Source organism: Halalkalibaculum sp. DA3122 (genome assembly GCF_043951865.1).
In the GTDB taxonomy this organism is placed as follows: Bacteria; Bacteroidota; Rhodothermia; order Balneolales; family Balneolaceae; genus JAMQKA01.
The window spans coordinates 57,672-115,342 of record NZ_JBINJF010000010.1 but is presented as its reverse complement, the minus strand read 5'-3'; the positions used below and the strand labels follow the sequence as shown (position 1 = coordinate 115,342).

The 57,671-nt window shown below is 47.5% G+C and carries 36 protein-coding genes (2 of these 36 cut by a window edge); 8 read left to right on the top strand and 28 right to left on the bottom strand.

What is annotated here, in order from left to right; translation table 11 throughout:
• The 15 genes from ACG2F4_RS09175 to ACG2F4_RS09105 form a co-directional block, all read right to left on the bottom strand.
• Positions 1-2,640 carry the 5' portion of a PVC-type heme-binding CxxCH protein gene (locus ACG2F4_RS09175; RefSeq protein WP_395260040.1) on the bottom strand. The gene continues 513 nt to the left of window position 1, outside the view, so only the first 2,640 of its 3,153 coding nucleotides appear in the window; its start codon is at positions 2,638-2,640; its stop codon lies off the left edge, out of view.
• A 53-nt stretch (positions 2,641-2,693) separates the two neighbouring features.
• Positions 2,694-3,530 (bottom strand): phosphoenolpyruvate hydrolase family protein, encoded by an 837-nt coding sequence (locus tag ACG2F4_RS09170; protein WP_395260038.1) that lies wholly within the window; start codon positions 3,528-3,530, stop codon positions 2,694-2,696.
• 3 nt (positions 3,531-3,533) lie between these two features.
• A complete protein-coding gene (locus ACG2F4_RS09165) occupies positions 3,534-4,766 on the bottom strand; it encodes a Tm-1-like ATP-binding domain-containing protein (RefSeq protein ID WP_395260036.1) in 1,233 nt (410 codons plus the stop codon).
• Positions 4,767-4,818: 52 nt separating this feature from the next.
• Positions 4,819-5,235 (bottom strand): cupin domain-containing protein, encoded by a 417-nt coding sequence (locus tag ACG2F4_RS09160; RefSeq protein ID WP_395260035.1) that lies wholly within the window; start codon positions 5,233-5,235, stop codon positions 4,819-4,821.
• A gap of 351 nt (positions 5,236-5,586) precedes the next feature.
• The gene (locus tag ACG2F4_RS09155; protein WP_395260033.1) at positions 5,587-6,261 is read right to left on the bottom strand and encodes a ThuA domain-containing protein; all 675 of its coding nucleotides are present in this window, start codon (positions 6,259-6,261) and stop codon (positions 5,587-5,589) included.
• 516 nt (positions 6,262-6,777) lie between these two features.
• Positions 6,778-6,945: a transposase gene (locus ACG2F4_RS09150; protein WP_395260031.1), complete on the bottom strand. Its 168-nt coding sequence runs from the start codon at positions 6,943-6,945 to the stop codon at positions 6,778-6,780.
• A gap of 79 nt (positions 6,946-7,024) precedes the next feature.
• On the bottom strand, positions 7,025-10,471 hold the full coding sequence (locus ACG2F4_RS09145) for a VCBS repeat-containing protein (protein ID WP_395260028.1): 3,447 nt from the start codon (positions 10,469-10,471) through the stop codon (positions 7,025-7,027).
• A gap of 75 nt (positions 10,472-10,546) precedes the next feature.
• A complete protein-coding gene (locus tag ACG2F4_RS09140) occupies positions 10,547-11,395 on the bottom strand; it encodes a sugar phosphate isomerase/epimerase family protein (protein WP_395260026.1) in 849 nt (282 codons plus the stop codon).
• 100 nt (positions 11,396-11,495) lie between these two features.
• A complete protein-coding gene (locus ACG2F4_RS09135; protein ID WP_395260023.1) occupies positions 11,496-12,524 on the bottom strand; it encodes a PmoA family protein in 1,029 nt (342 codons plus the stop codon).
• Positions 12,525-12,587: 63 nt separating this feature from the next.
• Positions 12,588-14,672 (bottom strand): plastocyanin/azurin family copper-binding protein, encoded by a 2,085-nt coding sequence (locus ACG2F4_RS09130; protein ID WP_395260022.1) that lies wholly within the window; start codon positions 14,670-14,672, stop codon positions 12,588-12,590.
• A 32-nt stretch (positions 14,673-14,704) separates the two neighbouring features.
• Positions 14,705-16,483, bottom strand: coding sequence for a family 16 glycoside hydrolase (locus ACG2F4_RS09125; protein WP_395260020.1), 1,779 nt, complete (start codon positions 16,481-16,483; stop codon positions 14,705-14,707).
• 484 nt (positions 16,484-16,967) lie between these two features.
• Positions 16,968-18,626 (bottom strand): RagB/SusD family nutrient uptake outer membrane protein, encoded by a 1,659-nt coding sequence (locus ACG2F4_RS09120; RefSeq protein WP_395260018.1) that lies wholly within the window; start codon positions 18,624-18,626, stop codon positions 16,968-16,970.
• 18 nt (positions 18,627-18,644) lie between these two features.
• Positions 18,645-21,917 carry a SusC/RagA family TonB-linked outer membrane protein gene (locus tag ACG2F4_RS09115; RefSeq protein WP_395260017.1) on the bottom strand — a complete coding sequence of 1,091 codons (3,273 nt, stop codon included), beginning with the start codon at positions 21,915-21,917 and terminating at the stop codon, positions 18,645-18,647.
• Positions 21,918-21,972: 55 nt separating this feature from the next.
• A complete protein-coding gene (locus ACG2F4_RS09110) occupies positions 21,973-23,052 on the bottom strand; it encodes a FecR family protein (protein ID WP_395260015.1) in 1,080 nt (359 codons plus the stop codon).
• 215 nt (positions 23,053-23,267) lie between these two features.
• Positions 23,268-23,900, bottom strand: a complete 633-nt coding sequence (locus tag ACG2F4_RS09105) for an RNA polymerase sigma factor (protein WP_395260013.1) — start codon at positions 23,898-23,900, stop codon at positions 23,268-23,270.
• A gap of 586 nt (positions 23,901-24,486) precedes the next feature.
• On the opposite strand from ACG2F4_RS09105, the gene ACG2F4_RS09100 reads away from it, so the two are divergent.
• The 3 genes from ACG2F4_RS09100 to eboC all read left to right on the top strand — a co-directional run bounded on the left by ACG2F4_RS09100 (position 24,487) and on the right by eboC (position 27,407).
• Entirely contained in the window at positions 24,487-25,392 is a 906-nt protein-coding gene (locus tag ACG2F4_RS09100) for an EboA family metabolite traffic protein (RefSeq protein WP_395260009.1), read from the top strand.
• Between the two features lie 70 nt (positions 25,393-25,462).
• Positions 25,463-26,383, top strand: a complete 921-nt coding sequence (locus tag ACG2F4_RS09095; protein WP_395260060.1) for a TatD family hydrolase — start codon at positions 25,463-25,465, stop codon at positions 26,381-26,383.
• Positions 26,384-26,474: 91 nt separating this feature from the next.
• On the top strand, positions 26,475-27,407 hold the full coding sequence (gene eboC / locus ACG2F4_RS09090) for a UbiA-like protein EboC (RefSeq protein ID WP_395260007.1): 933 nt from the start codon (positions 26,475-26,477) through the stop codon (positions 27,405-27,407).
• 271 nt (positions 27,408-27,678) lie between these two features.
• Here the strand turns inward: eboC and ACG2F4_RS09085 are convergent, their stop codons facing one another.
• The 5 genes from ACG2F4_RS09085 to ACG2F4_RS09065 all read right to left on the bottom strand — a co-directional run bounded on the left by ACG2F4_RS09085 (position 27,679) and on the right by ACG2F4_RS09065 (position 38,279).
• Positions 27,679-29,673 carry an auracyanin family protein gene (locus tag ACG2F4_RS09085; protein ID WP_395260005.1) on the bottom strand — a complete coding sequence of 665 codons (1,995 nt, stop codon included), beginning with the start codon at positions 29,671-29,673 and terminating at the stop codon, positions 27,679-27,681.
• 59 nt (positions 29,674-29,732) lie between these two features.
• Positions 29,733-31,604 carry a family 16 glycoside hydrolase gene (locus ACG2F4_RS09080; protein ID WP_395260003.1) on the bottom strand — a complete coding sequence of 624 codons (1,872 nt, stop codon included), beginning with the start codon at positions 31,602-31,604 and terminating at the stop codon, positions 29,733-29,735.
• 605 nt (positions 31,605-32,209) lie between these two features.
• Positions 32,210-33,010 carry a hypothetical protein gene (locus tag ACG2F4_RS09075; RefSeq protein ID WP_395260002.1) on the bottom strand — a complete coding sequence of 267 codons (801 nt, stop codon included), beginning with the start codon at positions 33,008-33,010 and terminating at the stop codon, positions 32,210-32,212.
• Positions 33,011-34,822 (bottom strand): CRTAC1 family protein, encoded by a 1,812-nt coding sequence (locus tag ACG2F4_RS09070; RefSeq protein WP_395260001.1) that lies wholly within the window; start codon positions 34,820-34,822, stop codon positions 33,011-33,013.
• A gap of 10 nt (positions 34,823-34,832) precedes the next feature.
• Positions 34,833-38,279: an FG-GAP-like repeat-containing protein gene (locus ACG2F4_RS09065; RefSeq protein WP_395259998.1), complete on the bottom strand. Its 3,447-nt coding sequence runs from the start codon at positions 38,277-38,279 to the stop codon at positions 34,833-34,835.
• Between the two features lie 634 nt (positions 38,280-38,913).
• Between ACG2F4_RS09065 and ACG2F4_RS09060 the strand changes: the two genes are divergently transcribed.
• Together ACG2F4_RS09060 and ACG2F4_RS09055 are read left to right on the top strand one after the other, a co-directional pair.
• Positions 38,914-39,918, top strand: a complete 1,005-nt coding sequence (locus tag ACG2F4_RS09060; protein ID WP_395259995.1) for a LacI family DNA-binding transcriptional regulator — start codon at positions 38,914-38,916, stop codon at positions 39,916-39,918.
• Positions 39,919-40,129: 211 nt separating this feature from the next.
• Positions 40,130-41,131, top strand: a complete 1,002-nt coding sequence (locus ACG2F4_RS09055) for a LacI family DNA-binding transcriptional regulator (RefSeq protein ID WP_395259994.1) — start codon at positions 40,130-40,132, stop codon at positions 41,129-41,131.
• Between the two features lie 233 nt (positions 41,132-41,364).
• On the opposite strand, the gene ACG2F4_RS09050 is transcribed toward ACG2F4_RS09055, so the two are convergent.
• Entirely contained in the window at positions 41,365-44,820 is a 3,456-nt protein-coding gene (locus ACG2F4_RS09050; protein ID WP_395259991.1) for a methylmalonyl-CoA mutase family protein, read from the bottom strand.
• 232 nt (positions 44,821-45,052) lie between these two features.
• A complete protein-coding gene (locus tag ACG2F4_RS09045) occupies positions 45,053-46,672 on the bottom strand; it encodes an Ig-like domain-containing protein (RefSeq protein WP_395259988.1) in 1,620 nt (539 codons plus the stop codon).
• Between the two features lie 255 nt (positions 46,673-46,927).
• Between ACG2F4_RS09045 and ACG2F4_RS09040 the strand changes: the two genes are divergently transcribed.
• From ACG2F4_RS09040 to ACG2F4_RS09030, 3 genes are read left to right on the top strand one after another with little or no spacing between them, the layout of a single operon-like run.
• A complete protein-coding gene (locus ACG2F4_RS09040; RefSeq protein ID WP_395259985.1) occupies positions 46,928-48,367 on the top strand; it encodes a nicotinate phosphoribosyltransferase in 1,440 nt (479 codons plus the stop codon).
• Positions 48,368-48,374: 7 nt separating this feature from the next.
• Positions 48,375-48,986 (top strand): bifunctional nicotinamidase/pyrazinamidase, encoded by a 612-nt coding sequence (gene pncA / locus ACG2F4_RS09035; RefSeq protein WP_395259982.1) that lies wholly within the window; start codon positions 48,375-48,377, stop codon positions 48,984-48,986.
• A 9-nt stretch (positions 48,987-48,995) separates the two neighbouring features.
• Positions 48,996-50,090 (top strand): NAD(P)/FAD-dependent oxidoreductase, encoded by a 1,095-nt coding sequence (locus tag ACG2F4_RS09030; RefSeq protein WP_395259980.1) that lies wholly within the window; start codon positions 48,996-48,998, stop codon positions 50,088-50,090.
• A 127-nt stretch (positions 50,091-50,217) separates the two neighbouring features.
• Here ACG2F4_RS09030 and ACG2F4_RS09025 read toward each other — a convergent pair whose 3' ends face one another.
• The 6 genes from ACG2F4_RS09025 to ACG2F4_RS09000 all read right to left on the bottom strand — a co-directional run.
• Positions 50,218-51,744 carry an NAD(P)/FAD-dependent oxidoreductase gene (locus ACG2F4_RS09025; protein ID WP_395259976.1) on the bottom strand — a complete coding sequence of 509 codons (1,527 nt, stop codon included), beginning with the start codon at positions 51,742-51,744 and terminating at the stop codon, positions 50,218-50,220.
• Positions 51,745-51,891: 147 nt separating this feature from the next.
• Positions 51,892-52,857, bottom strand: coding sequence for a radical SAM protein (locus tag ACG2F4_RS09020; RefSeq protein ID WP_395259974.1), 966 nt, complete (start codon positions 52,855-52,857; stop codon positions 51,892-51,894).
• Positions 52,811-54,142, bottom strand: coding sequence for an asparagine synthase-related protein (locus ACG2F4_RS09015; protein WP_395259972.1), 1,332 nt, complete (start codon positions 54,140-54,142; stop codon positions 52,811-52,813). Before ACG2F4_RS09015 ends, ACG2F4_RS09020 begins: the two co-directional genes overlap by 47 nt.
• Positions 54,143-54,294: 152 nt before the next feature.
• Positions 54,295-54,537: a hypothetical protein gene (locus ACG2F4_RS09010; protein ID WP_395259970.1), complete on the bottom strand. Its 243-nt coding sequence runs from the start codon at positions 54,535-54,537 to the stop codon at positions 54,295-54,297.
• Between the two features lie 668 nt (positions 54,538-55,205).
• Entirely contained in the window at positions 55,206-56,765 is a 1,560-nt protein-coding gene (locus ACG2F4_RS09005) for a DUF5723 family protein (protein WP_395259967.1), read from the bottom strand.
• A 3-nt stretch (positions 56,766-56,768) separates the two neighbouring features.
• Positions 56,769-57,671 carry the end of a hypothetical protein gene (locus tag ACG2F4_RS09000; protein WP_395259964.1) on the bottom strand. The gene runs 1,239 nt beyond the window's last position, so only the last 903 of its 2,142 coding nucleotides appear in the window; its start codon lies off the right edge, out of view; its stop codon occupies positions 56,769-56,771.

Here is a 57,671-nt window from a genome sequence, read left to right as displayed (position 1 = left end):
TGGCAGCATACCCGCGGCATCTGCGGCACCCAGGAATCCCCCGTTATGGGTGGAGGCGGCCAGTGCCCCCGCTTCCATCAGCCAGCGATCCTCTTGTTCCTGCACAGCCTCCAGCAGGTCAAATATCGCCTGCCCGGCCTGCACCGATACCGGCATATCGATTAATGTGAGAAGGGCCTGCTTTTGTACTTTGGGATCTTCGTCCCGCAATATCCCGCTGTCCAGAATAATCTGCAGTACATCCCGCGTCTCAGGCAACACCTGCAGGGCATTTTTGCGAACATCAGCGGAGGGGTGATCGAGTGCACCGATGGCAGCCTGCAATGCCTCTTGATTGCTGCCGTCCATCTGATCGAGCCCGTGCAGTGTCCACATTCCATGGATAACCCCGGGATTTAGTCCTATTTGATCCGCTCCTTTATCATTGACGAGTTCAATAAGCTGGGGAACCACATCCCCCTCGCCGCGGTCTACCAGCAGGCGCTGGGCATGCCTGCGCCACAGCATGTTCTCATGCGTTAACGTCTCGACCAGCTTTTCAGCAGAAGCCCCTTTGAGGGACATATTCTCGGTTGACGCTCCATCCTCATATACGATGCGATAGATGCGGCCATGCTGGCGATCCCGCAAGGGGTTGGCATATGCGTTACCCGGCGTGGGTTCCTGCCGGTCACTTTCGGCATTATGCTGGTTGATATAATTGTACCAGTCGGCCATCCAGACCTGACCGTCGGGCCCCACATCTGCAACTACCGGCGAAAACCACTCATCATCACTCGCCACCAGGTTTCGCGGATTATGAGCGCTGTAACCAGAACCTTCTTCTTCCAGAATAAATTCGCCTACCATCTGCATAGTCGGATCCATAACGAAAGCGCGTTTGTTCCAATATTTTTCCGGGTAGCTGCGTGCCGTGTAAACCGCGTGTCCCGATCCGGCCGTGTATGCTCCCACCCAGTCCACCTGGCGGAACAGGTTCGTTAATGTAATGGCTCGGGCTGTATTTGTAAGGCGATCCGTATTGGAATCACTCAGTGAAGAGAGCTTACTGTAATGCCGTTGAGGGATTGTAAAATGTGTGCTGGGGTTCCCGTTGGCCGTCGATATAAAGGCATCGCCCCCTTCGTTAAAGCCGAACCCCCAGGTATTGTTATTGGTTCGCTGCAAAAACTCAAACTCCGAACCATCCTTTTTAAACCGATAGGTCCCCATGCGGAATTCATGCCTTTCTCCACCGATAGTCCCTTCAAAACCGGAGTACCCCACGACACCCCAAATCCAGTTATCCAGTCCGTAGCGAAGGTGATTGGGACCGGCATGAGTATCATACTGGCTCCATCCTTCGAAGAGAACACGGCGGACATCGGCCTTGTCGTCACCATCGGTATCCTTCAAAAACAAGGTTTGTGGCGCCTGGTGTACAATCACCCCTCCGTTGGCAAAAGTGATACTGGTGGGAATGTTGAGACTGTCGGCAAATTCGGTAAACGTATCCGCTTTGCCGTCATCGTTAGTATCTTCAAGAATCATGATTCTATCCTTGCCGCCACCATCCGGCCAGAATTCACGGGGATAGGGATACTCAATGGACTCCACCACCCAAAGCCGTCCCTGCTCGTCCCAGTTCATGGCGATGGGATTCACAATATCCGGTTCCGAGGCAAACAGTTCCACCTTGAAGCCCGGCGGCAGAATCATCCGCTCCATGGACTTTTCGGGGGAAAGCGCCTTCTGCTGCTTATAATACATCGGGTAGTTGGAATCGCGGTCCATCGGCCCGACCTCCTCCTCATAGCGCAGGCGCTCTTTGTGGGGCGGCGGATAAGGCACATCCAGCACTACATATTCAAAAGGATTCTCAATTTTACGGTTGGCCAGCTCCTGTTGCACGTCCTGTCCGGCTGCCCAGCGAATACCACGCTCAAGCAGCTCGTGAAAGCCCGGATTTTGCCAGGTGCGCTCATCATGCCCCCAGGCGGTGTAAAATACCCGGCCATCACCTTGCGTACGGACCCAGGTCCACGGTTCATCATCCCTATAGCTCAGTACCGTACGATTTTCGGTGTTATGCTTTTGGTGCACATAGGTTTCATCCCAGCTTTCAAATCCTTCAAAACCCTGCATCACCGGGTGGTCGGGTTCGGCGATCCGCGTGCTGAATACGCCTGTACCGTGGCTTTCAAAAGCCGCCCCGACCAGGTTGATATAAGCCTCAGAGTTGCGAAAGTTACCGGAGGCAGCATGGACAGGCACAAAGCCCCCGCCCTGTTCCACATAATGTACCAGCGCCTGCTCTTTTTCTTTCGGGAGTTCCGGATAGTCCGGGGCGTGGTAGTTAGCATAGAGTAGTAATGCGTCATATTGCTGTAGATTTTCGAATTCCAGTTCATCAATATCGCTGGAATAAAACAATTCGATGCCCCGGTCCAGCATCGGCCGGGTTACATCACGCAGCCGAACGTGGGGCTGGTGGCCGCGGTCATCCCCCAAAAACAATACTTTGAGGCGACCATCCGACTGGGATGCGTCTTGCTGCGGCTGACTACATGCGCTTATTAATATCGCAATGCCTACTAATGTTATAACTCCCAACAATCCCTTCATTACTTTTTCCCAAACCATCATATTTAGCTCTTTCATTAAAAACTGTGAAGGGCTCCGGGAGTTTCTCCCCAAGCCCTGTATTTTTGCTCCTATATTTTGAGTTCTTTGAACGTTCGTGCCTGCTTCTCAATAGCCGGCTCCGTGGCCAGCCGCTCGATGCTTGATGCTCCAAAAAAGCCAGCGGTTCCCTCGGTATGATCAAAGATATACTGGGCATCTTGCGGCTCGGCAATCGGTCCGCCGTGACAGAGCACAATGACATCGTCCCGAATCGCTTTGGCGGCGTCATGAATGGCCTGCACCCGCTCGGCGGACTCTTCAAGTGATGGGGCTACATCCGAGCTGACCCCGATCGAGCCTTTGACCGTAGTATTCATGTGAGCCACAATAACATCGGCCCCCGCTTCGGTCATCTTTTCGGCCTGTTCCACGTCAAACACGTACGGGCAGGTCAGCATATCCATCTCATGGGCAATACGGACCATCTCAATTTCCAAATCAAAACTCATTCCTGTTTCTTCCAGAATTTGCCGAAAGTTACCGTCAATGACGCCCACCGTGGGAAAGTTCTGGACACCGTCAAAACCCATCTCTTTCAGCTCTTTAAGAAATGCGGGCATCAACCGGAAGGGGTCCGTCCCGTTCACCCCGGCCAATACCGGCGTATCCTGTACCACAGGTAGTACCTCACCGGCCATATCGACAACGATTTCGTTGGCATCCCCGTAGGCCAGAATTCCAGCGGCGCTGCCCCGCCCCGCCATGCGGTAGCGACCCGAGTTGTAAATAATGATGATATCCACACCGCCGCGCTCGGCAAACTTAGCCGAAATTCCGGTGCCTGCACCGGCCCCGATAATCGGTTTTTTTTGGTCAATCTGGGAGCGCAGTCGTTTCAAGCATTCCTGGTAAGGTATAAATGGCATGACTTATTCCTGGTTAAGTTCGGTTTGTTGATGATTTAAAAAAGTAAGCAGCTGATCCGCTATGGCATCAGCAAATTCCTTGTCATTAATATGCAGGTTCAGCTCTTTAAGTAAAATATTCTCATTGGTATGCTCTTGTAATGCATCAAAGAGGGCTTTATCGGCTTCGGGATCAAAAAAAGCTTCTCCCTCGTTATCAATTTTACTGACGCCCTTCAACGGTATCATCAAGGCCGTAGGCCCGGTGGACTGATTCAGTTTCCCGGCGATGCGTTTCCCGATCTCACGGCATTCCTCCGGACTGGTTCGCATTAACGTTACCGTGGAGGTATGATTAAAGAGATTTCGTGACCGGTATTTTTCGGGCACGGTATCGGGTGCAAAAAAATTCACCATGTCCAACGCCCCGCAGGATACCACCTGGGGGATACCCGCCTGTCCCGCGGCACTGAGCCTGTCCGGGCCGGCAGACAAAAAACCACCGGCCACTTCATCGCACCATTCTGTAGTGGTCACATCGGCAACGCCCGTTACCAGTCCTTCGCGAATCATCAGCTCCATGGTTCGTCCCCCCGTACCCGTAGCGTGGAACACGACCACCTCATACCCCGCATCCTCCAGCTTTCCCCGGACTCGGGTTACGCAGGGCGTGGTCACGCCAAACATGGTGGCAGCAACGAGGGGCTGATCTTTCTGATCCACTTCTTGTCGCTGCACCATTCCACAAACTGCTCCCGCGGCATTCGCCAAGATGTTCCGGGTGAGGCGATTGAGCCCGGCAATATCTGCCACGGAATACATAAAGGTCAGATCCTTAATATCCACGTACGCGCTGATATCCCCGGAAGCCACCGACGACACCATCAGTTTCGGCACACCAAGCGGCAGTTCGCGCATGGCGGCCGTAGCCATCATGGTGCCGCTGCCGCCGCCCAGGCTCAACACCCCGTCAAACGCGCCTTCTTCATAGAGCCGGGGAGTCAGTTTTTTAATTCCCTCGGTCATCACTTCAAAAGCCTCGGTGCGGTCCGCCAGCCTGCGCAGGCTGGTAAGGGAGCTCCCCCCTGCCTGTGCCACTTCTTCAGCTGAAATATCAGGTGCAATCGTTGGATCCTCCAGCACACCGATATCCATGAGCAGCACAGAACAGCCGTTGGTTTCAATTTGATCCCGAACAAAGGCAAATTCCTCCCCCTTGGTATCAAAGGTACCGATAAGTAAGACGGTTTCAGCCATTTTCGACCGATTTTGCTAATTTAACATTCCAGGTTCAGGGATACATCGCGGACTATATTTTCGACAGACTTTTCCACGGCTCCTGCCCGCTCACATCTACCATTCCGTCCCCGTCCAGGTCATGGGCCGGGGAAAGGATGGCCAGGAACTCCAGCGGCTCCTCGGCGGAGGCATTAAAGGTGGCATGGATCACATTTTCAGGGATAAAAACCGCTTCATTTCTTTTCAGAATTTTGGATTCCTGCTCCAGCCACTGCTCGGCCTGCCCGGAAAGCACATATATAATCTCCTCCATATTGGGGTGCCGGTGGAACGGATGCCCGTTGCCCGGCTGCACTTCCACCCGGACCGTGATAAGCTGGTTGCTGCCGGTCGTTTCCGGTGAGGACAACCAGTGGTGGATACCCCGTTCCAGTTTTTCCGGTGTTACATTATCCCTGGTTAAAAATTTTGAGGAAATATCTGCCATTGTAATTAGATCTCTTTTAATATTGATTGTCTATAATAGATTTCTAAAAGAATCCTCAGAAACCTACAGGGTTACAAATCATTTGTCATTAATTTTCTGTGGCCTGCTTCCCGAGTCTTTCGGCTTTGTATCCGCCTTTCTTTTTGTCGTTCAGGTACACTATTAAAAAGATGGCCGCCACAATAAAGCCAAAGTATTCCTTACAAAAACAATCGGCAAGGTAATTGACAGCAGGGCGATACATATGCCCAGAACAAACGGCTGCGATCAATTGGGGTCGATGAGTTAGCGGTCATTATGCAAAAGTTTTAACAGATTTCAGAGGACCAGATACAAAAATTCACTTTTTGCTTAATCAATTGAATGTTCGTCGTTGAGCCACTCTATACTATTCTTAAGTATGGTTCGGTAAGCGTGGTGGTAATGTGCCTTCCCGTCGTGACCCAGTGTCAAACCAACAATCCTGCCTTTTCCGTGTATGAGTGTCCATGCTATTGGATATTCCTCCCCGCTGTCAGGGACTATTCCTTTGGCCAGAATATGTATTTCTTTGCCCGATTCATCCGGTTCAAAATGATAGAGCTCGTCAATAATACTGAAGGTGCTTGGTACGGATTCCATGATTGGATGACCAGTATCTGTTACTTCAACCTGGAATTCACCAAACGGCTCATGGCTCCTGGTTCCGCCCCCGACGAGCTCCCTATTGTATTCCGGCCAGTCTTCCCAGTTATACCACGTGGCAGCGTGCACCAACAGCAGGCCATTACCAGATTCAACAAAATCAAATATCGAGTTTCTGAACTCCCCGGTGGCGGGCATCGGCTGATTGTTACTCAAATAGAGAACATCGATCTGTGAAAGTACGGCCGATATATTTTCCGGCTGATCGGTATATCGTACCAAAGCACCCGTCTCTGAAATCGTTTTGGAATCCTCAAGGTTGAACCAGCGGTCAAAATCGTGCGCGGAACCTCCCCCTACTATTAACACACTGCTGGGTTCAGAATATTCTTTACTTGCCATATTTTGTTGATCGGACGTATTATTTTCAGTCCTCGTTTCATCCGTAACAAAATTAAAGAGGACTATGGTAAGTACTATCGATAATAAGGAATAAAAAAAACGACTCGACTTGGTAAATAGATTTGTAATCATTTTTTTGTAGATTAAAAAATTAAATTAAGTACACAATTACCCTAACATAAAATTATTTTAAATAAATAATACCTTCAGTTAAAACATTTTCCCATGTCTACTTGATTTATGTACATATTACTTAATACCATGTGAGTCCGACATAAAGATCTATTAAAATAGCAACAATTGCCCGGTATCGACATAGGTTTGCTTCAAGCTCAGCCTTTCTCGGTGAAGTTGTAAACAATAAGGGCCGAAAACAGATTGATCAGGAAGTTTTTCGGGCTCCGATGCCGGGAATACTCGAACTGGAAGATGTATTTAAGCTGATCGATAATGGCCAGCGGATGGCTCGTTTACGCAGGAGAATGGCCTCGGCCATCGGGGTCGCCAGCTTGGTTTTCATATTTTCCGGAGCTTGGCAACCAGATGTATGCCTTGGAAAAACAGCTGCTCAAACAAGGCTTTCGAGAGATAACCTTTGTCGCTGAAAAGTTTGCTAAACAGTTTGTCGATAGAGCCTTTCATTTTCAGCGGGGCGCGATCACCAGTGTTGGCAGGGGTGAGCATAACATACACCACGTGACCGATATCGCTGGCGGGCAGGTGGAGTTTAAATCCATAAAATCAACCGACATGTGAAAACATTTTATTTATTTTTCCCAAAAAACAGCAAGGAGTCATCATTACGGGCTACCATATAAATTAAACTACCGTCAGCTTGTCGAATGGGAAGTATCGAACGCGGTTCCCCATCCACCACAAATCCACTTCGCTGCATGGGTATTTCTGTGAACGTGCCGTCTCCGTTACCCTGCAGATAGGTACCGTAGCCCGCATCAAAGCGGCCGCCCAGGGAGGGTTTGACGTCATAAAAGTTACCGGCCGAGAGCATATCTGGTTGCTCATCGCCATTAAAATCATCCACCACAAAATCCATGATGGGAGACCATTGGGATTTGCCCGGCAGCGGATGAGTGGTAAAGGTGCCATCCCCGTTATTTTTTATATATAGGGATTGCAGAGTGTTCACCGTCTTCTTTTCCCAATCGCCAGTAGTTAGCCGATCCCCAAAAATTTGCTGAATCGTTTGTCCGGCATATGATTGGTAGGTGGGATATTTAGAACGCAAGAATTTGAATTGCGTTAACAGCTCATCACGCGGCGCTACGGGATATTCTTTATCTCCCCGGGTATATCCCACAATGGGATCGATCTGTCCGTCCTCGTTATAATCCTTCAGGTACATCACGATTGGTTCAGCCTGGCTGGCTTGCAGAAAAGAGTTGGTCCCCATGTTGCCAGCCACAATATCAATATCGCCGTCATTGTCAAAATCACCGGTTTCCACGCTCTGCCACCAGCCGGGGGTTTGGCTCAATCCGGCCTGATCGGAAACCCGCTCCAGGGTTCCCGCTTTATTGAGAAATATCGTCACCGGTATCCATTCTCCCGTTAAAATCAGATCGGACGTCCCATTAAAATCCAGATCTGCCCATGTTGCGTCAGTAACCATCCCCAGCGGATTCATATCCGGTGCCACCTCGTCGGTGACATCCTCAAACTGGCCATTGCCCTGATTCTCTAAAATATAACTGTTGGGAGAATCGCCATAATTTTGTGGCACGGATCGACTACCTACAAATAGATCGTTATCCCCGTCCCCATCAAAATCTTCCACCGCAACAGTAGCTCCATTCTCATAAATTGCAGGCAAAGCGTCTTGCATTCTAAGAAAATTTCCCTCCCCATCTTTAACATAAAGTCTGTCATTAAGCCTTTTGGATCCAACGTTATATTCATTACCTCCACTCACTACATAAAGATCCAAATATCCATTCCCGTTAGCATCAAACAGTGCGGCACCCACATCCTCGAATTTAGCATCTTGCTCGAAAGTTGGCAGTTCTTTTTCAGTGAAACTCCCGTCCTCTTGCTGCACAAAAAACCGACCTGCCTGGTGTTTGGCCCCGCCAACGTAGAAATCTTCCAGCCCATCGTTATTAATATCGCCCGTGGCCACTGCAGGTCCCTGTGAGGAAAGCATGAAGGGTGTTAAGAGTTGCTTATTATAATCTAAAAAGGAATCTTCATGATGAGAATAATTCAATCCAATATTTGAGGTCACATTTCTGAATATTGGATCTACTTTGTTATGAGAATACTGATAAGAATCATTTGCTTCAGATTGATGCAAAATCAGTGATTGATTTGCCTTAATTTTAGTAATTGTTTGCCTTCGCTTATCAGGCCAAACGACTGTTAATGAATCGATTTTTTCAGTATCTCTCAATCCAATAGTAAGTCTTGGCTCCACAGATGATTGAAATCCACGGGTTGTAAACATTTCATATAGTTGTACCGAAGAAGAATCATAAATCATTACTTTACTCCCTATACCGTCTGTATTTTTATTAACTCCCTGCAGTTTTATCCTTACAAAATTACTACTTTCTTCTGTTTCACGCGTGGTATTTTTAAATAAAGAAGCTTGGCTATTTACATTATTTACTACCAAATCTAAATCTCCGTCATTATCCAAATCACCATAAGCTGCACCTGAGGAATAGCTAGGTTCGCCGAATCCTAGTGAATCGCTTTGATCAGAAAAAGTGTGATCACCATTATTTATATAACCTACATTATTTATTTTTGCATGAGGTACTCTTTTGATAATCTCCATAACATTTTTTTTACTCTCTTGACTTTTCTTATTCTGCTTATTGCCTTTTCTAACAGTTAAAAGATAATCTAAATCATTTGGACGCCGATAAATACCATTGGTTACAAAAAGATCCTTTAGACCATCATTATTCATATCAAACAACAAAGTAGCCCAACTCCAGTCCGTAGCATCTACACCTGAATAATGAGCAATCTCAGAAAACCGAATTTGGCCATCAGGTGCAACACCTCTGTTTATCTGCAGTGTATTTTGAATATATTGAGGATGATATCCGAATTCACGTTTTATTTTGTATACCTTATATGATTCAGAACTCACAGTTTGTTTTAGTCCTTTCTCATTCATCGATAACATATCAGCTACATAAATATCGGGGAGCTTATCGTTATTAATATCAGCTATGTCATTTCCCATCGAAGAACGGCTGATATGGCCCGTTGCCTTTTCCAAGGTTTCGGTGAAGTTACCGTCACCATTATTCAAATACAGATAATCATTTTCATGAAAATCGTTAGACACATATATATCGGACCAGCCGTCGTTGTTCACATCGCTAATAGCCACGCCGAGACCATAACCTATTACACTGCTGTATATGCCTGCCTGTTTGGTTACATTGGTAAAACTGTCTCCATCATTTCGATATAACCTGTCTCCAGCATTAGGATCTTTATTTTTTCTAAGCTTTGCCTTCCCATAAGACCCTTCGCTATGATTAGCGTGATTCAGCAGATACATATCCAAATCGCCGTCATTATCATAATCAAAGAACGCGGCCTGCTTGGAATAACCTTCGAAATCGAGACCGTATTCCTTAGCGCGTTCGGTAAAAGTAGAATCTCCATTATTGATGTAGAGTTGATTTTTACCCTCTTTGGTTAGGTAGTTAACGTTACATACATAAATATCCAGCAGTCCGTCCCCATTTACATCGGCCATGGTTGTTCCCGTAGTCCAGTCACCGGTGCCTTCCACACCTGCTGATTTGGTTATATCTTTAAATTCGAAATTCCCTTTATTGAGGTAGAGCTTATTAGATTTCATATTTGCTGTTAAGTAAATATCAGGGAGCCCATCATTATTTATATCTCCGATCGAAACCCCACCTCCATCATAGAAGTAAAGATAGTTGATGATATTAAAATTAGGATCTGACTTCAGGTCATTACTAAAATCAATTCCCGTTTCGGCAGGTGTAATCAGTTTAAATCGTGTTTTTTCAGTCACAGGACTACAACTAAAAATGATTAGTAATAAAAAAACCAGAGTCGATAAAACTCTGGTTTTTTTATTACTTTTATTATCACTTGTATAATCGTTCTGTTTTTTTGAGTCGTCACAAATCATATATAAAATAGACCAAAATTGATCAAAATTAACTGTTTGAATTTCTGCTCTGTTTCGAATCAAATTCCGGTTATACTCCAAGTGTTCTTAATTGAACTCTTGGAGTTTATTACTCTATTAAAGTTCCCGGACAATTGTTTACTCAGCTCCTAGTGACTTTAAATAATCATAGCTTTCCAATACGGCTTCTTCTCCTGCTATTTCTAACGTGGTGTAACCATCAAACCCGATTTCTTGTAAAGCCTCGACTGTTCCTTTGATATCTACTTCTCCAGAACCCAGAGGGATTCCTGTCATACCAAACCCGAATTTCTCACCGCGTTGAGAGAGAAATTCTTCAGGCATATCCTTCCAATGGACATGTTCAATTTTTTCCTCGAATCGTCTTACAAAATCAACCGGATTCTCACCGCCAAGCCAATAATTACCCGTATCCAAATTTAATGCAAGAGCATCAGAACTACAGGAGTCCAATAGTTTTTCCAGATGATCTGCAGAATCGGAAATATGCCCATGTGGTTCCATCAGGATTTTGACTCCCAGATCTTCTGCAACTCTTAAGGGCTCATGTAACTTTTCACGAATTATAAAAAGTGCTTCGTCATCGGAGAGATTTTGACCGAACTCTGTTTTTGGATCACCTTCAGTCGTAATTACATGTTTCACTCCCATAGTAGCAGCCATTCGTATAGCTTTAATAATCTGAGAAGTACCATAACGCCATGGAGCTGAAGCGTCCAGTAAATTAGAGTGAGCACACACACTGGAGATAGTTAATCCACGGTTATTAAAAAGCCTTTTAATATCCATGGGATTAGCATCCAAGCTAGCCATTGCAGTAAAGCCAAATTCATTACCTAGGCAAGCTCCGTCGCTACTATCAGTTACATCTGCATACTTAAATCCCCATTCCTTTATTTGATCTAATTGCTTATCTAATGTTTGAAATGGATTAGCAAGCGCAAAACATCCTACTTTAATACTCATAATCTTTATTATTTTTAGTTTTTGATTTTAATTATGGATTCATCTTGATTGGAAAATACTGCATCTATCTAATTGAACTAGTTCAGTTAAAAAATGTAGCTCAATTCTTTATATACATTTGATACCTTTTACTGAGTTCATCCATTGTGAGAGCACCTGAATGAACCAAAACACGATACTTTAATTCAAACGATTTTGCAGGAGCTAATTGAAATGGCTCATTAAATAAAAGAGCAGGTTGAAAGAAAGCGTGATTGTAGTTTTGAGAAGTTCCATCTCCATCATTGTTATACCATATATACCACGGTGATGGATGGCGAGGATTGGAAGGATGATCAAATATTGTCAGACCAGCTTTCTTACTTTGTGATTCAGTAGAAATACCAGTCAAATCCATCCAATTCGCTCTCTTTCCAAATCCTATTAAACTCTCTCGATTCGTCCATCCCTCCGAATTTATAAACCGAATAGAGGATAATTCATTATCATCGGCTCGATATCCAAGACCTGCATAACCTCCCCATTGCTCTCCACCATATCTGGCAGGAGGTGTTCTATCTAGTGTAACGGTATCATCATTTGCTGTAAATCTATGATGCCAATCTATAGTATAGTTTCCATTTTTATCTGGGGGAGAAATAAGCAGGGTCCTGTTTTCACTCATTATTGGTGATTCTAAGTTTGGTGAATAATCAATATCAATTTTAATCTTAGCAGAAAAATCATCCCTTTCTTCAATCACAACATTTTTAATGAGACTTCGCCCTTCTGATAAACCTGTCCCAGGCTCTTCTTCCCAGTAATTTACGCCATTGATATACTTCCAGGCGAACCAGAGCCCCCGGTGCCATGGATGATCATCTGGTCTTTCAAGTGCTAAATTAATTCCACTTGGTGTTCTTAGCGGATAGAAATAGGGTTTGTCTTTATCTTTATCATAATTAAGCTGCCAAACTATTTCCCCATTGTTAAGTAGACTAAGCGAATTTGCACTCTGCTTCCAGCTCAGAATTTGTTTACCTTTTTTGTTTTCATCCCAGATTATTTTGTTTGCTTTCCCTAATAGCATAAAACCTGCTAGTCCCAGCATGAAAACTATGATAATACCTATTATAAAATTTCTCATCATCCTGAAATAAGTTTATAATATTATTTAGCTAATATTAACTATAAGTGTGGATTATGTTATCCATTATGGAACAACTGTCATAATTCCTTGCATTGTTTGCCAATGGCCTGGAAAAGTACAAACATATGGATATTTGTTGGGTTGTTCTGGGGCTTTAAAATAAATTGATTCAGATTCTTCAATATCAATTAAACTTGTGTGAAATAATACATTCTCCGTTTCAGGTACATAATCTTTCTTCGGTCCCTGCAACCCCATATCTAGAGCCTTCTTAGCTACAGGCTCAATAGTACCGGGTTGGACTATCAGTAAATTGTGTAATAAATCTGTTGGATTATTAAATACAAGTTTTATCTTACTACCTGCCGAAACTTTAAAATTTGTTTTATCAAATTTCATCCCAGGGGCAGCATTAATCGTTACCACTTGATCTGGTCCAGATTGCCAACTTGCTGGTATTGTAGTAGCATTCTTCATCTGCTGTTGCTGTTCACCAGTTGAGATAGTGCTCGGAGAGGTAGGTTTGGGATCGGTATGATCTTGAATAACTGTGTTAGAGGGAGAAATATTAGCTTTTTCCCCTTCCGGTATTTGATTAAGACTATAATAAGCTTCTGGATGTAAAACACTTTGTCCTTCCTCAGACTTGATTCCATTAGCTGCAATCTGGTAGACATAACCTGCGCGTAGGGGCTCACTTAGTACCAGTCTAATATGCATTCTATCATCAGACAGAATAGCCCCTTTAATCTGACTGGTGCTTTCATCAACTATGGGACTGCCATATTTCTTATGGTATAAGTAATCAAAACTGCTTATTTGATAGGAATTTTCTACTCTAACCGTTGTAGAATCAACCGGTTTGGTAAATTCAAGTTGAAATCCATCTGGTTTTGCACGAATAGCTTTAATCTCGAATGGTACTTTTCCAGTCCAAACTACTTGCTGCAATCCATCAGACTCCGGGCCAAGAGCACTCCATCCTCGATCAGACATGCCAACAAACATCGATCCATCAATTCCCCAAGAAGATCGTATAATGCCAGACTGGAAACCTTCTCGAAACTGAAAGGCTGCACCCTGCATTTCACCCTTCACTTCCTCTAAAAAAACTCGCATTATTTTGCTTTGCCCTTGATCTGCCACAAATAACTGTCCTTCGAATGGACCGAACTCCCCTCCTGTAGTGTCTTCCAAGATCCACGACAATGACGTGCCCATGACACCATGAGGTAATCTTACTGAAGGCATCTTTAATTCGGGGATCAATTTGGCCGCCTCATGAAGCATCAAGCTATCCATGTCAGGGATATCACTTGGACGCAAATTAAATTCTGATTTATATTCTTCAGGAATTGATACATCTTTAAGACTAGCAGGATCACCAAAAAAATCTCCCTCTTCGACAGTAGTCACATATCCAGTGCCTACCCAGTCTCCTTGATTTTCAGAATAATACATCGTCCCATTTGACCCTATTCCCATACCTGCAGGTGAACGTAGTCCACTCGCATAAGGAACAAGCTCTCCTTGAGGAGTGATAATCATAGCCCATCCGCTCCAAGGGGCATGACTGTCCATCATGTAATAAAAAGGAACAAGTGTTTGCCAATTATGTGCCAAATTCATATTAACCCAAAAGCTACCGTCTGGAAGAACAATAGGACCGTGTACATATTCACAGTAGTTCCCTGACTTAGTAAATGTGCAAAAAGTTCGAAAACGATCAATAATGTCATCTCCGTCTGTATCGCTGAGTTCCGTTAATTCGGTTCTTTGAGCTACATAATACTTACCGTTCTTGGAGGAAATGCCAAGTGGTGTGTGTAATCCAGATGCGATCTTGGTAAAAGATGGTGATACAGATTCTGCCATATAGGGATCTTCTATCAACCATATTTCTCCATATCTTGTAGTCACTATGAGGTCTCCACTGGGTTGCAGATCAATTCCACTCACTTCAAAAGGACTACCACCTACTGGCTTAGGGACGGTACGTATCTTATAATAATCTTCTTCTTGGGCAGAATTATCCGTCGAAGTATTCTGTGCTTTTGTTTTAATTGTTATGCCAAAAAAAAGTATGACAAACCAAACAATAATGAATCGGAATAATTGATTTACTTCGTGCAATTGTTGAAATATCATTGATTTAAATTTTGTTAATTCCCTTAGTAAGGCTACCAAATTATTGAGTAAGTAAATGTCTTTGGAGATTCACTGATCTCAATCGGAACAAGTAATTTTTTTTCATTATTTGTTTCTAGTATCTTGGCTGCCCACCCTTCATCAATTTCTATATAGTAGGACTGGTCGGAAAGGCTGTATAAATTATTTGTGACCTGCTCAATATTTGAAGCATTCGCAATACGATACCAAACAGTTTGGTTCTGAACAGTTTCAGCAGTCTTTCCAAATCTGAGAGATCGAGTTAAAGTTCTCCCTTTGCTACCTAGTGAAATATGATCATTAATTGAAATCTTATTAACAGTATACTGGAATATCGGCTCTCCCTTTTTATTCAGTCTATATCCTTCTAACTGGTAAATTCCCTTATCATGTTCTTTTTTTATAGATTGTAGATCCTCTGAATTAGATAGCAACACCTGTTGATCAGCCGTAAGCGATAACACACTTCCAATCGGCTCAAGTACTTGCTGTAATCCCCGACCTTCCCACATGGGAGTAGCATTTCCGAATTCTCCCCTCCATACTTTCACAAGACTTCCGCTCGCTAAATTAAACGTATAATGAATACCTTCAGAATAACCAACATTGATACCTGATAATAATTTCTGGCCTTCGAATAGTGTGAAACTGCGTTGTATTAATGGACTTTCATGCGTTGGTTTTATGATTATGGGGGATGTATTACTTACAATATTTGTCTCTCTTTCCTTAAATAATTGTTGATCAATAATTCCAGGCCCATTCACTTCAATACCCACCTGTGGGTTAGCAAAATTAAAATAAGTTAACTTGAATGGATAGGTGCCCTTCTTCAATGTTATATTATCATAAAACTTTCCTTTTCGATTCACTGCATCCCATCTAAATAATTCTTTACCATTCAATTGAAAGGCTCCAACACCATTTTGGACAGTTTTAAATTTAAACTCTCCTGATATCGGGACATCCAATTCTCCCTGGAAAACTATTGCATAATCATCCTTATCATCATTTAACATTCCTGTTCCCAACCATTCCAGTTTTCCCGAATTCGTCGGTTCTCGTGATGTTAAATTTGGTAATGAAATAATCTCGTCTTCCCTCTCATTATAAAAGAAATCCCCATCTAAAAATTTTTCCTTATATATTTTATAAGTAATATTGCGCATTTTTATTTTTGGTCCTGAGGAAACCATATAATTAACATTTCTGATTGCTATATCTCCTTTGTTAATTTGAAATATGATTGGTCCCTCTGATGCTTCTTTTCCAGTCTCAGCATTCTTACTGACACCCGGCAAATATTTATTTTGCTGAATAAGGGCACCATTATTTTCAACAGAGACAATTCTTGCATTCTTAGTTTTTTTTCCATTATTGTCAAATTGAGGTGCCTCAAAAACAATTTTAATATGTTGCCATATTCCCGGTGCGTGAGCTACATTCATATTTGCTAAATTACCAATCCCAGTGATTTTATCTGATTGAACAGGAATAATACTACCACTAGTTAAAGGAAAAGTTGAACCTTTAACATTACTAACGTTTGCCAATTGAATTCCATAACGACCCTGGAGCCAAATTACAGCTGAAGCTTTGTGACTCAACAAAAAATCAAATTCAATAGAAATATTACCATGCTTCATTTTGGTTCTAAGATCTCCCGACGATGCTGCAGAACCTACTAGTATTCCCTCCCCATCGGATGTTTGAAATGAATTTTTTAAAGGATTAGCTGTAACTTCTCCAACAATCTGCCAACCATTTGAATTCTCATCAAATGCACTCAAATCATTTACCTGAATTTGTTGAGCATACAGTTGTTGAACTAATCCAATTGTTAAAAAAACAATTATTAATAGGCTACATTTTTCTTGAAAAAGTTTACACATTTCTACTATATCTAGTAATTATATTTAGGAAAATTTACTATTAATATTATTAACATAGTTACCGATTATACTGTTTTAATATTTTAAGATACTCATCAATTTTCCAAGGTAACTATATTTCTATATAATCCTACGATAAATTTTATTCCCTTTTTTGATAGCCTTTAATTTTCTATTAACGAACCCGCAACTGTATTTATTAAGGAAGACTAAATACCCATATCCATCCACAGAAACCAAGACCTTATTGATCATTCCGTGGATGGAGTAAGTATTTACAAAATTGATTAATAAAACATTTTATTATTTATTTTTTTATTATTTGAATTTAGTTATAACTAACAACTTACTGATCTACATACTATGTTATATTCATTATTTCTTAGTATCCAGGATTTTGCACCAGATTAGTATTCGATTCTAGCTGATCACTCGGAATCGGGAAAACATTTTTATACTCTTCAGTAACACCTTTCTCCCACCAAGGATCATTGTATCTTGTTACCCCTCCGTTTTTACCTTCGAATCGAATCAGATCCTGCCTGCGTGTTCCTTCATAAAACATCTCGCGACCTCGTTCTGCAAGTAGCTTGTCAGCAGTTAAGCTGGAAAAATCATCCACCCCAGCTCTTTGACGTACTCTATTAACTAATTGCAGGGCTTCCGAATCATTATTATTTAACCTCCACAGTGCTTCGGCTTTTATTAACAAGACCTCAGTGTATCTAAAAATGAAATAATCATTGTTCAGATTTCTAGTTGCACCTTGTTCAATATTCCATTTCTTATTCCTAGCCCCACCATCCAAGGTTGAAACTGTTAACCCAATAAGATGGGGTCTATGGTTTACTGGTGGACCATTCGGATCGAGGTCAGCTCTACTAGCAGGATCAGTGAGAGGATTGCCCTGAGCATCAAATTGGGGACCGACGTAGAAATTGTTGAGCATTCGCTCATCTACAGTACCTGTAGTATCTGAACCATCTCTACCAATAACAGTACCTTGAGGCCCCGGATTTTGATTAGGATCAACATAGGACATATAAAATTCCTCCATCACCCTCATACCATTAACCAAGGTAGTTTGCAAATCTAATTTAGACTGAAAGGCATAGTGTAAACTTGTAAAATGATAATCAAACCCTTGATTAAAGACTTCATCATATGGTATTGCAAATATAGCCTCTGGAGAATCGGAATTATTCGGATCAAAATTGTCTCCATAGTTAGATGCCATTGAAAATCTATCTGATTCAATAATTGCATTTGCATGAGTTATGGCATCCTCCCAACGCGGTGTACCTGTATATACCTCTGCGTTAAGATACAATCTAGCTAGTACCATATGTGCACCCCATCTATTCATACGTCCATATGTCTCATCAGGATTGGGGTTTAGCTGATCAATGACATCCAGTAACTCTGATTCTACAAAATCAAACACTGCCTGACGTCCCTCTTGGAAATCACTACTGGGTTGTGATGGATCCTCTGGAGCATCTTTAAAACTTGTGAGAATGGGGACATTACCGAAATTGTCGAGTAATAAGTAATAATAAAATGCACGCGTAGCTCTCAATTCTGCAATAAATGTTGCGGCCTGATCTTCACTTACATCCCCAGATTCAACTAACGATTCAAATTGAAATATCAAACGGTTAGTATTATTTACTCCTGCGAACAAATCTACCCAACCTTCATCCACGGCTGCCTCATCAGGAGTATAAGTGTGCCTGTGCATACGAATAAATACACCACCATCTTCCCAGCCACCATCTGCCCATGTAGGTACTGTGACCTCATCAGTAGAAACTTCATTTTGCATCCAAAAAAAGCCTCTATTTGTTGTACCATAATTATCAGCAAGAGGCCCATATGCATCTCCCAAGGCTGAGATAAACTCCTCATCATTCTGAAAAAAGTCCTCTTCTTTTACCGTAGAATCAATAGGCTCTGTTACGTCAGTACAGGAGTTGAATAATCCCATCAAAACCAAAACTATTACTGTTATGCTGAAACTTGTATTTTTTAAATCTAACATAATCTTGGATTATTTCTTTTAAAATTGAATGTCTATCCCAAAAGTGATAGAACGTGAAGTAAACCAACTATTTCTACGTTCAATACCAGGAGCTAGTGCTCCACCATCCACGGGATCAATAAAATTAACATCTGGGTCTACACCATTGTATCCTGTAATTGTGACTAAATTATTGCCTGTCAGTGACAATCTTAGGCTACGAATTTGTGTATTTTCACCTAATGGGATATTGTATCCAATTGCCAGATTTTGTAACCGTACAAAATCTGCATTCTCTACATGATAACTTGAATACTTAGGCGGGCTCTTCAAATTAGGAATATCTTTCCCGGTTGATACTATATTATAGGTGGTAATTTGAGAGGGAGCTTCATAAAATAACCGATAAGTATTAACCATATCATGACCGAAAACGCCTCTTATAAATGCACTTAAGCTCCAATTTTTATAACTGAAACTATTACTCCAGCCCAAGCTAAAATCTGGTAGGCCTTGTCCTAAAATCTTCTCGTCATCCCTATCAATTTGATCAAATGTTACCTCTTCACCCGCATTGTTAAAAAATAGCCATTCGCCGTCCGAGCTAATTCCAGCAAACTCTGGTCCCCAGATTTGGCCGATAGTCTCCCCTTCTTTTACCCTCACCATATCTGTATCATTTTGGCCTGGGGCACCAGCATTTGCTGTAAATATTTCTTGATCAGTAACATATTCTTCCAACACTGAGTTAAAGGTTGAAAAATTAAGTCCGGTATTCCATTGTGCAGCTTGGCTCTGTAAAACATCAACCTCTACATTTGCCTCAAATCCTTTGTTTTTTAAACTACCGACATTTCTCCAACCCCTAGGGAACAAGTTGGGTGGTACTGGTACCTGAACATTAAAAAGAAGATCCTCAGTATCTCTTATATAATATTCAGCTGTCGCATCAACTCGGGAATTCAATAATTCAAAGTCAACTCCAAAATTATATTCACGAGTTTCCTCCCATTTTAACTCTGGATTAGAATTACTTATAGGACCAAATTGTTGAACGAATTCTCCATTAACGAAAAAGAAACCAGAGGGACCATATCGCCTTTGAGAAATACCGATTTCAGGTGCATTCTGGCCAGTAATTCCATAACTTGTACGAATTTTCAATTGGTTCATGAAAGGTAAATCGAACAAACTAGTTAGCTCGACACTACCTCCAACTGATCCAAACGTACCCCACTTTTGCTCCTCACCAAATCGAGTGGATGCTTCCCTTCTAAGACTTGCATTCACAAAATATGTATCATCCCAATTCATATTAATTCTTCCGAAAAAACCAATAATTCTACTTGTATTTTGATAACTAGAAACTTCACCTAGTCCTTTGGTGAAATCTTGTGCAAAACTAAGATTATTATATTTTACCGCATCACTAACAAAATCACCACCTTCGGCAGAAACTCCATCAATAACTTCTTCACTATATGAATAGCCAGCTACCGACTCGAACCTTATTTTACCTAAATCTTCATTTAGATAGTTCGCAGTAACCTCAACAAGTTCACTTTGCCTATTATCCACTGCTTTTTCTGCATTACCTTGACCTAGATTCTGCGGAGTAGCTCCCCCAGCATATCTACTTGTCCGAGCAGCAAAATAGTTACTCGTAACTGTAGAAGTTTCAATGGAGTAGAACACTGATGTGCTTAGGCCTGGTACCAAATCTTCAAATTCATAATTAGCTCTTCCAGCACCATTAAAATAATTGATATCAGCGTTGTTATCCGTAGTTTCAATTAGTGCAACGGGATTGTACATATCAAAAGAGGTAGTCTCAAAAAATCCACCCGTTGCCTCAAAACTTTCCGCCTTAACAGGATATGTTGGATTGTAGATAGCTCCATAACGAAATGCAGCATCAGATCCACGAGCTTCTTCACGATCTGTTACAGCCATATCAAAAGTGACATCAAGCTTGTCATCAAATGCTGATTGAGTAATATTCAATCGGCCATTAATCTGTTGAAATCCTGTTTGTTTTTGGATTCCTCTGCTATTTCTAAAATTACCCGATACACGATAGGTTGTTGATTCATTTCCTCCAGAAACTGCTAAACTATGAGTTGTGTTGTATCCCCTTTGAGTAATTTCATCATACCAGTTAGTATTATAGCCTTCATCATTAATTGTAAATCCTGCATCTTCAGCAAAGTTTCTGAATTCTTCAGCAGTTAGTACATCGAGTTTACTTTCAATTCCTACGAATGAAATATCTCCATTATAGGAAATTGCTAAATTACCGCTTACTCCTTTTTTAGTAGTGACCTCGATAACTCCTGATGCTCCTCTAGTACCATAGATTGCAGATGCGGAAGCATCTTTCAGGACATCTATAGATTCAATATCATTGGGATCTACGTTTTCTAAGCTTCCTCCTATAATACCGTCGATTACTATTAATGGAGACTGATTTTCACCAAAAGTTGAGATACCTCTTAATCGTATCGTTGGGCTACTGTTTGGATTTGCTCCATCTCCAGCAATTGTAAGACCCGGTACCTTACCTTGTATTAATTCACCGACGTTATTCACGTTACCTGTTACGAATTCATCAGAATCTACGCTTGATACAGAACCTGTGATCTCCTGTTCTTCCACTGTACCGTAACCAACTACCACAAGTTCTTCACCAGCTACAGTTTGTGGCTGCATACTCACATCTATCTGCGTGCGGCCACTTATTGGCACGGTCTCCGTTTCATATCCAACAAAAGAGAACACCAGTGTATCCTGTAGTGAGGGAACAGAGAGTTGATAATTTCCTTGCCCATCGGTTGAGCTACCTGTGGTTGTTCCCTGCACCACTACATTAACACCCGGCAGCGTTTCACCGTTGTTGGCATCAAATACCGTACCGGAAACTTGCTCTAAAATTACTGATTCCGGATTGGGGCTGGGTTCATTTTTTTGAAAAATCCCATATGTTTTTGGGTTCAGGTATTTTGATTCTAATCTCTGTCCCTCCAACAAATGGTCCAGTGCTTCCTGTACATTGTTGGGCAAAAACTTGCTCTTTTTTACCTTCCGCCCTTCCAATGCATCTGTCCGGTACAAAAACACTACATTAAACCGGTGTTCCAGCATGTTCAGGGCCTGTTCCAGGTCGGTGCCTTTCTCAATACCGATTTTCCCGTTTTGGCTGTCTGAATTGTACAGCGATCCCAATGTCTGAGCATAGCCCATTGTACCTATCAGGCAGAGCCCTACAACGAGTAAAGCTGTTCTTACAGAGAAAAATGTAGTATCGTATTTCATGATTGTTTCCCCTTTGTCATTTGTTTACTCATATTTTTATTTATTAAGCATGTTGTTATTGTGGCAAGTTGGTCTTTCCGATATAGACGGTATCGCGGTTATGAGACTGGTAAACATCAATTTTGGCAATATCAGAGATTGACTGCATCAAGCCTTCCAGAGATTTGAAATAGACCGCCCCCTCCAGCGTTATGCCGCTTACCTCTTCATTATTCAATACAGCCTGCACATCGTATCGTTGCTCAATGTAATCTGCAACTGTGCTAATATCCGTATGATCAAACTGCATAAACCCCGTGGCCCAGGACGTGTAGAGCGTAGAATTCACCCGCTCCTGCTTCATTATATTTATGTTGTCAAACTCCAGCATCTGGTCTTTGGAGAGTTGAAATTCCTTTATCGAGTCCTGGCCTTTCCCCGTTCTAACATTGACACGCCCCTCCTGCAGTATCACCCGAGACCGATCTTCTTCGACAGCAACCAGAAACTGCGTTCCGATATCCTCGATAACTCCATCGGGGGTGACCACGGAAAACGCCGGGTTCTCTGAAAAGCCTTCTTCCACGTCGAAAAAGGCTTCTCCTTCCAAACTAATCTCGATTGGCTGATCTTTAAGCAGGCCCACGTTGTAGGTAAGCGTGGAACTACCGTTAAGTACTACCTTTGCGATCCGGGATCCGCTGGTAAACTTCAGGGTTTTCTGCTGGTTTGGCTGGGTAGTCACGGTCTCCTGCTGGGTAATCTGTTCCAATTCTGCTTCGGGTTTATTGACCTCGTACAGGTGCACGCCATACCCGACGCTCACTACCAGGAGCACGGCGGCCGCCACGCGATATATCCAGCGCAGTCCCCGATCTTTTTGACCCACAGGAGGCGAGTACCGTTGATCCGCATTAACCGTGACTTCAGAAAGCCGGGTCCACTGCTCTTGCAGTCCGATATCCGCCGGGTCTGTAAAGCTGAATCCGGTAATTTCAGAAATCGCTTTTTTCGCTTTTTGCCTGTTCTCATCAGACGCCTCCATCCATCGCCCCCACCGGTCAATCTCCTCCGGGCTTGCGGTACCGTTTACCATCCGGCGAAAGGAGGCTTCATGAATAAGTTCGGTTACTGAATACTGTTGTTCCTGGTCCACTGGATAATTATTTTTTTCACATCTTCAGAAATCAATTCGTTAAAGGAGAGTGGCAAAGAGGGGATGCGTACTCAAATTATTTCAAAAAAATTGGGTGGGGATAAAATCAGGCCTGCAGGACGCCCTGGCGAATTCAACTAAATTGGAATTAAAGATCTAAGGTTTGCGATATGCCACCCCGGTCAACCCAAGGCAGTAAATAGTTTAAAATAACCCTACATGAAATATTGGGCCATCGGCAGGAAGGTTACCATCAGGGTTATTACCAGTTTCATGATCTCATTATCCAGCAGTGTGCGGAGCGTTTCCATTGCCCGGTAAATATGGTTGCGGACCGACTGGCGGTTGATGGAAAGGATTTGTTCGATTTCTCCGTAGCTCATACCATTATAAAAATGCAGGTATATCACTTCTTTCTGGCGATCGGAAAGCTGATTCAATGCTTTTTTCAGAGCGTTCTTATTTTTATGCTTGATTTCATCGGTGATAATTACATCTTCCCGGCTAAAACGGATAAAAGATCCTTCATCCATTTCTCCAAGATCTCCCTCCGATTTTTTTCCTTTTTTTATCTGGCGCAGAATATTCCGCCTGAGTGACACAAACAGATAAACGTTCGGAGAACCTATGTGATCAAGCTCATCACGTCGTTCCCAAAGGGTTTTAAAGAGCTCCTGGATGCAATCTTTCACAATCTCGGGGCGATGACACAACTTTATCCCGTACCCAAACAACTCTTGATAATAAGCTTCAAAAAGATTCTTAAAAAGCCGCTCCTCCCCCTCTGCAAACCGCTCCCACACCTTTTCTTTGGAGATATTTTGTTCAATCCCTTTTTGTTTATGCATCCCTTTAATATTCCAAAAACAGAACTGTTTTCCCTGTTACAGCTTATGCTTTTTTGAGGACGTTGAGACCCGTTTGTTACCCGTACCATCAGGGTAGGCGAAAATCCTGGCATTCAGGATGTACGATGTAAACAGAGATTTTAAATTAAGTCAGACACCCATTTCATATCCTATGATAATGAAAATTATCTAATTTGCAAGTACAGTCCTGAAAAGCATGAATATCAAATACGTGTATTGCCTGTTTTGCCCATGCAAAAATTTTCCAAAGTATGCGGCTTTTACATTTACATTGTTTTTTTAGAAAATCATCCTTACAGTTCAAACCGGTTTTTGACATTTTATTTACATCGTTGCAAAATATTTTCATGATTTCTTTACATAGATATTTTATACAATAACGAAGGACTTTTAACTGTCGTTTCGGACTAAATTGCGGAATTAAATTTTCGCGTGCGCTAACGCCAATTTTAAATCAGCAACTTTTTCGACATCAACTTCCGCGGAATTTTGTACTGAATTATCTCTGATGGATATCAAATTATCACTTGTTTCATATTTCACCATAATATAGTCTGCTATTACAATGCCTGACTCTCAACTCAATATTACAATTCCCGAATTAAGAAAGACCATCCTTACCTGGCTGGAATCTCATCTTGATGAAGAGGGATTCAACTGGATCCGGAAAACAGTAGATGAACTGAAAGACGGGGCCGAGGACTGGCAATTTTTTTCTTCTTTCAGCGCGGTTCCGAGATACACCGGTAAACAGGAGCTTGACCTTTCGGATACGCAACAAAATACCGCCGAAGAGATCCGAAACGGCTGGAAACCCGGCCGCTGGCGCGTTGACCAGCTGGGGCGGACCTTGCTGATACTCAGTATTGCTGACGGTGATAAGGGTACTTTTCTGGAACGGCTTGAAAAAACATTTGTCTCGGCAGACATGGGAGAGTCGGTGGCCCTCTACCAGGCACTTCCGATTCTACCCTACCCGGAAGCGCTTAAAGAGCGGGGGGCTGAAGGCATCCGCAGTAACATGACTTCCGTATTTAATGCCGTGGCGCTGCACAACCCCTACCCGGCCGACTATTTTGACGAAGGAGCCTGGAACCAGCTGGTGTTGAAAGCCCTGTTTGTTCAAAGCCCCCTTTACCAGATTCAGGGACTCGACCAGCGGGCCAACCAAACGCTTGCCGACATGCTTGTCGACTACGCGCACGAGCGATGGGCGGCCGGGCGAACGGTCTCTCCCGAACTTTGGCGCCCGGTGGGTCCTTTTGCTGAAGGGTCTGTTGTCAAGGATCTGGCAAAAGTATTGGAAGATGATGATCCCGTACAACAGCAGGCCGGCATCCTGGCACTTTCCGCCAGCAGTGACCAGCAGACCGAGCAGCTGGTTGAACAACACCGGGAGCTGCTGGATGAAATCAGATCTCAACAGATCACCTGGGATGAGATCGGGGAAAAAGCCGAAGCGTATCGATAGCTTCTCGTGGCGTCTTCTACTAAACCAAATGCATAATTAAATTTTTATACTGACTATGGCTTTTGAAGATATGATGTTTATTGATCCGCATGTTCACATGATCTCCCGCACCACCGATGATTACGAGGCGATGCGCCGCGGGGGCGTTGTGGCTGTCATTGAACCCGCTTTCTGGATCGGGCAGCCGCGCACCAACGTGGGCTCCATGCTCGACTATTTCAGCATGATTGTGGGCTGGGAGCGGTTCCGGGCCAGGCAGTTTGGCGTCCAGCACTACTGCACGATCGGGCTGAATGCCAAGGAGGCCAACAACGAGGAGCTCGCCGAAAAGACGATGGACCTGCTGCCCCGCTACGCGGCAAAAGAGGGCGTGGTAGCAATTGGCGAGATTGGCTACGACGACATGACCGACCTCGAGGAGCACTACTTCCATGAACAGCTGGAATTGGCCAAAAAGATGGACATGCTGGTGCTGATCCACACGCCCCACCGCAACAAAAAGCAGGGCACCATCCGCAGCATGGACCTGTGTGAGGAGCACGGGCTGGATCCCGGAAAAGTGATTGTGGACCATAACAATGAAGAAACGGTGGAGGATGTGCTGGATCGCGGCTACTGGACCGCTTTCACCATCTATCCCGGGACCAAGATGGGTAATGAACGAATGGTGGAAATCGTCAAGCAGTACGGCACCGAACGGATTTTTATCGACAGCGCCGCCGACTGGGGCCGCAGCGATCCACTGGGTGTACCCAAGACGGCCAAGCTGATGCTGCAGCGCGGTATTTCGGAGGAGCAGGTCAAAAAAGTGTGCTACCAAAACGCACTGGATGCCTACAAGCAGAGCGGTCAGTTTAATGAAGAGGACTGGCTGGAACGTCCCAAAATTGACCAGCGGGAAACGTTCAGCGGAAACTCGGTGCTCCGGGGCGGGCGCGATCCGTTTGTTGAGGAGGAAGAGCCGAGCAAGGACGACCTGATTATTGAGTAGGATATGTTAACAACTGATGTGCGACATATTATGGAACTGTGTCGCACTTCAATCCCTCAATTCACAATCCCTCCAATAAATTGACGTGACTGTGCCCTCTTCCCAAAATCGTGTAAAACACTCACTTGGCACCCGGCTGTTTGCCTATCTCCAAACCATGCGTCCGGCCAATATCGTTACGGCTTTTGCTGATATTTTGGCGGGGTTTGCCGTTGCCGGTGGGGTTATCGCTTTTCGGGATGGAATTTCAGCATATCCTGACGGCCTCGTATGGCTGCTGCTTGCCACGTTCGGACTGTATGGCGGCGGTGTGGTGTTCAATGATTATTTTGATGCGGAGCTGGATGCCCGGGAGCGACCGGAGCGACCGATTCCCAGTGGACGCGCTTCCCGAACCGGGGTCGGGATACTCGGCGTCCTGCTGTTTTTTTTCGGTTGGTCAGCGGCCTTCCAGGTGAATGCCTACAGCCTCGTACTTGCCGTACTGATTACTGCGGGCTCCCTCGTTTACGACCGCTGGGCCAAACATTCTACACTATGGGGACCACTGCTGATGGGGCTGCTGCGCGGCTGGAACCTGCTGCTGGGATGCAGTATTGTACCGATAGCCATGCTGATGGAATGGTACCTGCCTTTCATTCCGATCGCTTATATCGCATCCATTACGCTGATCAGCCAGGGTGAGGTGCATGGCGGTTCCCGGAAGTCCGGATTATCTTCACTTGGATTGATTATCCTGGTAACGGGTGCCCTCATCGTCCTGGGACTGCACTCCTCTTATGAATTCATGGTTGCCGTGCCGTTTGTAATACTATTCGCAGCTGCCGTTTTTCCACCATTTCTCAAGGCTGCTCTTAACCCAAACCCGGCCTTTATTCGACAGGCTGTAAAACGGGGTGTGATATGCCTGATATTGCTGAACAGTGCATTAGCTGCGGGTTTTGGCGGTTTTTTTCTGGGCTTGTTCGTTGCCATGCTCCTACCTGTTTCAGCGGGACTCGCCAAAATCTTTGCCGTAACCTGAAATAAGGACTTACAGGTGGTGATGGCGATATCCCTAAAACAACAATGAAATGATGAAATGCCTTCGGGAGTTAAGCTAAACGGGCACAGGCGATATCGTTATTACAGGCTTAAAAGACCCTTTGCAGAACTTGCTATTTAGTTGGGAGGTTAAATTTGTGCCACCGATCTTATTGACCTTATAAACGGGAGTACAACTCCCTCAGAACGAGGAATTGAGGGAGTTCCAGAGCCTTCTTAAAATAAATAAACCGGCGTTCACAGGCTACATGCTACTCCGTCACCGTCATGACACCCTGCATGGTCTGCCAGTGCCCTGGGAAGGTGCACACGTAGGGATACTCATCCGGCTGTTCGGGGGCTGTAAAGAAGATGGACTCGGATTCGCCCACCTCGAGCAGGCTGGTGAAGAAGAGGACATCCTCGGAGTCTGGTACGTAACCGCGCTGTGGACCCTCCAGCCCCATATTCATGGCCCTCTGGGCTACCCGTTCCAGCGCTCCGGGCTGTACAATAAGTAAGTTGTGAAGAAGATCCGTGGGGTTGTTAAACGTTATTCTCACCCTGCTGCCGGCCTCCACTTCGAAATCGGTGACATCAAACAGCATCGGAGACTCCGCGTTGATCGTTATTACCTTGTCGGGACCATTGGTCCATGACTCCGGCATCTGCGTGCGGTGTTTTACGGGATCAAAACCCTGCTCGCCAGATCTACCCTCCTGGCTTTTCGTACCGGCCTCATCGTCTGCCACAGCCAGCGGTTCACCCTCAGGGATGTTTTTCATTGTATAGTAGCCTACAGAATGCAGGAGTGGATAGCCGGTCCCTGCCTCCCGTATCCCTTCGGCCTTAATTTCATGGACATACCCTTTGCGGATATTATCAACGACCAGGCGGGCGGATAGTCCGTCATCGGCAACCTGTACATACGTTACCGGGGCCTGTTCCTGGTTGATGATATCGCTGCCGTATGTGGAGTGATATTTATAGGTAAAGCCCGATATGTTGTATGAAGCGGGATCAGACGCCGTCTCGGGGTCCACCGGCTTCGTAAATGTAAGTTCAAAACCATCGGGACGGGCGTGAATTTCCTTGATCTCAAACGGGGTCTCTCCATTCCAGACCAGCCGCTGCAGGCCGTACAGTTCCGGACCGGTGGAGCTCCATCCGCGGCTGGTCATGCCCACATACATATTGGAGTTGCCCTGTCCCCAGTTCATGCGCAGCACGCCGGACTCAAATCCATCCCGAAACGGAAAGACCACCCCCTGATATTCTCCATTGACCTTTTCCTGGAACACGCGCATCACTTTACTCTGACCCTGGTCTCCCACAAAAAGCTGGCCATCAAACGGTCCAAATTCGGCTTCGGTATTATCCAGGAGGATATCGGAGGTAGAGATTCCCATGACCCCGTGCGGAAACCAGACGGAAGGCGTCTTAAGCTCGGGAATATCCTCGGCTACCCCATGCATCGGTTCACCGGTATCCGGGATATCTTCCGGCCTGAGGTCGAGTGGAGAACCGGGCAGGTGCGACCAGCGAAGACCTCTCGGATTGCCCGCAAAATCGCCTTTCTCCAGGTGGGTGATATTTCCGGAGCCTACCCAGTCGCCCTGGTTTTCAGAATAGAAGAGGTCACCTTCGGCATTGAATGCAAAACCGGCTGGCGAGCGGAGTCCACTGGCCAGGGGCGTCACCTCTTTCCCATCGGGTGAGACCTGCAGCAGCCAGCCGTCCCATTTGGAGAGGGCCTCGCCGTAGCCGATCCACGCCAGGTTTACCGTAACCAGCATATCGCCGGAAGGCGTGAATTTTGGTCCGTAAAAATACTCGTGGTAATTCCCGGAAAGCGGCCGGTCCCACACCGTATTGTACTCATCGGCACGGCCATCGCCGTCGGTATCCTCCAGCCGGGTGATCTCGGGGCGCTGCGTCACGTAGATACTGCCATCCCGGTAAGTAAGACCGAGCGGTTCATGCAGGCCTTCCGCAAACAGGGTGTACTCGGGATCGTCGCTGTCCGGGTTATTGATTATCCAGACCTCCCCGCGGCGGGTGCACACGGCCAGGCTTCCGTCCGGCAGTACGTCCATACCCCCCACCTCCAGAAAAACATCATCCGGTATGGGAATATCGACGATTTCGTAATAGTATGACTCAGTGGGGATATCTGACTGGGCGAAACCGGTACCCGTTGATACAATCAGGAGGATTATACCCGTTATCCCCCAAATGAATACCTTCTCGAAGTATGCAGAATTCATTCTAAATAGTGCTTTAAAAAGTTGGTTCAGGTTCTTCATCATCAGCAAATCAGTTAACGCTACCAGATAATTTCGTATTCAATGATAGTCTCGGTTCCGTCGGTCAGTACAGGGATGCGGAGGTCGTAGTCCTCGCCGTTTTGTACAACTTGAGGTGACTGGCTGCCGGTATTCACCACATTCAGGTAATATGTGCGGTCATCCACCACATATTCCCCGGAAGAATTTTGAGAGATCTCATCACCAGAAGCCAGCTGAAACCATATATCCTGCTGCGGCTGCGGAGCTTCTAATTCCACGGTGCGGATCAGCCGGCGATTATCATCGGTGCCGGTAAAGCGATCTCGCACTTGGACTTCGCCCAGGGAGTACTTAAAGGTGGGCCACCCTCCTTCACCGATGGAGTATCCCTGCACATCCAGCTGATCCCAGGAAAGCGAGTCGGGCCAAGCCGTTGAAGGGCTGTTCAGCTCTGCGATAGCGGGATGTCCCCTGAATATAACCGGCGGACCGGCCGGCTTGGCAATTTGTGGCTGCCCGCGATTAATCCACATCTCATTGGTATTCACAAAGGGTCCCTCCCAGGCGTTTAACAAAGCAAATTGCCCCAGGTCATAGCTATAATTAATGCCGTTTGGGGAACCTATATTAACCACATGCGTGCGCTTTCCGCCATTATGCATGGCAAAGGAGCGGAGCGTTTTTACACGATCGTCAGGTGGATTCACAACCAGGTCTTGCAGCTCGCGACCGCTGCCCGGCACGGATGATGATTTGTGGAGAGGCTGCAGTCGCAGCTTGGGGCCTTCAGCGAACAGGGAGAGGCCCCAGTACCAGTTGTTGGGATGTTTCAGGTATTCGAGGGTAAAGCTGTGCTGGCCGCTCTCTAGCTCCATCGTTTTTGAGGCCAGCTGGTGCACGCGGTGGACTTCCGACTGGTCAAACACCGGCTGCCCGTCAATGAGCATGCGCACCATCCCGGCATTGCGGAGTTTAAAGAGATAGGTGCCGCTGTTGGGCGCTTCCAGGGTGCCCGTATAGCGCAGCGCGTAACGGTCATCCCGTTCCACCACATTCCCCGCCAGCGAATCTGTGTTGGCGGTTTCACCGGCCTCCAGTGAGCTGAAGTCGGGCATCTGATCGTACTCACCGGGATAATACTCGTAGGTCAGATCGTCGAGTGAAATACTGGTCTTGTCGTACCGCTTGTACTCAATATTTCGAAGAGCCACCGGGCCGTGATCGCCCTGTATCATCAGTGGACCTTCGGGCACCTCATCCTGGAAGGCGGCCGCCCGGGTGGGGCCGGTAACTTCCACATCCTCCTGCACGAGCGAACCGTTCAGCCAGACCTCCTTGAATTTGGCGTTGGAAATCTTGTTCCCATTTTCATCAAATTCCGGAGCCTGGAACAGTATTCTGTAATGCTGCCACAGACCCGGTGCACGAGCCGCATTCAGCAAGGGCGCACTTCCTTCAAATCCTTTCTGGCCCTCCGGCTGACTGTCATCCCAACGTTGATAAATGCCACCCACATCGCTAAACTGTGGTTCGTCCACGCCCCAGCTGTCCAGCAGCTGCACTTCATAGCGGCCCATCAGGTAAATGCCGGAGTTGGAGCCTTTCGGCATCAGGAAATCCAGTTCAAGCTCCAGGTCTCCATGTTCCCACTGGGTAAAAATGTGCTCCTGGTGTTCCTCGTTCGGGATATTTACCAATATCCCGGTTCCTTCCAGCGGGTTGAGGTCATGCTCGGTTTGGCGGTCACTTTCCACCCCTCCGGCAACAGTCCAGTTGTCAGTCACCGTCTGAAAGGCCTCCAGGTTTTCCAGCGAAATTTGGTTCATCGACAGGGTCTCCACCGGGGACTCCCGCTCCTCTTTAGAGGTGCCGCATGCCTGAATAACAAAAAACAGGGCGCAAAATCCCATCACGCCTGCCCAACTTCTTGGTAATACTAAAAAACGGTTCTGCATAAAATCCTCTGATTATCTGGAGATAATAAATTCAGTTGAATGTACTAAAAGTTTTTGTTCGTTTAACAGTCAAATCCAAAACTTGCCCATTTGTCAGCACCAGGATGTTATTGTTCCTGCGAACGAATCCTGACCTTTCGGATGCGCCCGGTGCCTCCGCAAATCCTGCAGGCGCAACCATCACTTATTTACTTGCCAGAAGGCTTTGCACAACCCTCAATTCCTCGTTCTGAGGGAGTTGTACTCCCGTTAAAAGGTCACCAAGGTCGGTAGTACAACTACCTCCCAACAAAATAGCAGGTTCTGCAAAAGTCCCTTGCCAATAAATCGGCGCTTGGAACCAAGTCAGTTACACAAAATCATGTTAGGAGAGTTATTTGACCTGTGTCCGTACTCAATTTTGTCAAAAACCCGTCGAAAATTATTTGAACGGGCTCCCCATTGACTTTGACGACAAAACGCCAAGATCAATCATGCGTAAAATTATCTTATAGCGGGCTTTACAAATCCTGTTATGCACTTTCCTTTTCTGTAACCTGCGGGGATTCCGACTGATTTTGCTATCGCTCCCTCCAGTTTTTTTCGATAATCATGGCCAACGGTCCCACAACAAACAACGCATAGAACGGGGCATACACCGCCTCATTCATCCGGAAGATCATCTCAACAAAGGCGATCAAAAACGCCACCAGGTATTGTCCCCTTTTGGACTTCACCGTGGTGACGGGGTCGGTGATCATGAAGAGCACAAACAGCTGGTACATCGGTCCCGAAATCGGGGCAATTTCCGCCAGAAAAGGATCTCCTGAAAGGAAGCTGCGCACATAGGCAAAGAGCAGAAATGAGACCACGTACGTACCGCAGATATGGAACCGTTTCAGCCGCCAGATAGATACAAACCCGATGATCCAGATCACCAGCATGGGCCACATGTTGTTGCCCCATTGAATGCTCAGGATAGCCACATCATCGTATGCCAGAAGTAATATGGCTACAATCCCGAAGTTGGAGGGATTCCAGATATGGCTGCCCTTGTAACGCAGCACATATTTTGAGGCGATCGACAGCATGCTCGTCAGGGCGTAGGTCCACAGGAAGGGAGAGCGAATGAGGATACCAACGCTGATTCCGGAAATATAGGCGCTGTTTAAGCTCCTCCACTCTCCCAGCAATAGCCGGTGCAGCACCAGCTCCGTGACCATGCTGGCACCAATGGCCGTACCCAGTTTTTTATAATCCTCCAGGATGCCAAACGAGAGATGGGCTGCGATGAGAATGCCGGTAATAAGCAGCGGTGGAGTATACCCCCGGTTATACCTGAATTCCGATACGAAAGTCTTCACTTTTTGGACGAGCTGCATCTAGTTGTTCTCCGGTTCTACAATGTGATGTTGCTTGTTTACTTCCGGAGATTTAATGGTCTGGCTGATGCCGGATGGCCACCGAATTTCAGCTTTTGTAATCTGTGGATCTGGTCCCAATCCAAAATGCAGCGGGCGCTGGTTCTGGGCGCTGAAACCGCTGGCTCCCATCACCGTTTGCACCTGGCTGCGGCCATCCCAGTACAGTTCTACTTCGGCCCCGATGGCGCTCCGGTTACTTTTGGTGCCTTCCAGCCTAAATTCTATCCAGATATTATTCTCTTCGACCTTGGTATTGTAGATCTTAAACGGTCCACCCTGGGTGGAGACCAGCACATCCAGCGAGCCGTTTTGGTCAAGGTCGGCCAATGCCACGGCCCGGCTGTCCAGTTTCAATGCACCGCCCACAGCACTGGATACCTCCTGGAATCTGCCGGCCCCGTCATTGATCCATATGCGGTTCTGCTGATAGCCCGAAAGGCTGCGGCCCTCCATGGCGGGCCAGTTTTTGGCGTCGGAAATAATTTGTTCATGTCCACCTGCCACTTTGGAAAAATCATACCAGTAGTCCTCATCCTGGTCCGCCGAAATATAGCCATTGGCCACATAGAGGTCGAGGTAGCCGTCGTTGTTGAGGTCGCCGAACTGCGCGCCATAGCTCCATCCGCCAAGCTCCACCCCCAAATTCCCGGCCATATTCTGGAGTTGAAGCTCCTGCTCTTTGGTACTGGTGACCGGCATCCAGAGGTTGTTACCCTGGATGAGCACGCCCGGCTCAGAAATATTGGTCACATAGATACCGTATTTTCCTTCGTTCATAATATCGCCAAAGGAGACGTTCATGCCGCTTTTGGGGGCAAAGCCCATCCCGGCCTCGTTGCCCATCTCTTCAAACTTTTTGCCACCGTGGTTTATATAGAGCTCATCAACACCATAATCATTGGCCACCACAAGATCGGGATAGCCGGAGTCGTTCAGATCGACCGCCGCCGCTGAAAAAGACCAGCGATTGCTAACCAGTCCCATCTGCTCGCTAACCTCTTTGAACGTGCCGTCCCCTTCGTTGTGGAACAGGAATTTGCGCCCCCCGTTGGTGGAATACTCAAAACTTTCGGGCATTATCTTGGTCGTTTCCAGATCCCACAGGTTGATATCTTCATCATAATACCCTCCTATGAACAGATCGATTCGGCCATCCCGGTCGTAATCAAACCAGACGGCGGTGTTGGCGTTCACCCATTCAGGCAGGCCCGCCTGGTCGGTAACCCGGGTAAAGCCCTCTCCCTGGTCGTTGTGAAACAGTTCGGGTTTGCCCCATTTAAAGACCAGGAGATCTTCATACCCGTCATTGTCATAATCACCCCATACAGAACCCATGGATGTACCGTTTGCCACAGGCTGTTCATTCAGCATAGCCACGCCCATCTTCTCGGCCACATCGGTAAAGGTGCCGTCCCCGTTGTTCCTGTAAAGCGCATTCTTGGTGCCCTCGGCGCTGTTGGTCAGGTAGAAATCGTGATACCCGTCATTATTAAAGTCTGCAACTGACACAGAGGCGCCCACCGAGGCGACCTGGGGCATGATATGATCGAGCCTGGGATCCAGCTTCGGCGGGTGATGCTGAAAATTTACGCCTAACTGACCGGCGGTCTCCTGCATGTAAAAGCCATAGCGGCTGAGGGCTTCCTCCTGTCCCTCTTTACTTGTCTCCTCCTGCTGCCATTCTTCCAGCTTATCAAGTGCCGCAGGGGTAGCCAACAGCCCGATAAAGAAAATCACGATGCCAATTTTGGCGGATTTATTCGTATTCATCACTCGCTTGCTATTGCTTGCCTTTGTTTTCAAATCGCAACGCGGTACGTAACAGTTCGGGCGTTATGTACCGCGTGTGAAACCGTGCCCAGTCCTCCTTGTGCTTTTGGTAGACGGGATCATGCTCCAGCTTCCCCGGGTTCTCCGAATAATCTTCCATGCCGTGGTACGGTAAAGGAATAACTGTTTTGGAATGTCCCGTATTGTAATCCCCGTCTTTTACCCAGCCATCGCCGATCAAAATGAAATCGCGCTCCCAGCCTTCAGGGGGTGGAGCGGGGGCTTTGAACTTGAACACCAGCTCATCCCCGGCATTCATAATAACATAGCGGTCATCGATCTCTTGCACAAGTTCGCCCACCTCGCCAAACCGGGTGTAATACCCCACCAGGTCAATCCACTGCGGAGTGGTGCTGGCGATATTCTGGTAATCGGGAATTTCCGGCGCAAAACGGCTCTTGCGATGCAATTCTGAGAATCCACGATACCGGAGTTCGGCCACCTCTGGCTGGAGTTTTTGGGTCTTTATATCAGCGTCCGGCTTGCCTTCCGACCATGATATCCGGTCCCAGTAAATCTCCATATTGGTGGAAAGCCGCACTTTTTGAGGGATATCTTCGATCGACAGATCGCTCAGGTTGATCAATACCGTTTTACTTTTACCTGCGGGAAAGCCGATATCATCTTTCACCGTTTTCCACCCGCCGTTTCCATCGGGCACCTGCAGGTGAATGCCGTGCGGCGGCTGATGGCTACCCTGGCTGATCGCCACGTTGATAGAACTATCGGTGGGATAGACCCATCCGTCGGCCACCAGGTACACCGGTTTTTGTTTGTTGAATTGCTGCTCGCCCAGATCCACTTCCAGGTAATGTTCTTTTGCCAGTCCCTGGTAGGCCGTGAGGTCAAATGTATCCACATAACGGGCATCCTTTTTGCGGATCAAGTCGGTTACATCGGTGCGGTCCTGGTCAATCGCTTTTTGTACCGGATTAAGGGTACTCATGGGATAAAGCTTTTGCTCCGGTGCAGGCAGGTAAAACCGCTCATTGGCCATCACTTCCGTGTCTTTAGGATGATCCACCACCATCATGGAGACGTGATCAAAGAAGTGCGTCTCCCAGAGTTCGGCTGTTATGCGAACATCGTAGTATCCATCTTTGGGTTTGAGCTGGTCGCCCTCAATCTTAACCCAGTCGATACTGTGTACTACGCTGCCCTCTCCCTGCGCATTAATTCGGAGTCCCAATGCCGTTCGCCACAGAAAGTCGGTGACAAACTCCATCTCCTCCCCATTGTGGGTAAATATCCACGGGCAGGAACCTTTCAACAGCTGCTCGTTAAATATTTTTGATCCGTAGCCCAGCTCGGCAAATTCCGCCTGCACGGAACCATTGGGCCATAAAATCCGCAGCATTTCGGCCTCGTCATACGTTCCCAGTCCGAAATGAACCACCGGTGCATCGATAAGCTGTTTGTGATAGAGCAGGCCCGACCGTATTTCGATCTCCCCGCCAATGCCAAACGAATTGATCCGCTGATCGCCCACCGTGCCGGAGGCCCGCGGACTGATCATCCGCCCATTATAGTCCATCTCACCGGCGTTGTTAATGACCTGCATCGGGGTCCCTCCTGCCATGCCGATCAGGTCCAGCCGGTTGTTGCCGTTCATATCCGTAGTTGAAACCAGGTTACCCGGCAATGAGCTGCTGTGCAGGGCAAAATCCAGCTTCGCATCACTGAGCCAAAGCTGGCTGCCACTGTCAGTTGAGATAATTAAATCGAGCCCGCCGTTGTTATCAAAATCCTGGACAAACAGTTTTTTATAGGAACTCCCGGCGACAGGTGAATTCAACTCGGCAACAGTTTCTGTGTCAAACTCCGGGCTTTCGGGTGATGCATAGACTCGCACCACCGCCTGGTCCGTCAGGGCCGCGATATCGAGGTATGAGTCACTATCTAAATCGGTAATGCGGATGGAGTGCACGGCCGGTAGTTCCGGCAGATCGTCTACACGCTCAAACTCTCCCATCCGTTGATTTCGATAGACGACAAGCTCTCCGTTGCTGGCCAGGAATACGGCGTCCGCATCGCCGTCGGCATCGATATCGCCCCATGCGAAATCAACCGGGTTCTGTACTTCACCAAACAGTTCCGCAATGGAAAAGGTACCGTCTCCGTTGTTTCTGAGCACCCGTGGAGACTCCTCTTCGCGGGCCAGCACCAGATCCAGGTCGCCATCCAGATCCAGATCGGCCTTCCAAACACCTGAGTAGCTGTCATTTATAATTGAGGGCGGCAACCCGACTTGCGGGGTAATGTCATTGAACTGCTTGCCTTCCATCTGCTCATAGAGCCTTAATCCCTGTGACCCGGCGAATGCCAAATCATTGAGGAAATCATAATTGTAGTCGAACGTCTCGATCGCCGAGCGATGAATGCCATTTTCTGCGAGCGAAACCGAAAATGACGGCCCGTCCTGGAAAGCCGCGGTGTTTGGGCCGAGGGTCATCACATCCGGGATGGTGTCTTCCGCCAGCGTCAGATGAAAAGCCAGGTTCCAGTCGCCTTCCGCCACATCCAGCGGCTCCTGTGTAAAAGTAATACCCGTATCAGGTGCTTCATTCAGCGTGCTGGGTTCAGGCAGCCACAGAAACTCTGTCAGCAAAAAGCCGACCTGGTTCGGTGGCAGTTCAATCTGGTCAAAATCGGCTTCAAATCCAGATAGCTTGTTCAGGTTGTTCCTCAGATAGGCGATCTCGAAGGTAAGGTTCTCAATCGGCTGACTCAGAATTTCCTCCCTGAGGTCGTCAAATTCATTTTTTATCTCTTCCGGCCAGCTCTCCGATTGCTCTGCCAGCTGATCCAGCGACCGTTCCAGCAGCGACGCGTCATCCATTTTGGGAGCCAGGCGAGTCATCTCCAGCAGTACCGCCAAATTTTGCGGGTTTTGGCTGCGCAGCTCGTTTAGCAGATTCCGTATTTGATCAGCGTTTTCTCCCGCATCCTGGCGTTCCAGCTCAGAAATTAACGTATAAGTTATGCGCGAGTTTTCCGGGGAGATTTCATGTGCCTTTTGAAGATGATCAATCGCCGCCTGTATATTGCCCCTTCGACTCTCCAGGATGCCAAAGAGAAACTGGATGTCGGCATTATCGGGGGCCAGGCTTTCTGCTTTTGACAGCTGTTCTGCTGCCAGCTCAAAATTTCCTCTTCGCATCGAGAATACGCCGATATTGGCCCATGCGGCCGGTTCCCGGGGATAACTTTCCGTAATGCCATTCATCTTTTCTGCCGCAAAAACAGCCTGATCCGACTCAATGGCCGCCAGGCTCAGGTAAAATGCCGAAACCGCCTCCCGGTATTCTTCCGACGTGGGATCAGGCGGTGTAGGCTCGGAACAGGAGATGAGCAAAAAAGAAGAGACGAACGTCAATAACAGTAACCTTCCAACCATATAGTCAATATTGAACAAATGTTAATTGTTGGCAATTATAAATCGACAGCCCTCATTGTGCATTATGCGGGTGAAACAGCACGCAATATTCTTCGTGATTCGGCATCAGGGAGCGGCTGGCATGCACTACCGGCTCAGTGCCCTTGCTGAACAAACAAGAATATAACCCACAACCTGTCTTAATATTAACATTGAGAGCCCTGGAAGTCCATTCTTAATTTGATCAAATATATGCAAAAGTGCCGCTGTTTTCGAGCCTTGTTTTATTTCGTTTGCATGGTATTCAATTTTTTTGTGATGTTAGGTTGTAACATTCCACCTATTTCAAAATACCATTCCAGCATCAGTTTGCTGTCCTATCTCCTGTTGGTTTGTAGATCCGAATAATTAATGAATCGCATATCGGCATATACCACGGGTTTTGCTGACTTGTAACCAACTTGTGGTAACGAACTATTTAGGCTGGTCATAATAATCAGTCGAGACAAATGGGAATATTGTCCATTCAATAATGCAATTTTTTTGCAAAAAATATCACCTTTTGCCATACTGTCTGGTTATAAAACAGTAAAAACGGGTGGGCAAACGGTTGTATTATCGTACCTGCATTCATTAATCTCTCAAAGACAAACCGTTGAAAGTTACTCTTAAAGATATCGCGAATGAGGCAGGCTTTTCGATCTCCACGGTGTCCCGCGTGTTGAACGGGTCCAGCAAAATCAGCCCGGATACCAGGCGCGTCGTCCTGCAAACAGCTAAAAAGCTGAACTATCCCGTTTTTTTTGCTGCTAACGGGGATCGTGTTCCGCACACGCTGAATATATTTCTGATCGTATCGGGATTTCATGTCGGAGAGTTTTATGCCTCTTTTTTTGACGGTATCAACCGTGCGGCTGAAGAACAGAATATCCGCCTTGCGTTGCTGAGTATGAACAAACCGTTACCGGAGGTGATCGAACAGCTAAAAAAGCTGGCCGTAAATGGCCATTCGGACGGGCTCATCCTCTTTACGCCCGAACTAAAAAAACAGGACTACCTGGAGATCAGGGAAGAACTGCCCGACCGTTTCCCACTGCTTTCCAATGGACTCATTGAAAGCCCGGTATTTACCACTGTCTCATTCGACAGTTACAGCGGTGGCTTTATGACCGCGGAGCATTTTCATGAACGAGGCTATGAGAAATGCGGAATTATTCAGGGTCCTTTTCAAAAGGCCGAAGCCCGGTACCGGGCAAACGGTTTCAGGGACTATACACTGCAGACCTCTTCCATGGAAATTGTCTGGGAGTACAACGGCAACTACACTTTTGATGGCGGAACAGAGGCGTTCCATGACTATCTTGCAACCCGTCCCAAACCCCGGGCCATTTTTGCCTGCAGTGATGCGATGTGCCACGGATTCATGGAAGAAGCGCTGCTTCACGGCTACCGGTTTCCCGATGATATCGCCATCACCGGCTTCGATGACTTGCCGATATGCCGGCGCCACCGTCCCACGATCACTTCAGTACATACCGATTACAAGCAGCTGGGGTGCGTTACAATGGAAAAAATACGAGAAATCGCGGCCAGCCCCAACCAGCAGGAAGGGGTGCTGAGCCTGGTGCCTGTCAACCTGATTATCCGAAATTCTTCCTGAAAATGAAGAATTATGACTCTCTTTTACATGATGAAATATTTTCGCATTGGCGTTTCATTAAAACGGAATAAGTGGTTATTTTTTCGATGAACAAATTCAATCTGAATGCCCAAAATATCAATAAGGCTATACCTCATTAATTCCACTATTTATAACGCTCAATAAAAATTTGTCTTAATATTTTTAATAAAACTGTTGGATCCATATAATTTTGAAAGTAACACTTAAAGATATAGCAGAAAGCACGGGATACTCCATATCAACCGTTTCCAGGGTGCTCAACGGTTCCGAAAAAATTGGCGAAGTGGCACGCAAAAAAATTCTCGTCACCGCCAAAAACATGAACTATCCCATTCCTGAAGAGATCAATGACGATTCGATATACAATGCGTTAAAAATATTTTTTATCGTAACCGGGTTTCACCGGGGAGAGTTTTACTCCTCCTTTTTCCATGGTATCAATCAAGCCGTTGAGAAGGGAAATATTCGCCTGTCGTTAATCAGTATCCAGAAACCGTTTGATGAACTTCTTCTCACCATCAAAGACCTGAGCAATCAAAAGTATGACGGGCTTGTCCTGTATACTCCCGGCTTTAACCGGGAGGAATACGAAAAAATCAAGGAGGTTCTTCCGGAAAACTACCCGGTGGTCTCAAACCACAATATCGAGAATCCGGTCTTTCCCACCATCACGTTCGACAGCTACAGCGGCGGGTACCTGGCGGCCCAGCATTTTAATGAGCGGGGCTACAAGGATCTCGGCATCATTGAGGGGCCGATACAGCGTACCGGTTCACGCAACCGCGCCAATGGATTCAAAGACTTTATCCGTAAAACACCCGGGCTTAACCTGGCATGGGAATTCAGGGGGGAGTTGAAGCCGGAGTCGGGCGTCAAGGCGTTTAAGGAGTTTCACAAGCTCGACAAAAAGCCACGGGCGATTTTCTCCTGTAACGATGTGATGGCTCACGCCTTTATGCAGGAAGCGCTCGCCAAAGATTACCAGTTTCCTGATGACATAGCGATTGTCGGGTATGATGATCTGCCGCTCTGCTCTCGCAACCGACCGACGATCTCCTCTATTCACACCGACTACGAGCGGCTGGGGGCTGTTACTATCGACCTCATGAAAGAGATGCTGTCCAATTCACAGTCACAGCAGGGGATTATTACCTTCGTCCCGGTCAGCCTGAGCGCCCGTGAGTCGTCCTGATTCCGGTGAGTGAAAGTAGTTCTATGTCCTCTGCCCTTGTCAAAGAGAGATTATCCCGGTTGAGAAAGGTCCTATAACCCTTGACTTCTTCGACATTCATAATCTCCAACCGGTGATTTTGGGGCTTCGTTTTGTTCACACCAAAACGAACATTCCTTGCCAGAAGAGGGCTTTCGATTTTTTTTAACCAGTATCAACACCTCTTCCAAGGAAGCAATCGCATCGGTGGACTGCTACATGTTGCGGCGGTACTCCCCGCCGACCTCGTACAGGGCGTGGGTGATTTCTCCCAGTGAGGCGACTTTCACCGTCTCCATCAGTTCTTCAAAAATATTTTGCCCGTTTCGGGCGGCCTGTTTCAGCGAGGCAAGCGCTTCCGCTGACTCTCTCCGGTTCCTTCTCTGGAACGCCTCCAGGCCGGCGATCTGCTGCTCTTTTTCCGATGCGGTAGAACGAATCAGCTCAACCGCGTGATCCTCCTCTTCCTCCTGTTCACCCAGGAACGTATTGACGCCGATTACCGGGTGCTCACCACTGTGCTTCTGTGACTCATAATGGAGACTTTCATCCTGTATTTTTCCCCGTTGATACATCGTTTCCATGGCACCCAGCACACCGCCCCGCTCAGTCAGGCGATCAAACTCCGACAAGATAGCCTCTTCAACAAGATCAGTCAGTTCCTCAATGAAATAAGAACCCTGGTTGATATTTTCGTTTTTGGCCGTCCCCAGCTCTTTGTTGATGATAAGCTGAATGGCCAGGGCCCGGCGTACCGACTCTTCAGTAGGCGTGGTTATCGCCTCATCATAGGCGTTGGTATGCAGCGAGTTGCAGTTGTCATATATTGCCATCAACGCCTGGAGCGTGGTACGGATGTCGTTAAACTGAATCTCCCGGGCGTGGAGGGAACGCCCGCTGGTTTGGATATGGTATTTAAGCTTCTGAGAGCGTTTGTTCGCTCCATACTTTTCTCGCATGGCCACCGCCCAGATTCGACGGGCCACCCGGCCGATAACGGCATATTCGGGATCCAGTCCATTACTGAAAAAGAAAGACAAATTCCGGGCAAAATCATCGACATCCATTCCGCGAGAGAGATAGTATTCCACGTAGGTGAATCCATTGGCCAGGGTAAATGCCGCCTGGGTGATCGGGTTGGCTCCCGCCTCCGCGATATGGTAGCCCGAAATCGATACGGAGTAATAATTACGCATGTTATTTTTCGTAAAATACTCCTGTATGTCACCCATCATGCGGAGTGCAAACTCGGTGGAAAAGATGCAGGTGTTCTGGGCCTGATCCTCCTTCAGGATATCAGCCTGCACCGTTCCGCGCACTACCTTCAACGTCTCCTCCTTAATCTGCTGGTAGGTCTGCCGGTCAACCAGCTTGTCTCCTGAAATTCCGAGCAGCCCCAGTCCAAACCCGTCATTTGTTGCCGGCAACTCTTCCTGGTATTCCGGCGGCGATACCTGGCGCTGTCGAAAGTAGCGCTTAATTTCTTTTTCCGCCTCTTCCCATTTCCCGTTTTCCCTGAGATATCGCTCCACCTCCTGGTCGATTGCTGTATTCATAAACATCGCTAAAATCATCGGTGCAGGACCGTTGATCGTCATTGATACCGATGTTTTACGGGAAGCAAGATCGAATCCTGAATAGAGTTTTTTCATATCGTCCAGCGTACAAATACTTACGCCGGAGTTTCCGATTTTCCCGTAGATATCCGGCCGGTGATCGGGGTCTTCTCCGTACAGTGTCACCGAATCAAATGCTGTAGAGAGTCGTGCAGCGGGCATTCCCTCACTCACATAGTGAAACCGCTTGTTCGTGCGTTCAGGAGTTCCCTCCCCGGCAAACATGCGGGTGGGTTCCTCTCCTTTCCGTTTAAAAGGGAACACCCCCGCCGTAAAGGGGTAATGGCCGGGCAGGTTTTCTTTAAGTGCATATTTGAGCTGTTCTCCCTTGTGCTTGGTTTTTGGTACCGAAACCCGCGGAATTTTCAGTCCGCTGAGCGATTTCCGGTACATTTTGTTGGAAAATGTCCGCCCTCTTATTTGTACATCCACCTGCTCCTGGCGGTATTTTTCAACGGTTTCGTCCCACTGGTCCAAAATTTTCTTGCAGCGGGCATCGAGCTTACTCCGCCAGTGGTTCTGCATCTCCTCAAGTGTATCGCTTATCGCCTCCTTTCCATCTGGCTTCCAGGCTTCGACCTGCAGGCGGGTTCCCTGCACCTGTTCCAGTTTAGCTGCAATCTCCACCTGTTCTTCCGCCCACCGGTGGTAGTCCCGAATGGTCTCCGAAATCTCTGAAAGATATCGCTGTCGGTTGCCCGGAATAATACCCTGTGATTCAATATTTTCTGCCGGTTCCGCGCTGGTGTAGTGCTCGGTTTTCCACTTCAGGCTGTACCGCTCATTAATCCGATCCACCAGCGCCTTGAAGAGGCGATTTACCCCCTCGTCATTAAATTGTGCCGCAATAGTCGGGTATACCGGCATCTGCTCAGGCTTGCTGTCCCACGCCCCGAGATTCCGTTTCATCTGCTTTCGGACATCACGGAGTGCATCTTGCGAGCCTTTCTTCTCAAATTTGTTCAACACCACAAAATCTGCCAGGTCCAGCATGTTGATCTTCTCGAGCTGTGTAGCGGCGCCGTATTCGCTGGTCATCACATACAGCGGTATATCGGCCACCTCTACAATTTCGGTGTCGCTTTGCCCTATCCCGCTGGTTTCGATAATAACCAGGTCGAAGCCGGCGGATTTAAAAACCTCAACAGCACCCCGCACGGCGTTGCTTGTGGTCCGATTCGTGGCGCGGGTGGCCATACTTCGCATGTACACCCGCCCCGTATCGATGCTGTTCATACGGATGCGGTCGCCCAGCAAAGCACCGCCGGTCCGTATTTTCGAAGGATCGATGGAAATAATGACGATCTGCAGGTCATTGAACTCCTGTAGAAACCGCCGCACCAGTTCATCCGTGAGGGAGCTCTTCCCCGCCCCGCCGGTGCCGGTGATACCCACCAGGGGTACGGGCTGACCGTTGCTTTCATGCCTGAGGATATTTCCGCGTTTATCCAAAAGTTTTCCACCCTGGTATTTCAGTATCGTTTCATGTCCGTTTTCCAGGGCCGATATGGAACGGGCCAGCGTTTTTTCATCTCCCTGCAATATTTTGCGGGGATCAATCGCTTCCAGTTCCCCCGTGTCAAAGTCGCACTGCTCCAGCATAAAGTTGATCATTCCCTGCAACCCCAGTGTGCTGCCGTCGTCCGGGGAAAAAATACGAGTTACGCCATACGCTTCCAGCTCTGCAATCTCATCATCCACGATGACGCCACCACCACCGCCAAATACCTTGATATGGGAAGCTTCCTTCTCTTCCAGCAGATCAATCATATATTTGAAATACTCCATATGCCCCCCCTGGTAGGAGCTGACCGCAATGCCCTGTACATCTTCCTGGATAGCACAGTCCACAATCTGGCGTACCGACCGGTTGTGGCCAAGATGGATTACTTCCGCCCCGCTGCTCTGAAGAATCCGACGCATGATATTGATACTGGCATCGTGTCCGTCAAAAAGGCTTGCGGCTGTCACAAATCGGATCTTGTGGCTTGCCTGATATACATTTCGGTCGCTTTCAGTTATTTTGGTATGCGTGGTGGTGTTCCCGTTTTCCATAATTGAAAACAATTTATATTGGTAGATGGCTTTGCAACTCCCTCAATTCCTCGTTCCGAGGGAGTTGTACTCCCGTTTAAAAGGTCAATACGGTCGGTAGTGCAACTTACCTCCCAACAATATAGCAGGTTCTGCTAAGGGTTCTCGTATTCACCTGTTCTGCAGGTAAATTTATTTAGCTTTTTGTGGTTTGCAGTACCTTCTTCCTATGTCAACGATCTGCTTTACCCATTTATTCGAACGTAACGGTCACCTCGGAGGTAAATGCCTTCTCAACCGGAATATTTCGCTGTATAAAGTAGGGTTCCGGGGCTTTAAATGGTTGAACCTGGCCCGAATCCCATTCCCCGTTGTCATTCAGGTCGCCATAGATGATCGCCTTGTATTCCAGCGGGGCCAGGTCTTTCAGTTCAACAGATTCCGAAAAAGTGGTATCGACGATCAAGCCGCGCTCACTGGTTGTCAATGCCAGGTGGTAGGAGCGATTGTCCGAGCTGTCTGCCAGGGCAAATTCAATATTCCCGAAATCGGAGGGGTGCCATACCTCAAGAGCATACGATTTCCGCCGGCCGGCACCCGGATTCCATGCCCTGATTTCATAATCCAGACCCTGCTCCCATTCTCCCGGGGGAGCGATCCTCAGCCGGTTACCCGCTATCTCCACGTGCTGCCATCCTTCAATAAGGGAGTCTCCGGCCACCACCTGCAGGGAGTCGGTCAAAAGACGACCGGTAATCGATTTGGCGTATATAATCTCCAGGGGTTCCCCGGGATAGACGCCGCCCTCGATTTTACGCCCGATGATGCGCTGCTGTGTCGTGTCTTCCTGTGCTGATCCTTCAAACTGAAAAGTCGACAACGGCTGATTGTTGCCTGCCAGGTCCCGTATATTTTTTGCTTCTACCTGGTAACTTTGCTGTGCTCCCAGGTCATCTTCACTTTCGGCGAACAGTACGTATTGTTCGTTCGGCAATACATAGAGTGGATTGGCATCGGTATACTTCTCTCCAAGCGTATCTGCAATGGTAATCTGGCTGCTGTCGGTGAGCTGAATGTTTTCACTAAACCGGAGGCGCATACGCCGGCTCGAAAAAAGCCCCACTCCCTGAAGGCGCGGGCGCGTAGTATCAGAAACATCCTTATATATTGTACCCAGGGTATCTTTACCCGCTTTTTCGAGCGTAACCATCTCGCGGTAAAAAGGTTGCGCCCGCTCCCGCTCCTTTTCCCAAATTTTGCTCCTGTTCTGATCGTTCACCCAGAACACCTTGTATTCACCCGGACTCAAATAACTGAAGTTAAAGCGTCCGCTGGTATCAGTCTGTGCGAGGTAATCCGCTTTTCGAGAAAGATCGACCGGGCGCCGGTACAGAAGCACGCGGTCTCCCGTGTCGCCCTTCCCGGTTTGGGCATCCACAATGCGGCCGGCGATCTCTCCTTCATCGATATCCGGGCCGGTCGACACGGCGATTTTCTGGGGTTCGGTCATCTCGTTGCCCCGGGTGTCAGACAGATCTGTTCCAATGGTGACCAAAATAGTCGTTGAATCGGGGAGTTCCTGGTCAAATTCTATTGCCACCGATTTTCTTCCCCAGTCCAGCGAGTAGTCTAACCCTATGTCAGGCTCAATGACAATGGCCTCTCGGAGTGAAGACCGTTCCACGAATTCAGAAAATGAAATTTCTATCTCCCTCCCCCCGAAATTGGTGGTCCCCGGTTCTGGCTGAATTTGTATGATCCTGGGTCCCTCCTGGTCTGGCTCTCCTCCAGAAGGACTTGTGGGAGTCGCACATCCGCCTGCCAGGTACACCAGGAATCCGAATAGCAGCAGTATGACCGTTAAATTTCTCAAATAGCCAGCGGTTTGGTTAGTATTTTCAGGCAGGGAATATAACGGATAAGAAATTAAATGTGAGACCTCAATTCGAGGACCGTCCTGCCTGCAAATTTAATTTCCGGTAATCCGGTCTTCTTGTTTAGGCTTGTGGTTTATCAAAAATATCGCCTCTTCTAAGCAGAATATTTTTGAAGTACTCTGCAAACTCAGTAGATCAGATCATTTATTTGGAACGATTTAACTTTTTATATTGTGCCATAATCCAACATTATGAAAGATACCAAAACCACATACACCGGGAAGCAGACGTTGACGCGTCCTGCTCTCTATACCGATTACTACGAACTTACAATGACCCAGGGGTATTTCCTGTCTGGCCGGCAGGATGAACCCGCCGTATTCGACTATTTTTTTCGCGACAATCCTTTCGACGGCGGCTATGTCATCTTTGCCGGGCTATCCGATCTCCTGGAAATTCTTTCCGGCTTCAGGTTCCATGACGACGAACTTCAATATTTGGCTGACGAGGGATTTCATCCCGATTTCCTGGAGTACCTTCGCGACTTTGAACTGGACGCCACCCTCTATTCAGCCCGGGAGGGTGAAGTGGTTTTTCCTCTCGAACCTGTTGTTCGCGTAGAGGGAAATATCATCGAAACCCAGATCCTGGAGACCCTCCTGTTGAATATACTCAATTTTGAGTCCCTCATTGCCACCAAGGCGTCTAGGATGAAATATGCGGCTGAAGATCGGACTATTCTCGATTTCGGGCTCCGGCGGGCACAGGGATTGGGTGGCATCCAGGCCAGCAAGGCTGCTGTTATCGGAGGAGTGAAGGCGACCTCAAATGTGTATGCCTCCCATCGGCATGGACTGCCCGCCAGCGGGACGATGGCCCACTCCTGGATTCAGTCGTTTAATACAGAGCTCGAGGCGTTCCGCACATTTGCCGAATATTATGCCAACGATACCGTTCTGCTCGTCGACACCTATGACACGCTGCAGATTGGAGTGCCAAATGCAATCAAAGTCGCCAAGGAGATGGAAAAACGGGGTGAACGTCTGAAAGGAATTCGCCTGGACAGTGGCGACCTTGCCTATTTTGCCCGTAAATCCCGCCGGATGCTGGACGAAGCCGGCCTGGACTATGTAAAAATTGCGGCTTCAAATCAGCTGGACGAGCGGCTGATAAAAAGCTTGTTGAGTCAAGATGCGCCGATCGACCTGTTTGGGGTGGGCACACGGCTGGTAACAGGGCAAGATTCGCCGGCCCTTGACGGCGTTTACAAGCTGTGCGAGGTCAATGGAGATCCCCGGCTGAAGCTCTCCGAAAATGTCGAAAAAATCACGCTTCCCGGTCGGAAGAAGGTCTGCCGATACCTGTACGAAGACGGCACCTTTTACGGGGATGGCATCATGTTGGAGGGCGAGACCGATACAAAAACGATTATCCATCCCCATTATCCCTCCAAAAGAAGCGAGGTCGGTCAGTTCCGCAGTGAGGAGCTGCTTCACAAAGTATTTGATCGCGGAGAACGGATCATCGACTTACCAACTGCAGCTGAATCTGCAACATATGCTCAAAAACGCCTTGAGCTGCTTAATCCCGAACACAAAAGGTTCGAGAATCCTCATATCTACAAGGTGGGTATCAGCAAAGAACTGATGGAGTTGCGGGATAATTTATCTCAGAAATTGAAAAAAAACTGACTTGGTTATGCAAGCTTTATTGATTATCGACGTACAAAATGATTTTTGTCCCGGTGGGGCTCTTGAGGTACCACGGGGTGATGAAGTGGTACCGGTCATCAATCATCTTTCTGACACATTTGATATTGTGGTCCAAACCCAGGACTGGCATCCCGAGGGACACTCCTCTTTTGCCTCTTCCCACGAGGGGAAAAAGCCATTTGAAACAGTACAAATGCCGTATGGCCAACAGACACTCTGGCCCGACCACTGTGTGCAGGGGTCCCGCGGAGCCGAATTTCACCGTGCGCTGGAGACCCGGCAAACCCAGCTGATCGTCCGCAAAGGATTCCGAAAGCAGATAGATTCCTATTCGGCCTTCTACGAAAATGACAATGAGACCAGTACAGGGTTGGCCGGATATCTCCGGGAGCGCCAAATTGATACCCTGTATGCAGTAGGGCTGGCGACGGACTTTTGTGTAAAATGGTCGGTAATTGACGGGCTTAACGAGGGTTTTGAGGTTTTTGTCATCGAAGATGCCGTTCGAGGAATCGATATTGACGGTTCTGTTGAGCAGGCCTGGGCAGAAATGAAGGATGCCGGCGCCCAGAAAATCATGTCAAGTGAACTTTTATAGCCCGACCCATTGACTGATTCAACATTCGATTTTTGTATCCTGGGGGCCGGGCTTGCCGGTCTTTCCCTGGCCGATGCCTTAACGGAACGGAATTGCCGCGTATGTGTGATTGAAAAAAATGAGATCGCCTCCGGGGCCTCCGGGACGCCACTGGGTATGGTCAATCCCGCCACCGGCCGCAGGGCCACCAAAACGTGGCGGGCGGAGCAGTGCTACGAGGCGGTATATAAAACGCTCTGGAAAGTTGCCCCCTTTTCTGAAGAACCGTTCTTTACACGAAACGGCGTACTGCGGCCCGCGCTTACTGAGAAAATTGCGCGGAAAATGAAAAATCAGCTGGAAAAAACGGCCTGGCCTCACGGCTGGTGCGAGTGGCTGAGCAGGGAGCAGATACAGCGGAAACACCCCGGCATCAATTGCGTGGAAGGCGGACTGTGGCTGCCTGTCGGGCTTACGGTGGATGTTACCCAGTATCTACAGGCCCTGGCACGATATCTTGAAACGCAGGGAGCAACCGTTATTGAACACGCGGACTACCAGCTCAACCAAACCAGTGCCGGGTGGACGGTCAGCCTGGAAACTCGCGAGATAAACTGCGACAAGCTGGTCTTTGCCACCGGTTTTGACATGACCAGGCATCCATTCTGGGATTTCTTGCCTCTTCACCCGATAAAGGGACAGATGGCGATCTTCCAGCCGGATGAACCTCTTCCGTTTGAACATTCCATTTCCAGTCTCGGGTACATTGCCCATATCGGCAACCAATGGTACGCCCAGGGCAGTACCTATGAACACGATTTTGAATCTCTCAACACCGACGAGTATGGAGAGGAGTACCTCCGCAACCGGTTGAGGCGGACCCTTCCGGAACTGGAAGCCAACTCCACCCTGGTGGGACAGTGGGCCGGAGTCCGCATTTCTACTCCCAACCGCAAACCCGTGCTTGGAGAACATCCCGGGCAAAACCACCTCTATGCCTACACCGGACTTGGTTCAAAGGGACTGATGTACGGTAAATTCCTGGCCAATCACTATGCTGATCATCTCCTGGATGGACGTACTCTTTTTGACGCTGTCGATATTCAACGATTTGAGGAAGGATAGATCGCCATTTATAGTTGCAATATCCCCGTGACCGGAATATAAACCAGCGGATTGACCCCTTTCAAAGCTGACTGCAGAGGTCTCATATTTTCAAAAGATCTACCTGCACTCAGATCTGCGTACAGCTCTATAGCTCGGCTGCCGTATGGTGGTACATGTTTTTTGCCCCCGGATCCAGCAAGCTGGCAGTATTATAGGGAGCGATATAGTCTTTGACCAAAGCTCTAAAGCTATGCTGGTCTCCCGCAGTAATATTTTCAGAATCAGTGAGTTGTTGTAAGACCTGGAACAAATCGTCCACCATCTGCTGAATCCCTCTGTCGCCCGCAGACAAAAAATGGGAAGGCACTTTCCCCCTTAACCGCTGCTGCTCATAGCGGATGGCCGCAGTAAAATAGAGCATCGTCCAGCTGTTAAAGAGCTCGAAAGCGTGGAGTCCCCGGTAGCACCCGGCCACCAGCTTGTCAATTAACTCCAGCTCTCTGAAAATTCCTTCCTCGTAGCGTGTGAGTTCGGCGTAGAGTTTCGGATTATCATCCCAGTGACGGATTATAGTTTCAACGACCCTTTCCACACCTGAGAGCGAATGGGCAATTCCCGTACTGTGCAGTGGATCCACAAAGCCAATGGTGTGGGGCAGTGCCACCCATCCCTCCCCCACTGCTTTTGCAAGACAGCGCTGCAACCGACCGGTTCGAAAAATCCTGCCCGGCACGGCCGCCAATTTCGCTGGTGCAGTCACAGCCCGGAGAGAAGGATAGCTGGCGATGATCGAGTTCCACTCATCCACGGCCGATATCGTTTTATTGTTACCGAAGCGGTTTTGATCCAGCATGATGCCCATGCTGGTACGCTCATTATTGAACCTGAGCATCCATACCCAGCCCTCCTCTATCAGGTGATGAAGAGCTGAATGGTCGGGATCGTAGGGGTAGTCAATCGCCGGTATATCCAGTTGCTGCAGGATCTCCGACCAGGGCGTAACATTTTCAAAATGGGTGTAGAGCGCCCGGGAGTTGGTATGGAATCCGTCATCTGCAGAATCAATATTCATGTAGTTACCCAGAAAAGATGGGGTCCCGGTGGCATCCACAAGGAGATCAGCAGCAAATACAACATGATGTCCCCCCCGATCGGCGTGGAATGACCACGAGTCATCCTTCTCACAACGTGATATATCGGTATCGTCAAAATAAGGGATACCGTATTCCTTAACTTTTTCAACCAAAAAGGCATCAAGCTCTGACCGCAACCAGTTCGTGTCGGAGTTTTCATTGCTTGAGCTGGCGGCCACAAGCAGCTCACGGGTGTGATCTTCGTCAGTTGAAAAGGGATATTGTTTATCGTGTTTGTAGTAGCTGAAGCCCCGCTTTAAACCGCACGTGATTTCCGGGTAGTTTTTTTGCCAGCTGCCGTATCGTGAGAAATCCCGAAGCCACGACAGGGAGTAACGGTCTGAAAGATCCCGCAATATCATGTCGGCGACCGGGGTCGAAGATTCACCAATGGCAAACCGCGGGTGACTGCCTTTTTCGACCAGGCACACCTCAAAACCGGCCTGATGCAGGCAGAGGGTCGCAAGCGAGCCGGCGAAACCCGCTCCCACAATGAGAATATCAGCTTTTATGGTCTGTTTTGTCCTGTTGGTGCTCATCGGCGTGTAATGATGGTTAATTACCAGGAAGACCGGATCTGAATCAATTACATATCCTTACAGGCGGATGTTACTGTCTCCGGTCATCGGACAGGATCCCCGGCATTGGTTCCTCCTTCCTGGTGTAGAAAGGCCCCGTATTCTATATCAATATTCACATTCACATGAAACAGCCGGCAACACCTGTTGTTTCAAATTCATCTCACGGAGACGCTCCTCCCGTTCTTCAAAACAACGGGAACAGGAGGCAAATTGTTGAAGATCCCAGAGATCGGCGAAAATTCGTCCCCCGACCGACTCCATTGCCCGTTCAACAGCCTCTTCCAGCGCTCCCAGGGTTGGCGGAACGTAGACTCCCTCTTCCCGCAGTTTTTCCATGATTCCGTTTCCCGGACGAGTGGGAATTATGGAGCTGCACCTGGCCCCTTGCTCGTAAGCGAACCGGGCGGATTTCAGCGTCCATTCAATACCTTCGTACCTGCCCGCAAGATACGGGGGATTCAACAGCAGAAAGGTGCGTATCGAGATAGCGTTGCTTCGTAAAAAAGAAGAAGCCTCTACGAAATCTTGCCGGGTAAACTGTTTATTCAGCTTTGGCAGCACTTCCGGGTGAATCGTTTCCAGTCCGATGGCAATTTCGAGTTCACCCTCCAGGAGTTCGCTGAATGCGACACAGTGCGAACCGCAGAGTTTGGGATGATTTTCGACGATTACCCGGTCATAACCTGAAAGCAGATCAGCGACCGCTTCGTAATCATCCGGCGGCACGGCCTTTGTATCAAAAAAATTGCCGCTGTTGTAGAGTTTCACCACCGACGCCTCTGGTAACCGTTCAAGCGCGTACTGGATCTGGCGGGGCACGGCTCCCACGGGCGTGGCCTCATCGAGGGTATTTTTCCAAAGGTCGCACATCAGGCACCGAAACGGGCACTCCCGGTTGGTAAGGAAGATGGTGTTGACCTCACGAATGGTTCCACCCTCATCGGGTTCCCGCTCATGCAGAAATTGATAAGGAACAGAGGGATCGACCGGATTTTTCGGGGGACGCAGCTGCTCAATCTGGGCACTACCGGGCATAAAGCGAGGAAAAATATGATCTATATTCTGTCTCATGTTCAGGGAACAGCTCCTCAAATAGTTCATCGGTCACCGCCCCGTGCTGAAACCGCCGTTTGGGGAAGACCGGCATATCGACCCCGGTAACCTGTTTTATTCCCCGCTGCACAATCTCTCCTTTCAGCGCGTAGAGCTCCTGCTCATCCCAGTTGGTGAGCTGTATAAATGGAATACCCTCAGAAACCTCGATCACATTGGGGAGCGAGTAGGGGCTGAATCCCTCAAAGTTGTACTTACGCTCCGGGGCGTAGGTACGTACGTGTCCCCGGCTCTGTCCACCGGAATAGGTTAACGAATGCTTTATTTTATCAACGCCCCATCCCTCGTGATAGAGAAGCGGGTTGCTGAGTACGCTTCGGATGGTGAGCTCGTCGTTGGCATCTATCGGGTAGTCTTTGAGATTTTCATCTCCTCCATCACCGTCGGCCAGGAATTTCCAGTCCGGATATCGCTGGCGAATCTTCCTGCAGAGAGCCAGCGTCATCGCGGCCGCCTGGACGTCCAGTGGTTTGTAATCTTCTATAACCTCAATCGCCTCCCTGAAATCGATTTCTGACTTTTCAACATCCATTACTTCCAGGAACAGCGACATATCCAGCTCATCAAGAAAAGAGTGGGCCTGCTTTACATCGGCTCCGCCATCAACCGACAGGGTGAACGCCTTGAGACGTTGCGGCGAGAGTCCCATCTCCAGCATCAAGTGGTGCAGTACCACGAAAACGGAACCGCTGTCAATTCCACCGGAAAAAAGCACCCCCACCGGTTCATCTTCGGGAATACCCCGAAGCCATTTCTGGCATTCATCAGCCAACGCCCCGATGTAGGCTCGTCCTATTTCGTCAAGGTCTTCATTCAGGCTGTTCTGTTCCAGTTTAAAATAGCGCTTGTACGTCGGACTCGGATCCGGGCAGCCGACGATATCCAGCCGCACAAGGTAGTGGGCGGGCACCATTCGCGTATATGAGGGATGAAACTGCTCCTCCATGTCCTGCTCCTCCAGATATCCATAAATTTCATCAATGCGTTCAGCTACAATCAGCAACGGACCGGATTCCTGCTTGGCCAGAAAGTATCGCATCGGGCGACCAATAGACCGCGCCAGGAATACCTGGTCTTCCACTTTCGTCACGATGGCGTACTGGCCGTCAATATTTCTAACCTTTTCAGCATTGCCGGAGGCCACCAGCTCTTCGGCTTCCTCCTCCGACATATTAAAAATTTGATTTAGCCCGGGATCAAGCAGATTTACAAAATCGCTAACATATGCTGTTTGGTTTGTCACAGTAAAAATATCTTGCGTTCGAAAATTTTGTTTACTCACGGAAAAGGGAAAAAATATAAACGGATGGAAACTCATTGCCAAATAGAATTGCCCTGGAACGGATACACTCCCAGTATCTTTGCCATTGTGAGCCCTGTTCCAGCCGGTTCTTTTTACCGGACCAGGTAGTCGCCGCTATGTATGATCAGCTGTCCTTTCTCATCTACCGAAAGGTTCCCGTGCATGCTGGTTTTATCAAAGCTCATAATTTTTCGTTCTACTTCGGCTACTTTATTTTTTGCCTCCCTGTCCTGCCGCTGTTTTAACACCGTCCGTACCTTGTACCAGGCGTATAGCCGATCTTCCGGGGTTCCGTCCCAAAACCAGTAAAACATTTGCTGAAGTTCTGTATCCACCCTCGATTTTATTACTCTTTTGGCGCCCCACCTTAATACAGAACGAATCAACAGGTAAGCCATTAATATGGATGCGAGAGCAAGGGCTGGAGCGGCTATCAGCATATTAAGCTACGTTTATACATTAGGGAGATATGTCGGACTGAAGCGGTGCTCAGGGTTAAGAAAGCTCCTGTCACCACCATAGCGATATAGGTATAAACGGAAAAACGTCCGTGACCTGCAAATTATTTATGATAAACCCGAGGTTAGCCCTCGGTCCAGGATGCCGGGAAAGAATCAATTTTGCTGCCAGCCGGCGTCAATTCTACGGCTCTAACCGGATTTCACAGCATGTTACTCCTGTTAGCATTATGTTATATTTGAATATGGTATAATCATATGCATGCCATTGAGTTACAGGATTTTAACAGAAATACTTGTGGAAAATGCGGGCTAACTATAGCCTGTAAAACGTGACAGCATAATACAACCCCGGGCAGTGGAATCCCGGGGTGTAAAGTCCATAACGATAATTTTACAGGGACCTTTGCAGAACCTGCTATTTTTTTTGGAGGTGGTTGAACCACCGACCTTGTTGACCTTTTAAACGGGAGCACTACTCCCTTTTAACGAGATTGAGGGATTTGCAAAGCCCTATTCCATAGGATAGCAGGAGATTATGATCATTAAAAGCGAAAGACCAGCCCACTCCAGGCTGCCCCGAGATTGGTTCCATTCGACATGGAGTTGGGTACAGAAGAGGCAGCTACATTAAACTCAAAACTGTTGAAGGCCAGACCTATGCCGGCAGAGTACGAGGTGGAGGAGTATCCTCCCGTTCGCATTCCCACACGGAGCGGCAAGAAACCGAGCAGCCGATATTCGATACCGGCCGTCATGGAAGCGCGTTTGCTGTTAATTCCCCGATCGACAAAACCGGTGCCGAGATCCATCGACAAGCTGAGCTTGTTCATCGTGAGCTGGGCCCCAAAATTCAGCATGGAGGGCAGGGATTTAGTAATGCTCGCAACTCCGGTTGGCGCAAAACCGCCATATATATCCGACCCGATGCTGTCGGCCAGCACATGGTTGTAGTATTCGCCTTCATCCCCGTTAAACTCGTTGTCTATGCGTTCCTGGTCGATCTCAAACCCATTCCACACCAGCAGGTCATCTGCAGCGAACCGTCCGAACTGATTATCGAACGAGACCGAACCCAGGTCGGTAAGTGAAAGTCCGACGCGAAGTCGCTCAGCCCCTGATGAAACAGCTCCGATAATCGGAACTTCAACATCCATCTGGGCCGTCACGCCGAGATCAAGTCCAAATCCGGTGCCTTTAATTTCGTAGAAATCGGAAGCGGCGGGCTCAACATAATCTCCCAGCTCGGGATTTTGCGATGAATTCTGACGGTCATTATAGTAATTATTAAGTTGTTCGGTCACCTCACCCGTTGTTTCAACAGTATAGGCAAAATCATGGCGAAGCTCGTCTATATAATCATCGCGGCGCTGAATTTCGAGCGTTGAATTAATATTCATCCTGGAATAGTTCATGCCGAGCAGCAGTTTGGGAGCTGCGCCTGCAAAAACCTGGATATTTTCGAATATACCGAACAGGTTGGATATACCAAGCAATTTTGTGGAAAATCCCGCCGATACTTCAGCAAAGGTCATAGATTCCACACTCAGGTCTACCGGCCTGGGAGAAGAAAAGATCTCCCCATCCAGCCCGTAAATTCCGAGTTCGGCCAATCCCCGGTTCATACCGGCGCTGGTCATCGTTCGGGTACGCAGTGCCAGGCTGGCACTCCACTGCTCTCCACGGGTTGAGAGCCCTATCGGTATGAAATCCAGCTGGAGGCCGGCTGTCTGCATTTTTTCAGGATCGGAACCGAACCACTGGTCCAGGGCATCCGCGGCAACCTGGTCTGTAACAGTAAGCCCCTTCGTAAAATATTTATTGTATACCGAGATATTGGCCAATCCACCGCCGCCCGATGTGCTGATCCCCCCCAGCAGTCCCACGGTAAAGTTATTTTCCGTGTTGTTCTGAAGCATGAGGTTTGCGGGGTTGACAAAATTAGCGTGGTACCCGTTCAGGTATGCTGTTCCGCCGCCGCCGAGTCCGAGACTGGTCGCTGAAACGTGCCTGGATTGCGCCTGAACCGAACCGGCAGCAACCGTTAACAAGCCAATAAAAAGGGCAATTTTTTGGGTATAGCGTTTCATTGTATTGAATTTCATTTTCTAGTTAACGGTTGATTCAACAGAGCCACTTAAACTTATTTTTACGGATATGGTATCCTCCGCCCTGAGGCGTACAGAACTCCTGTTTTGATCGGTGTTTAACCCGATCAGGAACTCCATGTCGGTTGTTTGATTTAACAGGTTGAGCTGATCCTGTTCCAGCGAGATACTCAAATTGCCGGCATTAGCCTCAGTAACAAATCCCGAACCACTATCGACGGTAGCAGAGCCAATGGTCAGGGGATCTTGCGAAGATGAGGGAATGCGGGTCACCTCGTTGCCGTCGGCGTCAAGCAGCACCAGGTTCAACGTAGTTCCAAGTGGCAGGCCGTTGGTGTAGTCGATATGTATCGTTCCTTCCGTTAGGCGCTGATCGTCCTGCTCGGGATCCGGCAGGTCTCCCAGGTCCACTTCAACCGTGTCACGGTAGCTGGCAGAATTAGCCGACAGGTCGAGCGGAATATCCACGCTCATCGAGGGATCAAACTCAACCGGGTCGGTGATGGTACCCTCCTGCAGCGACTCGTTGACGGTCGCCACGCTGACAAGACGAATATCTGAGGGCAGGTTATTTAAAAATTCATCGACGTTGGAGTTAGATTTGTCAAAACTAACAAACTGGGGCGTGGCTGGATCCTGCGAGGGACTAATGGTAAACTTAATCAACTGATTGCTGTCAAGCTTGCTGCCGTTCGCATTCAGTTCATCCAGGTTATCTGCGGTCGTGGAATTCACATAGTGAGGTCCGCCCTGCGATCCCTTCAGGTAGACGCGATTACCCCCTGCATCCACCCCGACGATACTGGCATAGATAGTGGCCGGAATCCCGATATTGGTAAAATACCGGATACTCATTTCTGGGTTGGTGAACTCAATTCCATCCAGCTGATCTGAAAGATCTTC

Bases quoted from the DNA above. Each gene is read 5' to 3' on its own strand.
- ACG2F4_RS09170 (WP_395260038.1), bottom strand. From the start codon at position 3,530: ATGCCATTTATACCTTACCAGGAATGCTTGAAACGACTGCGCTCCCAG.
- ACG2F4_RS09165 (WP_395260036.1), bottom strand. From the start codon at position 4,766: ATGGCTGAAACCGTCTTACTTATCGGTACCTTTGATACCAAGGGGGAG.
- ACG2F4_RS09160 (WP_395260035.1), bottom strand. From the start codon at position 5,235: ATGGCAGATATTTCCTCAAAATTTTTAACCAGGGATAATGTAACACCG.
- ACG2F4_RS09155 (WP_395260033.1), bottom strand. From the start codon at position 6,261: ATGGCAAGTAAAGAATATTCTGAACCCAGCAGTGTGTTAATAGTAGGG.
- ACG2F4_RS09150 (WP_395260031.1), bottom strand. From the start codon at position 6,945: ATGCTCACCCCTGCCAACACTGGTGATCGCGCCCCGCTGAAAATGAAA.
- ACG2F4_RS09140 (WP_395260026.1), bottom strand. From the start codon at position 11,395: ATGAGTATTAAAGTAGGATGTTTTGCGCTTGCTAATCCATTTCAAACA.
- ACG2F4_RS09135 (WP_395260023.1), bottom strand. From the start codon at position 12,524: ATGATGAGAAATTTTATAATAGGTATTATCATAGTTTTCATGCTGGGA.
- ACG2F4_RS09130 (WP_395260022.1), bottom strand. From the start codon at position 14,672: ATGATATTTCAACAATTGCACGAAGTAAATCAATTATTCCGATTCATT.
- ACG2F4_RS09120 (WP_395260018.1), bottom strand. From the start codon at position 18,626: ATGTTAGATTTAAAAAATACAAGTTTCAGCATAACAGTAATAGTTTTG.
- ACG2F4_RS09115 (WP_395260017.1), bottom strand. From the start codon at position 21,917: ATGAAATACGATACTACATTTTTCTCTGTAAGAACAGCTTTACTCGTT.
- ACG2F4_RS09105 (WP_395260013.1), bottom strand. From the start codon at position 23,900: ATGCATAAACAAAAAGGGATTGAACAAAATATCTCCAAAGAAAAGGTG.
- ACG2F4_RS09100 (WP_395260009.1), top strand. From the start codon at position 24,487: ATGCCTGACTCTCAACTCAATATTACAATTCCCGAATTAAGAAAGACC.
- ACG2F4_RS09095 (WP_395260060.1), top strand. From the start codon at position 25,463: ATGATGTTTATTGATCCGCATGTTCACATGATCTCCCGCACCACCGAT.
- ACG2F4_RS09085 (WP_395260005.1), bottom strand. From the start codon at position 29,673: ATGAATTCTGCATACTTCGAGAAGGTATTCATTTGGGGGATAACGGGT.
- ACG2F4_RS09080 (WP_395260003.1), bottom strand. From the start codon at position 31,604: ATGGGATTTTGCGCCCTGTTTTTTGTTATTCAGGCATGCGGCACCTCT.
- ACG2F4_RS09075 (WP_395260002.1), bottom strand. From the start codon at position 33,010: ATGCAGCTCGTCCAAAAAGTGAAGACTTTCGTATCGGAATTCAGGTAT.
- ACG2F4_RS09070 (WP_395260001.1), bottom strand. From the start codon at position 34,822: ATGAATACGAATAAATCCGCCAAAATTGGCATCGTGATTTTCTTTATC.
- ACG2F4_RS09065 (WP_395259998.1), bottom strand. From the start codon at position 38,279: ATGGTTGGAAGGTTACTGTTATTGACGTTCGTCTCTTCTTTTTTGCTC.
- ACG2F4_RS09050 (WP_395259991.1), bottom strand. From the start codon at position 44,820: ATGGAAAACGGGAACACCACCACGCATACCAAAATAACTGAAAGCGAC.
- ACG2F4_RS09040 (WP_395259985.1), top strand. From the start codon at position 46,928: ATGAAAGATACCAAAACCACATACACCGGGAAGCAGACGTTGACGCGT.
- pncA (WP_395259982.1), top strand. From the start codon at position 48,375: ATGCAAGCTTTATTGATTATCGACGTACAAAATGATTTTTGTCCCGGT.
- ACG2F4_RS09025 (WP_395259976.1), bottom strand. From the start codon at position 51,744: ATGAGCACCAACAGGACAAAACAGACCATAAAAGCTGATATTCTCATT.
- ACG2F4_RS09020 (WP_395259974.1), bottom strand. From the start codon at position 52,857: ATGAGACAGAATATAGATCATATTTTTCCTCGCTTTATGCCCGGTAGT.
- ACG2F4_RS09005 (WP_395259967.1), bottom strand. From the start codon at position 56,765: ATGAAATTCAATACAATGAAACGCTATACCCAAAAAATTGCCCTTTTT.